Source organism: Rhodococcus sp. MurmanLake-1 (assembly GCF_056945715.1).
Genome location: NZ_JBWZNF010000009.1, coordinates 115,344 through 172,460, shown reverse-complemented (window position 1 = coordinate 172,460; position 57,117 = coordinate 115,344). Strand labels below are relative to the sequence as shown.

Annotated in this window: 54 protein-coding genes and 2 tRNA genes (2 of these 56 running past the window's edge); 33 read left to right on the top strand and 23 right to left on the bottom strand. The window is 62.5% G+C overall.

Features of this window, described 5'->3' with window-relative positions:
* Positions 1–356, top strand: partial view of an RNA polymerase sigma factor SigM gene (gene sigM, locus AC2ETI_RS23955; RefSeq protein ID WP_019746195.1) — the 3' portion only. The gene continues 271 nt to the left of window position 1, outside the view; the window shows 356 of its 627 coding nt (coding positions 272–627); the start codon falls outside the window, past its left edge; it ends in the stop codon at positions 354–356.
* Between the two features lie 53 nt (positions 357–409).
* Positions 410–1,126, top strand: a complete 717-nt coding sequence (locus AC2ETI_RS23950; RefSeq protein WP_483634473.1) for a hypothetical protein — start codon at positions 410–412, stop codon at positions 1,124–1,126.
* A 9-nt stretch (positions 1,127–1,135) separates the two neighbouring features.
* Here AC2ETI_RS23950 and AC2ETI_RS23945 read toward each other — a convergent pair whose 3' ends face one another.
* The gene (locus AC2ETI_RS23945; protein ID WP_483634472.1) at positions 1,136–1,702 is read right to left on the bottom strand and encodes a helix-turn-helix domain-containing protein; all 567 of its coding nucleotides are present in this window, start codon (positions 1,700–1,702) and stop codon (positions 1,136–1,138) included.
* A 98-nt stretch (positions 1,703–1,800) separates the two neighbouring features.
* Between AC2ETI_RS23945 and nox the strand changes: the two genes are divergently transcribed.
* The 4 genes from nox to AC2ETI_RS23925 all read left to right on the top strand — a co-directional run bounded on the left by nox (position 1,801) and on the right by AC2ETI_RS23925 (position 5,832).
* Positions 1,801–3,012: a 4,4'-dithiodibutanoate disulfide reductase gene (gene nox / locus AC2ETI_RS23940; protein WP_483634471.1), complete on the top strand. Its 1,212-nt coding sequence runs from the start codon at positions 1,801–1,803 to the stop codon at positions 3,010–3,012.
* Positions 3,013–3,143: 131 nt separating this feature from the next.
* Positions 3,144–4,151: a thioredoxin-disulfide reductase gene (gene trxB, locus AC2ETI_RS23935; RefSeq protein WP_020909859.1), complete on the top strand. Its 1,008-nt coding sequence runs from the start codon at positions 3,144–3,146 to the stop codon at positions 4,149–4,151.
* A 38-nt stretch (positions 4,152–4,189) separates the two neighbouring features.
* Positions 4,190–4,513 carry a thioredoxin gene (trxA, locus tag AC2ETI_RS23930; protein ID WP_003942530.1) on the top strand — a complete coding sequence of 108 codons (324 nt, stop codon included), beginning with the start codon at positions 4,190–4,192 and terminating at the stop codon, positions 4,511–4,513.
* 128 nt (positions 4,514–4,641) lie between these two features.
* Positions 4,642–5,832 (top strand): N-acetylmuramoyl-L-alanine amidase, encoded by a 1,191-nt coding sequence (locus AC2ETI_RS23925; RefSeq protein ID WP_020909860.1) that lies wholly within the window; start codon positions 4,642–4,644, stop codon positions 5,830–5,832.
* 20 nt (positions 5,833–5,852) lie between these two features.
* On the opposite strand, the gene AC2ETI_RS23920 is transcribed toward AC2ETI_RS23925, so the two are convergent.
* The 4 genes from AC2ETI_RS23920 to rsmG all read right to left on the bottom strand — a co-directional run bounded on the left by AC2ETI_RS23920 (position 5,853) and on the right by rsmG (position 9,597).
* Positions 5,853–6,536, bottom strand: a complete 684-nt coding sequence (locus AC2ETI_RS23920) for a hypothetical protein (protein WP_007729135.1) — start codon at positions 6,534–6,536, stop codon at positions 5,853–5,855.
* A 255-nt stretch (positions 6,537–6,791) separates the two neighbouring features.
* Complete coding sequence (locus AC2ETI_RS23915) at positions 6,792–7,832, bottom strand: ParB/RepB/Spo0J family partition protein (RefSeq protein WP_046379717.1); 1,041 nt, start codon at positions 7,830–7,832, stop codon at positions 6,792–6,794.
* A 1-nt stretch (position 7,833) separates the two neighbouring features.
* The gene (locus tag AC2ETI_RS23910; RefSeq protein WP_003942510.1) at positions 7,834–8,835 is read right to left on the bottom strand and encodes a ParA family protein; all 1,002 of its coding nucleotides are present in this window, start codon (positions 8,833–8,835) and stop codon (positions 7,834–7,836) included.
* Between the two features lie 81 nt (positions 8,836–8,916).
* Positions 8,917–9,597, bottom strand: a complete 681-nt coding sequence (rsmG, locus tag AC2ETI_RS23905; RefSeq protein WP_019746204.1) for a 16S rRNA (guanine(527)-N(7))-methyltransferase RsmG — start codon at positions 9,595–9,597, stop codon at positions 8,917–8,919.
* A 716-nt stretch (positions 9,598–10,313) separates the two neighbouring features.
* Here rsmG and AC2ETI_RS23900 point away from each other — a divergent pair.
* The gene (locus AC2ETI_RS23900) at positions 10,314–10,613 is read left to right on the top strand and encodes a hypothetical protein (protein ID WP_483634470.1); all 300 of its coding nucleotides are present in this window, start codon (positions 10,314–10,316) and stop codon (positions 10,611–10,613) included.
* A 138-nt stretch (positions 10,614–10,751) separates the two neighbouring features.
* Here the strand turns inward: AC2ETI_RS23900 and AC2ETI_RS23895 are convergent, their stop codons facing one another.
* From AC2ETI_RS23895 to rpmH, 7 genes are all read right to left on the bottom strand, one after another.
* Positions 10,752–11,237: a DUF6301 family protein gene (locus tag AC2ETI_RS23895; RefSeq protein ID WP_483634469.1), complete on the bottom strand. Its 486-nt coding sequence runs from the start codon at positions 11,235–11,237 to the stop codon at positions 10,752–10,754.
* A 256-nt stretch (positions 11,238–11,493) separates the two neighbouring features.
* Positions 11,494–11,820 carry a hypothetical protein gene (locus tag AC2ETI_RS23890; protein ID WP_020971491.1) on the bottom strand — a complete coding sequence of 109 codons (327 nt, stop codon included), beginning with the start codon at positions 11,818–11,820 and terminating at the stop codon, positions 11,494–11,496.
* 122 nt (positions 11,821–11,942) lie between these two features.
* Positions 11,943–12,506, bottom strand: coding sequence for a Jag family protein (locus tag AC2ETI_RS23885; protein ID WP_003942504.1), 564 nt, complete (start codon positions 12,504–12,506; stop codon positions 11,943–11,945).
* Between the two features lie 20 nt (positions 12,507–12,526).
* Positions 12,527–13,633, bottom strand: a complete 1,107-nt coding sequence (gene yidC / locus AC2ETI_RS23880; protein WP_019746208.1) for a membrane protein insertase YidC — start codon at positions 13,631–13,633, stop codon at positions 12,527–12,529.
* Between the two features lie 4 nt (positions 13,634–13,637).
* On the bottom strand, positions 13,638–14,018 hold the full coding sequence (gene yidD / locus AC2ETI_RS23875; protein ID WP_007729147.1) for a membrane protein insertion efficiency factor YidD: 381 nt from the start codon (positions 14,016–14,018) through the stop codon (positions 13,638–13,640).
* Positions 14,015–14,395, bottom strand: a complete 381-nt coding sequence (gene rnpA, locus AC2ETI_RS23870) for a ribonuclease P protein component (protein ID WP_019746209.1) — start codon at positions 14,393–14,395, stop codon at positions 14,015–14,017. Before rnpA ends, yidD begins: the two co-directional genes overlap by 4 nt.
* A gap of 26 nt (positions 14,396–14,421) precedes the next feature.
* Positions 14,422–14,565, bottom strand: a complete 144-nt coding sequence (gene rpmH / locus AC2ETI_RS23865) for a 50S ribosomal protein L34 (protein ID WP_003942540.1) — start codon at positions 14,563–14,565, stop codon at positions 14,422–14,424.
* Between the two features lie 780 nt (positions 14,566–15,345).
* Here rpmH and dnaA point away from each other — a divergent pair.
* The 16 genes from dnaA (at position 15,346) to AC2ETI_RS23785 (ending at position 35,701) form a co-directional block, all read left to right on the top strand.
* Positions 15,346–16,908 (top strand): chromosomal replication initiator protein DnaA, encoded by a 1,563-nt coding sequence (gene dnaA / locus AC2ETI_RS23860; RefSeq protein ID WP_003942491.1) that lies wholly within the window; start codon positions 15,346–15,348, stop codon positions 16,906–16,908.
* Positions 16,909–17,492: 584 nt separating this feature from the next.
* Positions 17,493–18,677, top strand: a complete 1,185-nt coding sequence (gene dnaN, locus AC2ETI_RS23855) for a DNA polymerase III subunit beta (protein ID WP_007729165.1) — start codon at positions 17,493–17,495, stop codon at positions 18,675–18,677.
* Between the two features lie 44 nt (positions 18,678–18,721).
* Complete coding sequence (gene gnd / locus AC2ETI_RS23850; protein ID WP_080909374.1) at positions 18,722–19,630, top strand: phosphogluconate dehydrogenase (NAD(+)-dependent, decarboxylating); 909 nt, start codon at positions 18,722–18,724, stop codon at positions 19,628–19,630.
* Positions 19,631–20,860 carry a DNA replication/repair protein RecF gene (gene recF, locus AC2ETI_RS23845; protein WP_020905610.1) on the top strand — a complete coding sequence of 410 codons (1,230 nt, stop codon included), beginning with the start codon at positions 19,631–19,633 and terminating at the stop codon, positions 20,858–20,860. It abuts the gene before it with no gap.
* Entirely contained in the window at positions 20,853–21,398 is a 546-nt protein-coding gene (locus AC2ETI_RS23840) for a DUF721 family protein (RefSeq protein ID WP_003942471.1), read from the top strand. Before recF ends, AC2ETI_RS23840 begins: the two co-directional genes overlap by 8 nt.
* Positions 21,399–21,522: 124 nt before the next feature.
* The gene (locus tag AC2ETI_RS23835; RefSeq protein WP_007729174.1) at positions 21,523–22,434 is read left to right on the top strand and encodes a metal-dependent hydrolase; all 912 of its coding nucleotides are present in this window, start codon (positions 21,523–21,525) and stop codon (positions 22,432–22,434) included.
* The gene (locus AC2ETI_RS23830) at positions 22,434–23,555 is read left to right on the top strand and encodes a PDR/VanB family oxidoreductase (protein ID WP_024487650.1); all 1,122 of its coding nucleotides are present in this window, start codon (positions 22,434–22,436) and stop codon (positions 23,553–23,555) included. Before AC2ETI_RS23835 ends, AC2ETI_RS23830 begins: the two co-directional genes overlap by 1 nt.
* Positions 23,556–23,582: 27 nt before the next feature.
* Positions 23,583–24,506: an alpha/beta fold hydrolase gene (locus AC2ETI_RS23825; protein WP_020967979.1), complete on the top strand. Its 924-nt coding sequence runs from the start codon at positions 23,583–23,585 to the stop codon at positions 24,504–24,506.
* A gap of 197 nt (positions 24,507–24,703) precedes the next feature.
* Complete coding sequence (gene gyrB / locus AC2ETI_RS23820; RefSeq protein WP_003942515.1) at positions 24,704–26,740, top strand: DNA topoisomerase (ATP-hydrolyzing) subunit B; 2,037 nt, start codon at positions 24,704–24,706, stop codon at positions 26,738–26,740.
* Positions 26,741–26,826: 86 nt separating this feature from the next.
* Complete coding sequence (gyrA, locus tag AC2ETI_RS23815; protein ID WP_019746215.1) at positions 26,827–29,358, top strand: DNA gyrase subunit A; 2,532 nt, start codon at positions 26,827–26,829, stop codon at positions 29,356–29,358.
* A complete protein-coding gene (locus tag AC2ETI_RS23810) occupies positions 29,358–30,776 on the top strand; it encodes a DUF3566 domain-containing protein (RefSeq protein ID WP_483634468.1) in 1,419 nt (472 codons plus the stop codon). The genes gyrA and AC2ETI_RS23810 overlap by 1 nt, the downstream gene beginning before the upstream one ends.
* Positions 30,777–30,851: 75 nt before the next feature.
* A tRNA-Ile gene (locus AC2ETI_RS23805) sits at positions 30,852–30,925 on the top strand.
* Between the two features lie 176 nt (positions 30,926–31,101).
* Positions 31,102–31,174 (top strand) — tRNA-Ala (locus tag AC2ETI_RS23800).
* Between the two features lie 285 nt (positions 31,175–31,459).
* Positions 31,460–32,569 (top strand): baeRF11 domain-containing protein, encoded by a 1,110-nt coding sequence (locus tag AC2ETI_RS23795; protein ID WP_003942559.1) that lies wholly within the window; start codon positions 31,460–31,462, stop codon positions 32,567–32,569.
* A 62-nt stretch (positions 32,570–32,631) separates the two neighbouring features.
* The gene (locus tag AC2ETI_RS23790; RefSeq protein WP_483634467.1) at positions 32,632–34,296 is read left to right on the top strand and encodes an alpha/beta hydrolase; all 1,665 of its coding nucleotides are present in this window, start codon (positions 32,632–32,634) and stop codon (positions 34,294–34,296) included.
* A 127-nt stretch (positions 34,297–34,423) separates the two neighbouring features.
* Positions 34,424–35,701 carry a lipase family protein gene (locus tag AC2ETI_RS23785; RefSeq protein ID WP_029256819.1) on the top strand — a complete coding sequence of 426 codons (1,278 nt, stop codon included), beginning with the start codon at positions 34,424–34,426 and terminating at the stop codon, positions 35,699–35,701.
* Between the two features lie 57 nt (positions 35,702–35,758).
* Here AC2ETI_RS23785 and AC2ETI_RS23780 read toward each other — a convergent pair whose 3' ends face one another.
* Complete coding sequence (locus AC2ETI_RS23780) at positions 35,759–36,211, bottom strand: hypothetical protein (RefSeq protein WP_019746221.1); 453 nt, start codon at positions 36,209–36,211, stop codon at positions 35,759–35,761.
* Between the two features lie 66 nt (positions 36,212–36,277).
* On the opposite strand from AC2ETI_RS23780, the gene AC2ETI_RS23775 reads away from it, so the two are divergent.
* The 5 genes from AC2ETI_RS23775 (at position 36,278) to AC2ETI_RS23755 (ending at position 40,337) form a co-directional block, all read left to right on the top strand.
* Complete coding sequence (locus tag AC2ETI_RS23775) at positions 36,278–36,919, top strand: TetR/AcrR family transcriptional regulator (protein WP_133728217.1); 642 nt, start codon at positions 36,278–36,280, stop codon at positions 36,917–36,919.
* Between the two features lie 194 nt (positions 36,920–37,113).
* Positions 37,114–37,953 carry an ABC transporter substrate-binding protein gene (locus AC2ETI_RS23770; protein ID WP_216637107.1) on the top strand — a complete coding sequence of 280 codons (840 nt, stop codon included), beginning with the start codon at positions 37,114–37,116 and terminating at the stop codon, positions 37,951–37,953.
* Between the two features lie 42 nt (positions 37,954–37,995).
* On the top strand, positions 37,996–38,778 hold the full coding sequence (locus AC2ETI_RS23765; protein ID WP_070796694.1) for a siderophore-interacting protein: 783 nt from the start codon (positions 37,996–37,998) through the stop codon (positions 38,776–38,778).
* Positions 38,779–38,847: 69 nt separating this feature from the next.
* Positions 38,848–39,375 carry a peptidylprolyl isomerase gene (locus AC2ETI_RS23760; protein WP_007729190.1) on the top strand — a complete coding sequence of 176 codons (528 nt, stop codon included), beginning with the start codon at positions 38,848–38,850 and terminating at the stop codon, positions 39,373–39,375.
* 17 nt (positions 39,376–39,392) lie between these two features.
* A complete protein-coding gene (locus AC2ETI_RS23755; RefSeq protein WP_029256820.1) occupies positions 39,393–40,337 on the top strand; it encodes a rhomboid family intramembrane serine protease in 945 nt (314 codons plus the stop codon).
* A 31-nt stretch (positions 40,338–40,368) separates the two neighbouring features.
* Here AC2ETI_RS23755 and AC2ETI_RS23750 read toward each other — a convergent pair whose 3' ends face one another.
* On the bottom strand, positions 40,369–40,896 hold the full coding sequence (locus tag AC2ETI_RS23750; protein WP_483634466.1) for a lipoprotein LpqH: 528 nt from the start codon (positions 40,894–40,896) through the stop codon (positions 40,369–40,371).
* 304 nt (positions 40,897–41,200) lie between these two features.
* Here AC2ETI_RS23750 and AC2ETI_RS23745 point away from each other — a divergent pair, with 304 nt between their 5' ends.
* Positions 41,201–42,544 (top strand): MFS transporter, encoded by a 1,344-nt coding sequence (locus AC2ETI_RS23745; protein WP_021332618.1) that lies wholly within the window; start codon positions 41,201–41,203, stop codon positions 42,542–42,544.
* Here AC2ETI_RS23745 and AC2ETI_RS23740 read toward each other — a convergent pair.
* Entirely contained in the window at positions 42,535–44,400 is a 1,866-nt protein-coding gene (locus tag AC2ETI_RS23740) for a helix-turn-helix domain-containing protein (RefSeq protein WP_264613696.1), read from the bottom strand. The genes AC2ETI_RS23745 and AC2ETI_RS23740 overlap by 10 nt on opposite strands.
* 126 nt (positions 44,401–44,526) lie before the next feature.
* On the opposite strand from AC2ETI_RS23740, the gene AC2ETI_RS23735 reads away from it, so the two are divergent.
* Both AC2ETI_RS23735 and AC2ETI_RS23730 read left to right on the top strand, forming a co-directional pair.
* On the top strand, positions 44,527–45,894 hold the full coding sequence (locus AC2ETI_RS23735) for an FAD-binding oxidoreductase (RefSeq protein WP_041814395.1): 1,368 nt from the start codon (positions 44,527–44,529) through the stop codon (positions 45,892–45,894).
* A gap of 123 nt (positions 45,895–46,017) precedes the next feature.
* Positions 46,018–46,866 (top strand): TauD/TfdA family dioxygenase, encoded by an 849-nt coding sequence (locus tag AC2ETI_RS23730; RefSeq protein ID WP_197942308.1) that lies wholly within the window; start codon positions 46,018–46,020, stop codon positions 46,864–46,866.
* 7 nt (positions 46,867–46,873) lie between these two features.
* On the opposite strand, the gene AC2ETI_RS23725 is transcribed toward AC2ETI_RS23730, so the two are convergent.
* Entirely contained in the window at positions 46,874–47,365 is a 492-nt protein-coding gene (locus AC2ETI_RS23725; protein ID WP_133728225.1) for a PH domain-containing protein, read from the bottom strand.
* Between the two features lie 107 nt (positions 47,366–47,472).
* The gene (gene crgA / locus AC2ETI_RS23720; protein ID WP_019746229.1) at positions 47,473–47,736 is read right to left on the bottom strand and encodes a cell division protein CrgA; all 264 of its coding nucleotides are present in this window, start codon (positions 47,734–47,736) and stop codon (positions 47,473–47,475) included.
* Between the two features lie 102 nt (positions 47,737–47,838).
* Here crgA and AC2ETI_RS23715 point away from each other — a divergent pair, with 102 nt between their 5' ends.
* Both AC2ETI_RS23715 and AC2ETI_RS23710 read left to right on the top strand, forming a co-directional pair.
* Positions 47,839–48,552: a DUF881 domain-containing protein gene (locus AC2ETI_RS23715; RefSeq protein WP_020905624.1), complete on the top strand. Its 714-nt coding sequence runs from the start codon at positions 47,839–47,841 to the stop codon at positions 48,550–48,552.
* Positions 48,553–48,574: 22 nt separating this feature from the next.
* Positions 48,575–49,240 carry an aminodeoxychorismate/anthranilate synthase component II gene (locus AC2ETI_RS23710; protein ID WP_084325579.1) on the top strand — a complete coding sequence of 222 codons (666 nt, stop codon included), beginning with the start codon at positions 48,575–48,577 and terminating at the stop codon, positions 49,238–49,240.
* A gap of 57 nt (positions 49,241–49,297) precedes the next feature.
* Here the strand turns inward: AC2ETI_RS23710 and pknB are convergent, their stop codons facing one another.
* The 6 genes in view from pknB to AC2ETI_RS23680 are tightly spaced (at most 3 nt apart) and all read right to left on the bottom strand, a layout consistent with a single transcriptional unit that may run on beyond the window.
* On the bottom strand, positions 49,298–51,223 hold the full coding sequence (gene pknB / locus AC2ETI_RS23705) for a Stk1 family PASTA domain-containing Ser/Thr kinase (RefSeq protein ID WP_019746231.1): 1,926 nt from the start codon (positions 51,221–51,223) through the stop codon (positions 49,298–49,300).
* Positions 51,220–52,578: a protein kinase domain-containing protein gene (locus tag AC2ETI_RS23700; protein ID WP_019746232.1), complete on the bottom strand. Its 1,359-nt coding sequence runs from the start codon at positions 52,576–52,578 to the stop codon at positions 51,220–51,222. Before AC2ETI_RS23700 ends, pknB begins: the two co-directional genes overlap by 4 nt.
* Positions 52,579–52,581: 3 nt before the next feature.
* Positions 52,582–54,048 (bottom strand): peptidoglycan D,D-transpeptidase FtsI family protein, encoded by a 1,467-nt coding sequence (locus AC2ETI_RS23695; RefSeq protein ID WP_007735774.1) that lies wholly within the window; start codon positions 54,046–54,048, stop codon positions 52,582–52,584.
* The gene (locus AC2ETI_RS23690) at positions 54,045–55,496 is read right to left on the bottom strand and encodes an FtsW/RodA/SpoVE family cell cycle protein (protein ID WP_003943414.1); all 1,452 of its coding nucleotides are present in this window, start codon (positions 55,494–55,496) and stop codon (positions 54,045–54,047) included. The genes AC2ETI_RS23695 and AC2ETI_RS23690 overlap by 4 nt, the downstream gene beginning before the upstream one ends.
* The gene (locus AC2ETI_RS23685; RefSeq protein WP_003943416.1) at positions 55,496–56,920 is read right to left on the bottom strand and encodes a PP2C family protein-serine/threonine phosphatase; all 1,425 of its coding nucleotides are present in this window, start codon (positions 56,918–56,920) and stop codon (positions 55,496–55,498) included. The genes AC2ETI_RS23690 and AC2ETI_RS23685 overlap by 1 nt, the downstream gene beginning before the upstream one ends.
* Positions 56,917–57,117: the end of an FHA domain-containing protein FhaB/FipA gene (locus tag AC2ETI_RS23680; protein WP_003943418.1), read on the bottom strand. The gene runs 264 nt beyond the window's last position; the window shows 201 of its 465 coding nt (coding positions 265–465); its start codon lies beyond the right edge, outside the window; it ends in the stop codon at positions 56,917–56,919. Before AC2ETI_RS23680 ends, AC2ETI_RS23685 begins: the two co-directional genes overlap by 4 nt.

Sequence of the window (57,117 nt, the reverse complement as noted above, 5' to 3'; positions counted from 1 at the left end):
CGGCGGTGCGTAGTTGGCTCCACACCATCGTGGTCAATGCCTGCCTTGACCGGATCCGACGCAACAAATCGCGGGCCGCGTTCTCTCTGTCTTCCGAGAATGCGGAGGAACCCCGTGATCACCGCGATTACGCGGCGGGAGTGGACATGAGCCTGACCGTCGAACAAGCGCTGGCATCGCTGCCCCCTGAGCAGCGCGCTGCCGTCGTCGCCGTCGATGTCGAGGGGTATCCGGTGGCCGAGGCCGCCGAGAGGTTGGGCGTGCCCGTAGGGACCGTGAAGAGTCGCTGCGCCCGCGCGCGCAAGCGCCTCGCCGCCCAGTTGGAGGACTTTCGCGAAGGCGGGAACCATTCGTGAACCGGCCGCGTCCTATCTTGTAAGCGTCCACACCGACTGCCGAGGGAGGGTTCATGACAGATCCGTCTGTTCGCGTTCCGTCGCCTCCGTTTTCGGAGGACCTCTTGGCGGATCTTCACGCCGGGGTTCTCGATCCCGAAACCAGTGCAGCTCTGTGGCCGCTGGTACACGCAGACGCCGACGCCCAGGCATTTGTCACTACTCTCGACAGCGTCACAGCATCACTCGCGACACTGAACTCGCGCGAGGCCTCTCACGAACGGATTCCGAATTCGCTTGCCGAGCGAATCAATTCGGCACTGGATTTACAGTCCGGTCAGGACGAGCTGTCAGCAGAGACAACCGTCGTGCCGTTCCGGCGACGCCCACAAGCGTGGCTGCTCGGTGCCGCAGCAGCCGTGTTGGTGGCCTTCGTGATCGTTGTGATCGGAACCCGAGATTCCGAACCTGCCGAAAGCGTTGTTGCTCAACCAAGCATACCGGTGACATCTGCTGTCGACGATCCGGATTCGGCGTCTCTGCTTTCACTCATCGGATCCAAAAACCTTGGACCGCTGGATGATCCGTCCAAGCTTGCCGGCTGCCTGAGCGCCAATGGCATCGACGAGGGCAGGCCGGTGCTCGGCTCGGGTGAGGTTCGCATCGACGGTACACCGGCGATAGTCCTACTCTTGACGGGATCGCAGCCGCGTCAGATCACTGCACTCACCGTTGGGATCAACTGCAGCGACGGGAATCCGAATACGTTGTCGGTCAAGAACATCGGCTGACGTCGACGGTCAGCGCGGTGTTGCTGCGGGTAGCAGGAGCTCGAGGATTCTCCCGCGCAACGCATCCGTATCGTCCTCGACCGCTATCAGACTTGAAAACATCGCTGCTCCGGCCGCCAATACCAGCACGGCCTTGGCATCGAGCCGTGCCGATTCGGGATCGTCAGCATTTTGAAGGAAGAGTTGCGTGCTCGGCCCACTGAAACCGCGCCACAATTCGTTGCGTAAATCGTCATGGTCGCGCAGCGCAGCCAGCAGTCCCGGTGACGCGGCGCGAACCTCGGGCCGCGAGAATAGCTGAGCACTTCCCTCCACCACCCAACGGATCCAGCCGTCGCGATCGGTGCCCTCGAACGGTGTCAGGTCAGGTGTCGCACCCAGGATCGATCCGAGAACTAGATGTGCCTTCGACGGCCATCGTCGTGACATCGAGGCTCGGCTGACCCCTGCCCGTGCCGCGATCGCACGGAGACTGAGTTGCTCCCATCCGACCTCGAGGAGCATCGCTCGGGTGACCTCGAGGACTGTGTCGTCGATGCGTGGGTCTCGTGGGCGACCTGATCCTGTGGCGTTCATCGTGTCGAATTGTCGGACAGATTGGGAGTAGGCGCTATATCGTCGTAGTTACGAGTCCACTGGCATCGTAAAGATCAGGCCGCCGCAGGAAGTTGAAAATGACCACAGCGCCCACACCGTCGATATTCGAACCCGCACGTCTCGGCCCTCTGACCTTGCGCAACCGCATCGTCAAAGCTGCAACGTTCGAGGGCGTCATGCCCCGGGGAGCGGTCTCGGACGATCTGATCAACTTCCACGCCGAAGTGGCTCGGGGCGGGGCCGCGATGACCACCGTCGCCTACTGCGCGGTCTCACCAGGTGGACGAGTCCACCGCGACACCCTTGTCATGGACGAGCGCGCGCTGCCGGGACTACGCAGACTGACCGACGCCGTCCACTCAGAAGGCGCGCTTGCCGCGGCGCAGATCGGCCACGCGGGACTGGTTGCCAACACGCTTTCCAACAAGACGAAGACCCTGGCGCCGTCGACCCGGCTGAGTCCGCCCGCAATGGGCCTCGTCAAAGGCGCGACACTCGCCGAACTCGACGGTGTCGTCTCCGACTTCGAACGGACCGCCCGCGTCGCAGTGGACGCAGGATTCGACGCCATCGAGGTCCATCTCGGTCACAACTATCTACTCAGCTCGTTCATGAGCCCCAATCTGAACAAGCGCCACGACCGATACGGTGGCAGCGTCGCCAAGCGCGCCGAGTATCCGCGTCGAGTCATCGAAGCGGTGCGAGTGGCCGCTGGATCCAGCGTGGCGGTCACCGCGAAATTCAACATGTCCGATGGGGTGCCGAAAGGTCTGTGGCTCGACCAGAGCCTGCCGATAGCCCAGATCCTCGAAGCCGACGGCCACCTGGACGCGATGCAATTGACCGGTGGCAGTTCACTTCTCAACGGAATGTACTTCTTCCGCGGCGAGGTCCCACTGGCTGAGTTTGTCGCTTCCCAACCCAAACTCGTCGGGTACGGGCTGAAGTTCTACGGTCCCAAAATCTTTCCGACGTACCCGTTCGAGGAGGGTTTCTTCCTGCCCTTCGCCCGCCAGTTCCGACAGGCGCTGAGGATGCCACTGATCCTGCTCGGCGGCATCAACCGCGTCGACACCATCGAGCACGCACTGGATGAAGGATTCGAGTTCGTCGCCATGGCGCGCGCACTGCTCAGGGACCCACAACTGGTCAACAAATTTCAGGCCGAGAGCGTCGACGAGGGTCTGTGTATCCACTGCAACAAGTGCATGCCCACCATCTACACCGGCACGCGCTGTGTGGTTCGGGAAGCGCTGGTGGTTCGGGAGGCACCGCGCCCCACCCAGTGAGTCCCGCGCTGTGAGCTGCCGGCTGTGAGCCACTTTCCAGCGGAGTGCGGGAACAACACCCCTTATCCTGGTGTTGATCGGTACGGCTCTCCAAGAAGCGGAGGGTCTGCACTCACTATTGGAAGGCTCGCATGACCACCCAGCTGGAAACCACGCCCGCGGTCCATGACGTCATCATTGTCGGTTCCGGACCGGCCGGCTACACCGCTGGTGTCTACACCGCGCGCGCTGAGCTCCAGCCCCTGCTCTTCGAGGGAACCCAGTTCGGTGGCGCCCTCATGACCACCACCGAGGTCGAGAACTTCCCCGGATTCCGCGAAGGAATCATGGGCCCCGATCTGATGGAACAGATGCGCGAGCAGGCACTGCGCTTCGACACCGACATCCGCACCGAGGACGTCGAAGAGATCGACCTCAGCGGCCCGATCAAGACCGTCGTCGCGAACGGCGAAACCTACGCCGCGCACGCGATCATCCTCGCCATGGGCGCAGCAGCCCGCTACCTGGGCATTCCCGGTGAAGAACGCCTCCTCGGCCGCGGCGTCAGCGCCTGCGCCACCTGCGACGGCTTCTTCTTCCGTGACCAGGACATCGTCGTGGTCGGCGGCGGCGACTCCGCGATGGAAGAAGCAACCTTCCTCACCCGCTTCGCTCGCTCGGTCACCCTGGTGCACCGCCGCGAGGAGTTCCGCGCCTCACGGATCATGCTCGAGCGCGCCAAGGCCAACGAGAAGATCCGCTTCCTGACCAACGCCGAGCCCGTCGAGGTGCTCGGTGAGAACAGCGTCACCGGCCTCGTCGTGCGCGACACCGTCACCGGCGAGACCTCCACACTCGAGATCACCGGCATGTTCGTCGCCATCGGCCACGACCCGCGCAGTGAACTCGTCAAGGGCCAGGTCGATCTCGACGACGCCGGATACGTGCGGGTCGCTCCCGGTTCTACCGCGACCTCCATCGACGGCGTCTTCGCTGCCGGTGACCTGGTCGATCACACGTACCGTCAGGCGATCACCGCTGCCGGCACCGGATGCTCCGCAGCAATCGACGCCGAACGCTGGCTGGCCGACCGCGGCGACATCACCGCCAACACGCTCGACGCAGCCGGCCACACGGTCGACGTCGTCGGCGCTCCCTAATTCACCAAGCTGTCGTACCCAACCCTCGAGGAGTAACAGTGTCGAATACCGTCACCATCACCGACGATTCCTTCAAGCAGGACGTCCTGGGCAGCGACAAGCCCGTTCTGGTCGATTTCTGGGCAACCTGGTGCGGCCCGTGCAAGATGGTCGCCCCGGTCCTCGAGGAGATCGCCGGCGAGAACAGCGAGAAGCTGACCGTCGCCAAGCTCGACATCGATGCCAACCCCGCGGCCGCGCGCGATTTCCAGGTCATGTCGATCCCGACGATGATCCTGTTCAAGGACGGCAAGCCGATCAAGACGATCGTCGGCGCCAAGGGCAAGGCCGCGCTGCTCAAGGACCTCGCAGACGTTCTCTGACGGCTGGGTGAGCATCGTGGATTCTCGCAATCCACAGAATTTCTGAGATAATCGATCGATGTGCCTGATCGGGTCTACGACCAGGCACATCGATCGAATTCGTTAACCGATCCGAGAGGCTTTCACGCATGCACAGACTCCGACACGGCGATCACGGCCCGGCCGTCGCCGAGATTCGGGGCACATTGACGAAGCTGGGATACCTCCATCACGGAACTTCCGGCATTCGACGTGAAAGCGCCGACGGTGCCCACTGGGTTGCACCCGACGCCATCTTCGATCATCAACTCGACAGCGCCGTTCGTGCCTTCCAGCAGCAGCGTGGGCTTCTTGTCGACGGCATTGTGGGCCCGGCAACCTATCGGTCACTTCGTGAGGCCTCGTACCGCCTGGGTGCCCGTACGTTGATCTACCAGTTGTCCGCGCCGCTGTACGGCGACGACGTCGCAGCGCTGCAGGCAAAACTGCAAGATCTGGGCTTCTACGCAGGCCGGGTCGACGGTTTCTTCGGTCCACAGACCCACGAGTCTCTCTCGTCTTTCCAGCGTGAAATCGGGATCGCTGCCGACGGTATCTGCGGCCCACAGACACTCCGTTCGCTGGAACTTCTGGGAACCCGCGTCACCGGTGGTTCCCCACATGCGATCAGCGAAGAGGAACTGGTGCGGCGTAAGGGCCCGCAGCTTGGCGGTAAGCGCATCGTCATCGATCCCGGCCTCGGCGGGCCGTCGACGGGCAACATCGTCAACGGCATCTCCGAAGCTGACATCCTCTGGGATCTGGCCATGCGCCTCGAGGGGCGGATGGCTGCAACCGGGATGGAAACTTTCCTCTCCCGCCCGCACAACGCCGATCCCACCGAGGCCGAGCGCGCACTGACATCCAATGCGTTCGACGCGGATCTGATGATCTCCCTGCGTTGCGACAGCAACTCGAGCCCGTCGGCAAACGGCGTCGCGAGCTTCCACTTCGGAAATTCGCACGGTTCGGTCTCGATGATCGGGCAGGTGTTGACCGGTTTCGTTCAGCGCGAGATCGTTGCGCGAACCCCGTTGCGGGACTGCAGAACTCACGGTCGGACGTGGGAGTTGTTGCGCCTCACCAACATGCCGACAGTGCAGATCGATCTCGGCTACCTGTCCAACGCGTCCGACGTTGCGGTACTGACGAATCCGCGGATGCGTGACACCATCGCCGAAGCCATCTTGATCTCGGTCAAACGGCTGTATCTGCTCGGTCAAGACGATCAGCCGACCGGCACCTTCACCTTCGCCGAGCTTCTCGCAGAAGAACTTTCGGTAGCCGACCGCATTTCGTAGGTCCTGCGGTCGGCACCTGCTCACACTCTGGCGAGCTCGCTGATCTCCACCATTTCGAGAGCTGCGGCCTTCAGTAGACGGTCGAGGGCTTCTTCGACGTCGACTTTCCATTCGTGATCTCGATTGAGTTCGAGACGAAGCCGCGGATAGCGATGGTGCGGTGCCACGACCTCGAAACCGTAATCCTCGAGGAACTCGGCACTGATCATGCATTCTGCGGGTGAACATTCCAGAGCGGCCGTTGCGCTGGCCACGTCGGAAGCAGGTCCCAAGTCGTCGCTACGGATACCGAATGCCTCGAGCGCACGAACTCCTCGTCGAACCAGATCTGTCACGACAGCGGCCAGCAGGCTTGGCCCCAGTTCTTCCTCTATGCCCGAGGGCTCGAGGCGAAGGCTTGTCAGAAGCACTGCGTCCGAGCTGACCGGGCTGGTCGGAAACAGTTGCGCGCGCGGGATCATGCGGGGAGGGGCGTACAACGCACTTCCAAGCGGCTTTCCGTCGCGGACGGCGACCTGTCCGCACGAACCCCACTCGAGCATGACCATCGACAGCCAGGCTTCCTTCTCGAATTCCTGATCGCAGAATCCTCGGGCGTCGTGAAGCGCGCCCGGGTCCATCTCCCAGAACACGCATCGACGCGCATGGGCGGAAAGCTGATCGAGGCTGTCGAGCGTGAGAGAGGTGATGACGTGAGTCGACACTGACTAACTCACTCTCCGTAGGTCCCCGAAGCGGTTTTGATGTTCGCCCGCCGCTTTTTTCTTCTCCAGGATAGGCCAGCTGTACCGAGTCGGCAGTGGCGCGAGAGTTGATCGCTCTAATGTATTGCTGTTCAACATCTTTCGTCCCGGTTCAAGATTTCGAGAAGCTCGGACCACCTAAATTCGTCACAGTGACGAAAATAGGTGGTGTGCCCGCTCATCGTCATTACGTCACCAAACGGGCATCCGAGTTCACTACGTCGATTTCTGCGCTTCCATCATTCCGACGATGCGTTGTAGGTCGTCGACCGAGCCGAATTCGACCACAATCTTTCCCTTCCGCTTGCCCAGACTGACAGTCACCCGGGTGTCGAACGAGTCCGACAACCGCTCGGCCACATCCTGCAGACCCGGCATCACGATGGGCTTGCGCTTCTGCGGGGGAGCGATCTCATTGTCCGCCCGGTTGGCAAGAGTGACGGCTTCCTCCGTCGCGCGAACCGACATTCCTTCGGCGACGATGCGTGCCGCCATGACTTCCTGAGCATCGGCACCCGCCTCGAGGGACAGCAGTGCGCGAGCATGGCCGGCCGAAAGTACTCCAGCCGCAACGCGGCGCTGAACCGCCACCGGCAGCTTCAGCAGACGAATCATGTTGGTCACGACGGGACGCGAACGTCCGATCCGATTGGCCAATTCTTCGTGGGTTACTTCGAACTCCTCGAGCAACTGCTGATACGCCGCTGCCTCCTCGAGGGGGTTCAACTGCACTCGATGGATGTTCTCGAGGAGCGCGTCGCGCAACATCGAGTCGTCATCGGTTTCACGAATGATCGCCGGAATCTTCTCCAGCCCGGCTTCCTGGCTCGCGCGCCAGCGACGCTCACCCATGACAAGTTGGTACTTGTCACCGTGACGACGGACCACGATCGGCTGCATCAAACCGAATTCGCGGATCGAGTGAACCAACTCCGCGAGTGCTTCCTCGTCGAAAACGCTGCGAGGCTGCTTCGGGTTCGTCTCGATCAGGCTCGGTTCGATCTCGAGATAGACCGCGCCGGTCGGCTCGAGTTCGGTCTCCGGCTCAGCTTCCACCGGAGCCTTCGCCGCCGTCGCCTTAGCGGCTTTCGGTGTTTTCGGAGCCGCCTTCGTCGGTGGGGGAGGGGAGGGGTTGCGCTTGTCGACGCCGATTACGACGTCCGCTGCAGCCGAACCCAGACCCGGTGCCGTGGCCGGCCCAGTGGGGATGAGAGCAGCCAAGCCGCGGCCCAATCCACCTTTGCGTGCTTGACTCATCTCACTGCTCCTGGGTCGTCGTGGTGGCAGAGCGGGCGGCAAGTTCGCGTCCGGCGTCGAGGTAACTCATGGCGCCGCGTGAACCCGGGTCGTAATCGAGAACTGTCATTCCGTATCCGGGAGCCTCTGAAACCTTCACACTGCGGGGAATCACAGCGCGCAGTACGGCCTCGCCGAAGTGCTTGCGTACTTCTTCGGCCACCTGGTCGGCCAGCTTGGTGCGCCCGTCGTACATCGTCAGAAGGACCGTGGAGACATGCAGATCCGGGTTCAGATGAGCCTGGACGAGTTCGATGTTGCGGAGCAACTGACCGACCCCCTCGAGGGCGTAGTACTCGCACTGGATCGGGATCAGGACTTCCTTGGCAGCAACCATCGCGTTGACGGTCAGCAGCCCCAGCGAGGGCGGGCAGTCGATGAGGACGAAGTCGACGTCGAGCTCTGCGAGCACCTTGTCGTTGAGCGCGCCTTTGAGTCGATTCTCGCGGGCAACCATGGAGACCAATTCGATCTCGGCGCCCGCCAAATCGATCGTTGCCGGGATGCAGAGAAGGCGCTCACTGTGCGGGCTGGTCTGGATCGCCTCCGGGGCCTTCACTTCGCCTATGAGCAACTCGTAACTGGAGGGGGTGCCCGAGGTATGGACGACGCCCAGAGCCGTGCTGGCGTTGCCCTGAGGGTCCAAATCGACCACGAGGACAGTGAGTCCTTGAAGAGCGAGCGCCGACGCAAGGTTCACCGTGGTCGTCGTCTTGCCGACGCCACCCTTCTGGTTCGCGATGGTGATCACGCGGCGGAACGCCGGCTTCGGCAGCGTCACCGAATGGGGATGAAGCACTTGGCTCGCTCGATGCGCGGCCGCCCCGATGGGGGTCTCCTCCGAGGAGATCGCCGCGTAGGGGGCGGTGAAATTGTCGTCGTCGTTGACGATCTGATCCGCACCCGCACTCGTGTGCTGCTTCGGTGTTTCACGTGAAACGGCGGATTCAGATCGACCCGACATTGACTGCTCCTTCGATTGGGAATCGATCACTAGGTGCTCTCATCATCTGTACATTGCTCTCGATTGCATGCGTGTAAATCATCAACGCTGGCGACGCTTCGGGAGACGTTCGGCCTTCACCACCACGGTGGGGGTGCGGAGAATCTTGGCTCCACATTCGAGTATTTCCAACTTACCCGCGCCCAATTTGGTGAGCGCCGTACGGTCCCGCTCGATCTCCTCGGCGGCGCTCGAACCTTTGAGTGCCAACATCCGGCCGTGCTCGTGAATGAGTGGGAGGGACCAACGTGCGAGCTTCTCCAGAGGCGCCACGGCCCGCGAAGTGACCACGTCCGCACCGCCCGCTTCCTTCACAACACCCGATTCCTCGGCTCGCCCTCGGACAACCAATACGTCCAATCCGTTGGACTCGATGAACTCCGCGAGGTACACAGAGCGTCGAAGCAACGGTTCGACGAGAGTCACCTTCAAGTCCGGGCGGGCGATCGCGAGAGGGATTCCGGGTAGGCCGGCACCGCTTCCTACGTCCACAACCGACTCACCTTCGGCGATCAGTTCACCGATCACTGCGCAATTGAGAAGGTGACGCTCCCACAGTCGGGGAACCTCACGGGGACCAATGAGCCCGCGCTCGACACCATCCGTTGCCAGGGATTGGTAGTACCGTTCCGCGATCTCATATCTGTCACCGAACACTGCGCGCGCAGTCTCTTGTTCGTCCCAGTCAACCGACGCCGCACCATTCTGTTCCACGTGAAACATCCTCCCGCGTAAACCGCGAAATCAACAATCAAGACCGAAATCATTATCCGCTCTGGAGCCGACATGTGTTCGCTTCTGCACACCGACTCGCTGTGAGTCTGCCGACTCGTTCATTCTTTGGGAAGTATTCCGCCCAAAATTCAAGTGGGGGAGGGGAGGGGTTCACGTTCCACGTGAAACATTGCGCTGATAATTCGCCGAAATCTGACCCGTTTCACGTGAAACATAGCCGGAAGGTCGCATGGAGATAGTAGGTCGATTTTCAATATCATCACAGTGACGAAACTGCCGTAGGTAGTTACATGGATGGAATTCGGGCCCAAAATGGGCAATTTTTTACGAAAAGTGGTTGTAGAGAATTGCCGCCGTCGGACAGCCGAACGGACTCTGTCGGTCTGACGCAATCTGTTGTTCGACGCGGATGAGCTTCGAGTCCAAGTCGCGGACAGCATCGTTATCTCACCGCCGGTTGTTGCGAGCCATACATCCGTCGGCTTGACACTCCTGTTGCGGGACACCGGAGACTTGGCATCACAAACCGCGAATCAATCAAGGAGCTTCGCACCACAGGATGCGCATGGCGAGTTCGCCTTCGATGTGGATACCGGTGTCGGCGGGAAGATCAAAGTCGAGCAGGGGACCTGCCCGATGCGCAGGATGAATTCCTGCGCCTGGACTCGAAAGCGCTGCAGGCTCTGCGCGATTAAGATCCGCGCTTGGTGCAGGAGTTGTTGGACGGCAAAGACTACGACTACCCGTTGGTGCATACCGAACCCGGAACCAACAAGATCACCGCTCACGAGTTCGATCCGGGCACCGCCAAGCCATTCCACCTCAAACAGCCCGGACCCGCTCTCGTGCCGAGACCAGCAGCAGGTGTGGGCGCGACGCCGATCGCGCACACCCCGCGAGTCAACCGAACTCAAGGCGGTCCCGTGATTACCCCGACGCGGTCCGCAGTCTATGAACCGGAGCCCGTGAAGATGAGGTCGATTCCGGTTTGCTTGGCAAAGTAGTCGCCGCCGATCTCACCCCGAAGCCTGCATCATCGACTTTGCGTGGCGACGAAGCCCATTCGATGTGAGTGGTCCGATTCGTGTGAGGAGTGCGCAAACCTGTTCCCACACCGGATGCGATCTCGCCGACCTCGATCGCTAGTCCTCGTCCTCCGGTCCGGGCTCATCCATCCATGCCTGATACTTCGGACTCTTCAGAGCGAGGTGGATTGCACTGAAACCCCGGTGCAGTGTGATGACCGCTTTCGGCAGATCCCACCGGATAGTTGCCTCAGGTCCGGGTTCGGCGCTCGTGGCTGTCCCCAGGAGTGCGGTAAATGCCACATCGAGGTTCGTGAACCCCTCGACCAACAACGGGCGAACTTCTGCCTTGGGAATACCTAGATCTGCCAGGTCCGAGACGAAGATTGAGATGTAGTGCATCGAACGGTTCCGCCTGAACATGTTCGCCTTCGGCCGGCAGACATGAAGGTTCGTTCGTATCGAGGCGCCACCTTGCCTGAGTTCGACGAGCTCCCATCCCGCTTGTGCGCAGAAGGGTTCCAGGTCGTCGACGGCCCAGGTCCAGTCGAATTCTGCGGCGAGGCGGGCGATCCGGGTGGCGCCTTCGATGTCGACGTGCATGTGCGGATGCTGCTCCTTCTTGATCGTTGTTGATGACGCCCCAATCCGGGGCCCTCGAAGTGAGGGCTGGCGGGTTGTCGGTCATCGGATGCCAGCGCCGAAGGTGACGACCTTGCCAGCAGGCCTGACGACATCAGGTCGGTGATCCATTGTGGCGGCAATCTGGGGCGGAGTTCGAGGGCTCGGGGCAACAACCATCGATCCGGTTTCACGTGAAACGAAGGCCGACTATTCCTCCTGGGGGGAGGGGAGGGGCTCACATGTAGTACGGCATGTTGTCGATCGAATATCCGAACATGCACAGTGCACCCCCGACGAACAAGAAGGCAATCGCGAAGCTGAGCATGACCGGTCTCCCGGATCGCCATGCCAGTGCAAGTGGAATGAATACGACGGCGACTACTCCCAGCGGCAACAACCAGCAGAGCCAATACTTCAGACCGCCCGGCGGAAAGGACTGGACTTCCATTTTCTGCTGTAGTTCGAAGACCACGGGCCAATAGCTCAGGCCGCACACGAGCATCCCTATCAAGGCCCCAAGGGTCATCAATCCGAGAGGGAATCCGGAGCGCTCGTTGGACATGTCGACAACGATAGGCACCTGACCTTCACCGTGCTGCCGGATTCGGTTTCACGTGAAACACCTCTCGGACACAAAAGCGGGCCCCGGAAAATCCGGGGCCCGCATTCGATCAGGGGGGAGTGTCAGTCCTTGAGGACAACCACTCGACGAGACGGCTCAGCGCCTTCGCTCTCGCTGGAAACACCGGCGACCTTGGCGACGGCGTCGTGCACGATCTTGCGTTCGAACGGCGTCATCGGAGCAAGCTCTTCGCGTTCGCCGGTCTCGAGAACACGCTGTGCGGCTTCCGCACCGAGAGCACTGAGTGCCTCGCGCCGGCCCGCACGCCACCCGGCGATGTCGAGCATCAAGCGGCTGCGCTCGCCGGTCGACTGCTGAACAGCCAGACGAGTCAGCTCCTGGAGAGCATCCAGAACCTCACCCTTACGTCCCACAAGCTTGGTCAGGTCGTCGCCGCCGTCGATGCTGACGATCGCCCGATCGCCCTCGACGTCAAGGTCGATGTCTCCGTCGAAATCGAGCACGTCGAGCAACTGCTCGAGGTAGTCGCCGGCGATCTCGCCCTCTTCGATCAAATCGTCATCGGAATCGTCGATGTCTACATCCACATCGGTAACCGGCGCAGTGGTCTCGGTGCTCACGTCTGCGTTCTCTCCATCCACAACGATGTCAGCTTCACTGGACATTGGTCGTTCTCTTTCCTGGATCAGCGCCGTTTATTGCGCTTGGGGGAGTTGCCGCGGTTGCTCTGTGGCCGGTTCTGTTTCGGTTTCGACGTCGAACCACCACTGGAACCCGAGGGCTTCGGCTGAGGCTTCTTGAGCGAAACTTCCGGGGCGTCACCGTCGTCGTCGGCTGAATCCGCGGTCTTCAGCGCAGCCGGGGATCCCTTCTTCTTACCGGGATCGGGACGGGCACCGGGCTTGGGCGCATTGTCGTTGCGGCGAGTGATCGCTTCCTGCTTCTTCGCTTCTTCTTCGGCATCGATCTTGCGGAAGACGAGGTGCTGCTGACCGTAGGTCCAGATGTTGTTCGACACCCAGTACAGGAGGATCGCGATCGGAAGGAACGGTCCACCGACCAGAACACCGAGCGGGAAGACGTACAGCGCGAGCTTGTTCATGATCGCGGACTGCGGGTTCGCGGCAGCTGCTTCGCTCTGACGGGCAACCGAAGCGCGTGAGTTGAAGTGGGTCGCGATGCTGGCAATGATCATCAACGGAGCGGCCACGAGAATGATGTTCAGGCGTGACGGAAGCTCGGGAACGTTCTCGGTGACATAAGCCTGAAGCTGCGCAACCGGCGTCGTGATCGCGGCCGAGATAGGCGCGCCGAACAGACGAGCATCCAGGAACGACTGGACGTCAGTGGCCGAGAAGACGTAGTTCGGGGTGTTGAGGTTGTCCTCGGCGCTCATGCCCAGCTGGCCCATGCCGGTGCCGGTGCGGTTGAACGAGCGCAGGACGTGGAACAGACCGATGAACACCGGAGCCTGAGCCAAGACCGGAAGACAGCCCATGATCGGGTTGAATCCGTGCTCCTTCTGGAGCTTCTGCATCTCGACGGCCTGGCGCTGACGGTCGCCCGAATACTTCTTCTGCAATGCCTTGATCTGCGGCTGCAGTTCCTGCATCTGGCGGGTCGTGCGGACCTGCTTCACGAACGGCTTGTACAGAACCGCACGCAAGGTGAACACCAGGAACACCACGGAGAGCGCCCAGGCTATTCCGTTGTCCGGGCCGAGAATGAACCCGAAGACCTTGTGCCAGACCCACAGAATTGCGGATACCGGATAGTAAATGAAATTGAGCACGGCTCTAAGTACTCCTCTGTTCGTCCGTCGGACTGTGACACGCTGCGCGTGCTTCCGGACAGCTATGGCGGCTACCCGCATCACGGTCACGACGGGCAGGGACAGGGTCCCACCCTCCAGAATGCCAGGGGGCACACTTCGCCAACCGCACCACAGTCAAGAAAAGGCCTTTGATCGCCCCGTGAGTGCGCAGCGCTTCGACCGCGTATTCACTGCAGGTGGGGGTGAACCGGCAGGTCGGCATCCTCAAGGGCGACACATACGTCCGGTACAACTCGATACAGAAGATGAGAACAGTGGCGGGAGCGCGACGCACAGCCTTCAACACCGTGATGACACGGGAGGCTCTGGGAGTCTCGATCTGCTCAGAGAGCGGAGTACTCATGGCTCTTCACTTACCGACACCAATAGGTTCATTTTGGTCAGGCCACCACGCAACTGCTTGGCCAGTTCGGCTGAACTGGCGGTAGCTGCGCCCGGAAGTGCGCGGATAACCACGTCCGTCTCCGGCGAAACCTGCCCGACGAAATCTGCACAGATATGACGAAGCCGGCGTGCGACTCGATGTCGAATCACCGCCGGCCCGACAGCCTTGCTCACGATCAGCCCGAAACGGGGACCGTGATTTGTTACTACCAGCGCCTCTACTTGCTCGCGATCGAACGCGTGCACGACAAGGTCGCGTCTTCCCATACGACGCCCGCGTCGCACCGCCACGGAGAAATCCGCGTGGCGACGCAACCGAGACGGCTCAGGCAACACCCCGAGCTCCTGAACTCGAAATCAGATCAGGCGGTGAGGGAATCGCGGCCCTTACGGCGACGCGCCGAAACGATTGCACGACCCGCACGGGTACGCATACGAAGACGGAAGCCGTGAACACGCGCGCGGCGGCGATTATTCGGCTGGAACGTCCGCTTGCCCTTGGCCACGGTCAACACTCCTCGAAGTTCATTGACGCCTCCCGGCGTCATTCAGTGATCGACGCCTTACGGCGCCTTTGGATCCAACAGGTACAGAACAATCAACTTCACTCGTTGTGGCTTGGAAGACCGATCCGACCTGACATATGTAGCCAGCACGAAGCGATCACCACCAGCGGGTGACCGTTCGAGGTTACTTACCACCGTTGCCAAGGTCAAACCAGCCCGATTCGGAGCCCTCTCGCGGCAACCGCGACGACACGCCGATACTTCCATCATTCCGCAGATTCCATTCGCGGTGTGCATACGGCCGTGACCTCGAGCGAGGCGGCAAGTGTGACCTTGGCAACAGTTCCGCTACGGACTGCAGGTGACCTGAAGGCAACCCGGACAGTTCCACCGGCGCATGCTCCCGACAAGGCCTCATCAGCACATACGGGCACGAGCGCCGGACGCGACCCCGAATCCCGAGTTTCCACATTCATCCACAGGGCTGTGAGTGTTGACGCATCCCCGACACCAAGTGGCGAACGCCTCGAGTTCCGACAAAGTTGCAGGTAGATCAATTTCTCGATCACTTTGACGAATTTGGTTGACGAAAAAACCGACTCAGTGCAGGTTTGTCCACATCTGTGGATAATTGTGTGGAAACACAGCCCAGGTGGCATATTCGTAGCCTGTTACGGGGTTCTCACCCCGGGTGGTAATCCACCGAATCATTCGACGCCGCAGCCATACGCTCGGCAGCTGCAGCACACCCACTGTCGGCGAAACACGGGAAGGAACCACGTGAACGACGATCCCAACGCGCTCGCACGGGTCTGGGTCGACGTGGTTGCAGAACTCACGAGTGATGACCCCGGAAGTAATCTTCCGGCTTTGAGCAGCAAGCAGAAGGCATTTGTCCGTCTGGTGAGGCCTCTCACACTTGCTCAGGGTTTTGCACTCCTCTCGGTTCCATCGCCATTTGCTCAAGAGACGATCGAGCGCGATCTACGCGAGCCGATCCTGCAGGCACTCGGACGCCACCTCGGCGGCCAGGTCGAGGGACTCGGTGTCCGCATCGCACTCGAAGACGATGCCGACGCACCCGCCGAACCGGTCGAGGAGCGCACGGGCAGCCGTCAGTTCGAGTCGGTCAACTCATCGGGCGCATACCGTCGGCGCAGATTCACCGAAGGCGACGGCGAACCTTCGGACTCCGAGACTGCCGAGACCGAAGAAGTCGACGACGACCGCGAAGCACTCGCGAGCGTTCACGAATCGTGGCCGTCGTACTTCACGAAGCCGCCCGCTACTCCTTCTGCTTCTGGGTCCGGCGCGAACAGTCTCAACGCGAAGTACACCTTCGACACTTTTGTGATCGGATCGTCCAACCGATTCGCTCATGCCGCTGCCGTCGCGATCGCGGAGGCGCCGGCGCGTGCGTACAACCCCTTGTTCATCTGGGGAGCTTCGGGCCTGGGCAAGACGCACCTTCTTCACGCCGCCGGCCACTACGCACAGCGACTGTTCCCCGGCATGCGGGTCAAGTACGTCTCGACCGAAGAATTCACCAACGACTTCATCAACAGTCTTCGTGACGACCGCAAGGTCGCGTTCAAACGTCGATACCGGGAAACGGACGTCCTGCTGGTCGACGACATCCAGTTCATCGAAGGCAAGGAAGGTATCCAGGAGGAGTTCTTCCATACCTTCAACACCTTGCACAACGCGAACAAGCAGATCGTCGTCTCCTCGGACCGTCCGCCCAAGCAGTTGGCAACCCTCGAGGAGCGTCTGCGGACGCGCTTCGAATGGGGCCTGATCACCGACGTTCAGCCGCCTGAGCTCGAGACGCGTATCGCGATTCTGAGCAAGAAGGCGAGGATGGATCGCCTCGAGGTCCCGCACGACGTCCTCGAGTTGATCGCCAGCCGTATCGAGCGCAACATTCGTGAACTCGAGGGCGCGTTGATCCGCGTCACCGCTTTTGCCTCGCTCAACCGCCAGCCGTTGGATCTGACGTTGGCCGAGGTGGTCCTGCGCGATCTGATGCCCGATTCGTCGAGCCTCGAGATCAACGCGGCGACGATCATGGCGGTGACGGCCGAATACTTCAACATGTCGATCGACGACCTGTGTGGGCCGGGTAAGGCCCGGCCACTCGCTCAGGCCCGCCAGATCTCGATGTATTTGTGCCGTGAGCTCACTGATTTGTCATTGCCGAAGATCGGTCAGACGTTCGGCCGTGACCACACGACGGTCATGTACGCCGACAAGAAGATCCGTAAGGAAATGACGGAACGCCGCAAGGTGTACGACCAGGTTCAGGAGTTGACCGCAAGGATCAAGCAGCGCTCCAAGCGCTGACCTGCACTTATTTCGATCGATGCCGCTCGAGGCAGAGGTTCCCTCGAGCGGCATCGGTGTATTCGAAGGGTTCCACGTGTGGTCCCCTCGAGGGCGGTTGTCCACCTCGAGGGACGACACGCCGGAGTCGGACACGCCGATAAGAACAAACTCTTCGTTTCTTGTGAAAAGTATTCACATCTGTGGATAACTGTGTTGATAACTCCGAAAGTCTGTGGAGTTCTCGAGGAGGAATCCGAAAACTTTCAGAGAGTGCACAGAGGGGGTCGATTGGTCCTCGAGTCTGTCCTCGAGAAGTGCACAGGCCCTCGAGGGGACCTACCAGCGTCGACAACCGTTGCTCCACAGATTGCACAGGACTTATTACTACTACTGAGAATTTCCTAGGAAAAGCTCTTTGAAAATAGTTCTGGGGACAACTCCTGTTGAGAACCTCGCCTCAGGCTGCGCTCGTCCCGGCTTCGGCTTTCCACTTGCGCCCTCGAGGGCATACGGTGGGCATCGCTTGGTCTGTGTCAGACTTCAAGTGAGCTGATGCAGATCCGCAGCAGACGAACATGCCTACCGAGAGGAATAACCCGGCGATGGAGCTTGGAAGCCTGAAGTTTCGCGTTTCCCGGGAAGAGTTCGCTGATTCAGTAGCGTGGGTTGCTCGTAGCCTGCCCTCGAGGCCGCCTGTGCCGGTTCTCGGCGGAGTTCTTCTCGACGCAACCGAAGCCGGCCTCACCGTTTCCGGGTTCGACTACGAGGTATCTGCGCAGGTCCGCGTCTCGGCAGATGTCACGACTGCAGGTCAGGCACTCGTCTCCGGACGCCTCCTTGCCGATATCACCAAGTCGCTTCCCAACAAGCCGGTCGATGTGACCCTCGAGGGCACTCGCGTGCTCATCTCGTGCGGAAGCGCCAAGTTCTCCCTGCCCACGATGCCGGTCGAGGACTACCCCCAGCTTCCGACGCTTCCGCAGCAGTCCGGGTCCATTCCCGTCGACCTGTTCTCCGAAGCCATCAGCCAGGTAGCCGTTGCAGCCGGCAAGGACGACACCCTTCCGATGCTCACGGGTATCCGTGTCGAGATCGAACAGAATTCGATCGTCCTCGCCGCTACCGACCGCTTCCGTCTCGCCGTTCGTGAACTCGAGTGGACTCCGGCAAACCCCGACGTCCAGGCTGCTGTTCTCATCCCTGCGAAGACTCTGTCCGAGTCCGCGAAAACGCTTGCCGGCAATGCAAATTCGCCGGTCGAGTTGGCTCTCGGTTCCGGTACGACCATCGGAAACGACGGACTCCTCGGCATCGTCAACGACGGACGCCGCACCACGACGCGCCTCCTCGACGCCGAGTTCCCGAAGTTCCGTCAGTTGCTGCCTGCTCAGCACACCGCGATGGCTACGGTCGAGGTCACGCCTCTCATCGAGGCCATCAAGCGTGTAGCACTCGTCGCCGAGCGTGGCGCACAGGTTCGCATGCAGTTCTCCGCTGACGGTCTGCTCCTCTCTGCGGGTGGCGACGACGCCGGCCGCGCAGAAGAGACACTCAACGCGTCGTTCCAGGGCGAAGCACTCACCATTGCGTTCAACCCCGGTTACCTGATTGACGGGTTGAACTCGCTTCACAGCGAAAACGTTCTGTTCGGCTTCACCACTCCCAGCCGTCCGGCTGTTCTTCGCCCCGCGGCCGAGGAAGAGCCCACGGCAGACGAGTCCGGTAACTTCGCTGCGCCCTCGAGCGAGTACACGTACCTGCTGATGCCGGTTCGCCTCCCGGGCTGAGTGGTACCCCGCACTTCAGTTCGCGCCTGACCAGGGAGAACAGTATGAAGATCGGACTCGTAGGTCTCGGCAAGATGGGTTTCAACATGCGTGAGCGCTTGCGCGCGCATGGCCTCGAGGTGATCGGATACGACCCTCGACCGGAAGTCACCGATGTCGGGTCACTTGCCGAACTCGCTGCTTCCCTCGAGGGACCTCGAGTCGTCTGGGTGATGGTTCCGGCCGGTGAAATCACCCAGAGCACCATTGCCGAGCTGGCGGATGCCCTCGAGGGTGGCGATCTGGTCATCGACGGTGGGAACTCGCGTTACACCGACGATGCTGTCCATGCCGAGCTTCTGGGCGCCCGTGGGATCGGTTTCCTCGACTGCGGTGTCTCCGGTGGCATCTGGGGCCGTGAGAACGGCTACGGCCTGATGGTTGGCGGATCCGAGCCCGACGTGGCAAAGGCAATGCCGATCTTCGACGCCCTTCGCCCCGACGGCGACGCTGCAGACGGCTTTGTCCACGCCGGTCCCGTCGGTGCTGGTCATTACGCGAAGATGGTGCACAACGGCATCGAATACGGCCTGATGCAGGCGTATGCCGAGGGGTACGAGCTCCTCGAGGCGGAAAGCCTGATCGCGGACGTTCCCGGTGTGCTTCGAGCCTGGTCGAAGGGAACCGTCGTACGTTCGTGGTTGCTCGATCTGCTTGTCGACGCCCTCGCGGAGGATCCGGAGCTTGCGCAGATCACGGGCTATACCGAGGATTCCGGTGAGGGCCGCTGGACGGTCGAGGAAGCTATCAAGCACGCTGTCCCTGCTCCCGTCATCTCCGCTGCTCTGTTCGCGAGATTTGCTTCACGACAGGATGATTCACCGGCCATGAAGGCGGTGTCGGCCTTGCGTAATCAGTTCGGTGGTCACGCGGTCAAGAGCGCTTCGCCCAAGAATTCGGCTTCTGGAAGCTAAGTGTTCGTTCGTAGATTTTCGTTGCGGGACTTCCGATCCTGGGATTCGCTGACGCTGGACCTCACGCCGGGAACAACTGTCTTCCTCGGTTCGAACGGGCACGGTAAAACCAACGTCCTCGAGTCACTGGGGTATCTGTCCACGCTGTCCTCTCATCGAGTGTCCACGGATGCACCGATGATCCGCAGCGGTTCCGCCAGTGCTTTTGCCGGTGCAACCGTGGTCAACAACGGGCGCGAACTGACCATCGACGTCGAACTGATCGAGGGAAAGTCCAACCGCGCCAGGATAAATCAGTCGCCGACACGTCGTCCGCGTGAAGTGTTGGGGATTCTTCAGTCGGTGATGTTCGCGCCGGAAGATCTGTCGTTGGTTCGCGGTGATCCTGGTGATCGTCGGCGCTATCTCGACGAGTTGTTGACGTCCCGGATACCCCGAATGGCTGCTGTCCGTGCGGATTACGACAAAGTGCTGCGTCAGCGCTCAGCCCTACTCAAAACTGCGGGTGCGGCTTTGCGTCGCGGTTCTCGTGGTGGCGAGTCCGACAACGTCCTCTCCACCCTCGAGGTGTGGGACGGGCATCTGGCCGCTCACGGCGCACAATTGTTGGCCGGGCGCCTCGAGTTGGTCCATGATCTGGCGCCCCACCTGGCGGAGTCGTATCGTTCCATCGCACCCGAATCCCGGCCGGCGTCGATTCGATACAAGAGCAGCCTGGGTTCCTCGTTGGATCCCGAATTCACCGATCCTGCAAGGATTTCCGGAATCGACGACGTTGCATACCTCGAGGAGAGATTTCATCTCGAGTTGGCACAGATGAGGTCGAAGGAAATCGATCGCGGAGTGTGTCTGGTCGGTCCGCATCGGGACGACCTGGAGCTGGTTCTCGGCGACAGTCCGGCGAAAGGCTTTGCCAGTCATGGTGAATCGTGGTCGTTCGCGCTTTCGCTGAGACTGGCAGGTTTTGCCCTGTTGCGCGCGGACGGCAGCGACCCGGTCCTGATGCTCGACGACGTATTCGCGGAATTGGACCGTCGTAGGCGTCGTGCGCTCGCCACCGTTGCGGCTACCGCAGAACAGGTGCTGATCACGGCCGCCGTTCCCGAGGACGTACCGGACGAACTCGAGGCGGCCAAGTTCGGCGTCGAAGCCTCGGATACCGGAGACGGTCGGATATCCCGGATTGTGCCCGTAGGCTCGACGGATCAGGAGGTCGAGTTCGATGACTGAAGACAGCAGCGCGGCCCCGGAGCCCGAGCTCAAGGGGATCGATCTGGCGCGCCGTGCCCTCGAGGAGGCACGCGCGACAGCCAAAGCCAACGGCAAGGCCGTCGGGCAGGGGCGCTCGTCGCCCAAATACGGAAGTGGCCGCCCGCGTCGACGCAGCGGTTGGTCCGGCCCCGGCCCGGATGCGCGGGACCCTCAGCCGTTCGGTGCTCTCACCAGCGCTATCTCCAAGTCGCGTGGGTGGTCCCCCAAGGTGTCCGAGGGCACGGTCCTCGGTCGGTGGCCGCAGGTCGTCGGAGAAGACATCTCCGCGCACGCCGAGCCGATCTCTCTGAAAGAAGGTGTTCTCAGCATCTCCGCCGAGTCGACGGCTTGGGCTACCCAGTTGCGCATGATGCAGTCCCAGATTCTGGCCAAGATCGCTGCTGCCGTCGGTGACGGCGTCGTGAAGACACTGCGCATCACCGGTCCGAGTGCGCCTAGCTGGCGCAAGGGTGAAAGGCATGTGAAAGGCCGCGGACCTCGCGATACGTACGGCTGAGGAAAACTCAACCAGGACCTGGTTCTACCTATTACTTCGTGTTACAGTTAAAACTCGCTAGTGAGTGAACTGTGTCACAAGGCTGTCGTTCCCTACCGATCGGCAGGCATGAAGGAGTAGCTAGATGTCGCAGAAGATATCGACACCCGCTTCGTCGTTCGCCGAGCCGGATCACATCCTGTTGCAGGCTCGCAATGTCGAGTTCGACTGGTCCGATCTGCCCATGCACTGGATTCCGGGCGATCCGTTCAGCACACACGTTCTCAACGTGCTTCACCTTCTCCTCCCCGCCGGTGAGGAGTGGTTTGTCGAGACTTTCAAGGAAGCTCTTCCTCTGATCGAGGACGAGAAGCTCCGTGAAGACGTCGTCGGATTCATCGGCCAAGAGGCGATGCACTCCAACGCGCACTCGGGTGTCCTCGTCCATCTCAAGGAAAACGGCCTCGATCCGACGCCGTACACCCAGCAGATGGAGTGGGCATTCTCGAAACTGCTCGGCCCGCGCCCGATGACAGGTCTGCGCGCCGAGAATCACCTTGTGGAGCGCTTGGCGATCATCGCGGCCATCGAACACATCACTGCTTTCCTCGGCGACTGGGTGCTCAACGCCAAGGGGCTCGACAAAGCCGGCATGCACCCGACCATGCTTGATCTTCTTCGCTGGCACGGCGCCGAAGAAGTCGAACACCGCGCCGTCGCGTACGACGTGATGCGCTACTTCGACAAGCGTGAGACCCGCCGGATCCGTACCCAGATCCTCGTCACGCCCGCAATCGTGTGGCTGTGGATTCGTGGAACCCGGTTCTTGATGCGCAACGATCCCGAGCTTGCCGCTCAGGCTCCCAGCCGTCGACGACCCCACCTGTCCGATTTCATCGCGGCCGGAAAGCGTGGCACAGTTCCCACGTCGTTCGAGCTGGTCAAGCGGATGTCGACGTACTTCAGCAAGTCCTATCACCCCAGTAACGAGGGCTCGACCGCCCAGGCGGTGCAGTACCTGGCGTCGTCACCCGCAGCTCAGGCGGCTGCACGGTGATTTCACTCTCGAGGGTCAAGGACGTCATCTCCGGGCACGACGGGTTGCCGCGTTTTCCGGCGCCACCCGATTTGTCCGGAAAGAACCGTCCCGACCGTGCCATGCGCATCACGGAGTTATTGGCGGACAAGTACCTTCGGGTGTTGACGGCCTACGACTACAACCCCGAGATCGCTGGCCACAACCCCGACACGGCCATGAACATGGTGGTCAGTACGCGTGAGGTGGTGGCGACCGACGAGAACGTCGTTCGCCTGCGCTTCGAATCCGCCGACGGTTCACCGATTCCGCCGTGGCATCCGGGTTCGCACCTTGACTTCCATCTACCTTCGGGTCTGCGGCGTCAGTATTCGCTGTGCGGCGACCCGGCCGATCGCACGGGATACAGCGTCGCGGTTCGTCGGATCCCCGACGGCGGTGGCGGTTCCATCGAGATGCACGCTCTCCAGCCGGGTGAGCACGTCACGGTACGCGGCCCTCGCAACGGATTTCCCTTTGTGGGTGAAGGCAGTGCGTTGTTTGTTGCCGGCGGCATCGGTATCACGCCGATCATCGCAATGGTCCGTGCGGCAAGAGAATTGGGGATGGACTGGTACTTCGTGTACTCGGGCCGCTCTCGTGAATCCATGCCGTTCCTCGACGAGATCGCGAGCTGGGAACCTGAGCGTGTCTTCGTGCGCCCGGACGACGAGTTCGGATTACCCACCACCGCAGACCTTCTCGGGCGAGCACCAGTCGGCGGCGCCGTGTACTGCTGCGGCCCGACGCCGATGCTCGACGCCGTTCGCCGCGGATTCCGCGATACACCCTCCACCGCTTTGCATTTCGAGCGGTTCGGGGCTCCGCCGGTGATCGACGGCAAGGAATTCGAAGTGCAGCTGGTCAATTCGGGACAGGTGCTCACCGTGCCCGCCGACGAGTCCGCGCTCGACGTCATCAAGAAGACATTGCCCGGTGTCGGGTACTCGTGTCAGCAGGGTTTCTGCGGAACCTGTCGCGTGAAGGTACTCGCGGGCAAGCCCGATCACCGCGAAAGGCGTCTGACCGACACCGAACAGGAAACGGAGATGCTCATCTGCGTATCCCGTTCCGACGGTGGACGTCTCGTTCTCGATCTCTAGATATTCCCGACTCCGAAGGGTTCGACAATGTCGAAGCACTCTCCTGTCCATGCCGTTACCGCGCGTCGCGTGACCAACGGTTCCGTCAGCCTGGCAGTGTTCGAGCAGGGCAAGGCAGACGGCGAGACCATCGTCCTGGTGCATGGTTGGCCCGACACCCATGAATTGTGGAACCGCATCGTGCCTTTGCTGGCAGACGACTTCCGCGTCGTCAGCTACGACAGCCGCGGGGCCGGTGAGAGCACGATCCCCTCGAGGGTGCAGGACTACCAACTGAGCGCACTGGCCGGCGATCTTTTTGCCGTCATCGACGCGGTCAGCCCGGGCAAGCCGGTGCACGTCCTGGCACATGACTGGGGATCCGTGGAAACGTGGGAAGCGGTCTGCGAGCCGGGTGCCGAAGAGAAGATCGCGTCGTTCTCGTCCATCTCGGGCCCCAATCTCGATCATCTCGGGAAGTGGATCCGGGCGAGCGTGTCCAAGCGTCGTTTCCTCGGCCCGGCGGCGCAGGGAATTGCGTCGGCCTACACCGTTCTGTTCCAGATTCCCGGGCTGTGCACCCTCCCGTTGCGTCTGTGGTTCTCCAAGCACTGGCCGGCATTTCTGGGCTTCTTCGACGGTCTGGACCCTCGTGTGGTCAACACCGCGCCCACCATCGCCGACGACATGGTGAACGGACTCAAGCTTTATCGCGCGAACATCCGGCCGTCTCTCGGCAAGCCGCGGGATCGGTACACGGACGTGCCTGTTCAGCTCATTCTGAACAAGTACGACAAAGCCGTTCGTCCGGTGGGATACGAAGACACCGAAAAATGGGTCTCCGACCTGCAGCGACGTGAAATTGCCGCGGGACACTGGTCGCCGTTTTCACATCCGAGCGAGGTTGCCGAACATGCGCGGGCATTTATCGCGAGCCTGAGAGAGCGTCGCTCGGAGAAGCAAAGTTCCTAGCGTTTCACCTTCAGGGGATCGTAAAAATTCGTCTGCGGCGCAGCCAGGGGTGTCATTGGCCGCTTCTAGTCGGTGCTTACCAGTAAGATGGTCAACGGTAACTAGCGGCAACATTCTCGAACCCGCTCCGACGACACCCGCAAGGGCTTGCTGACGGCTGCGCTCGAGTATTGACGGAGAAGGAGAGCTACCCACCCGTGGCTGCCCAGAAGTCAGATACAAGCACTTCCAGCAAGGACTACAACGCGTCGTCCATCACCGTCCTCGAAGGACTCGAGGCGGTACGTAAGCGTCCAGGCATGTACATCGGTTCCACCGGTGAACGCGGCTTGCACCACCTCATTTGGGAGGTCGTCGACAACTCGGTCGACGAGGCGATGGCCGGACACGCCACCAAGGTCGAGGTCACCCTCCTCGAAGACGGCGGAATCCGCGTCATCGACGACGGCCGTGGCATCCCGGTCGGCATGCACGCCTCCGGAGTACCCACCGTCGAGGTCGTGCTGACCCAGCTGCACGCCGGCGGCAAGTTCGACTCCGACTCCTACGCCGTCTCAGGTGGTCTGCACGGCGTCGGTATCTCGGTGGTCAACGCGCTCTCCACCCGGCTCGACGTCGACATCAAGGTCGACGGCTACCGGTGGCAGCAGACGTACACCGATTCCAAGCCGGGAGAGCTCGTACAGGGCGACCCGACGAAGGAGACCGGCACCACCGTCAGTTTCTGGGCTGATCCCGAGATCTTCGAGACCACCCGCTACAACTTCGAGACCGTTGCGCGTCGTCTGCAGGAAATGGCCTTCCTCAACAAGGGCCTGACCATCACGCTGACCGACGAGCGCGCCGAGGTCATCGACGACGAAGCTGCCGAGGTAGCCGAGGCTCCCAAGTCTGCTGCCGAAGAAGCCGAAGAAGCTGCCCAGGCAGCGCCGCGTAAGTCCAAGACCCGTATCTACCACTACCCCGGTGGACTCGAGGACTACGTCCGGCACATCAACAAGAGCAAGACCCCGATCCACAACTCGGTCGTGGGATTCACCGCCAAGGGCACCGGCCACGAGCTCGAGGTCGCAATGCAGTGGAACTCCGGCTACTCGGAGTCCGTGCACACCTTCGCCAACACGATCAACACCCACGAGGGTGGTACCCACGAAGAGGGCTTCCGCGCCGCACTGACCGCAACGGTCAACAAGTACGCGCTCGAAAAGAAGCTGCTCAAGGACAAGGATCCCAAGCTCACCGGTGACGACATCCGTGAAGGACTCGCGGCCATCATCTCGGTGAAGGTCGGTGAACCCCAGTTCGAGGGTCAGACCAAGACCAAGCTCGGCAACACCGAGGTCAAGTCGTTCGTACAGAAGGCGTGCAACGAGCACCTCGCGCACTGGTTCGAGGCGAACCCCGCCGACGCGAAAACCATTGTGAACAAGGCTGTTTCGTCGGCGCAGGCCCGCGTTGCCGCACGTAAGGCGCGTGAGCTGGTCCGTCGTAAGAGTGCGACCGACCTCGGTGGCCTGCCAGGCAAGCTCGCCGATTGCCGCTCCAACGATCCGGAGAAGTCCGAGATCTACATCGTGGAGGGCGACTCCGCAGGCGGCTCGGCCAAGTCCGGCCGAGACTCGATGTACCAGGCGATCCTCCCGCTTCGCGGAAAGATCATCAACGTCGAGAAGGCGCGTATCGATCGCGTCCTCAAGAACACCGAAGTCCAGTCGATCATCACCGCGTTCGGCACGGGCATCCACGACGAGTTCGACATCGCCAAGCTGCGCTATCACAAGATCGTGCTCATGGCCGACGCCGACGTCGACGGTCAGCACATCGCAACGCTGCTGCTCACGCTGCTGTTCCGCTTCATGCGGCCGCTCGTCGAGCACGGCAAGGTCTACCTCGCGCAGCCGCCGCTGTACAAGCTCAAGTGGCAGAAGGGTGCGCAACCGGAATTCGCGTACTCCGACCGCGAGCGCGACGCGATGGTCAAGGCAGGCCTCGAGTCCGGCAAGAAGATCAACAAGGACGACGGCATCCAGCGCTACAAAGGCCTCGGCGAGATGAACGCCAAGGAGCTGTGGGAAACCACGATGGACCCGACGGTGCGCGTTCTGCGTCTCGTCACGCTCGACGATGCGGCTGCTGCCGACGAGCTGTTCAGCGTGCTGATGGGCGAAGACGTCGAAGCACGACGCAGCTTCATCACCCGCAATGCCCGGGACGTTCGTTTCCTCGACGTGTAGGCCTGCGGCCCTGTGAGCGGTTGCGGAGTCCCCGGACTCCTTTTCCGCGCACAGGGGCTTGCCCCCTCTTTTAAGAAAGTGAGCTCATGACCGACACCACGTTGCCACCGGACGGTCCGCAACACGACCGGATCGAACCGGTCGACATCCAGCAGGAAATGCAGAACAGCTACATCGACTACGCCATGAGCGTCATCGTCGGTCGCGCTCTGCCGGATGTCCGCGACGGACTCAAGCCGGTGCACCGCCGCGTGCTCTACGCGATGTACGACAACGGATATCGCCCGGACCGCGGATACGTGAAGTCTGCCCGACCGGTCGCCGAGACCATGGGTAACTACCACCCCCACGGCGACTCCTCGATCTACGACACGTTGGTCCGTATGGCCCAGCCGTGGTCGCTGCGTTACCCGCTCGTCGACGGTCAGGGAAACTTCGGATCCCGCGGCAACGACGGCGCAGCCGCCATGCGTTACACCGAGTGCAGGCTCACGCCGCTCGCGATGGAAATGCTGCGCGAAATCGACCACGAGACAGTCGATTTCACCCCGAACTACGACGGTAAGACGCAGGAACCGACGGTTCTGCCCAGCCGTATCCCGAACCTTCTGATCAACGGTTCCAACGGCATCGCCGTCGGTATGGCCACCAACATTCCGCCGCACAACCTGCGTGAGGTTGCCGAGGCCATCTACTGGGCGCTCGAGAACTTCGAGGCGGACGAGGAAGCCACCCTCGCGGCCGTCATGGAGCGCATCAAGGGACCCGACTTCCCGACGCACGGGCTCATCGTCGGTGGACAGGGCATCCAGGATGCCTACACCACCGGCCGTGGCTCAGTTCGTATGCGCGGCGTCGTCGAGATCGAGGAAGATGCCAAGGGCCGCACCACGATCGTCATCACCGAGCTGCCCTACCAGGTCAACCCGGACAACCTGATCACCTCCATCGCGGAGCAGGTTCGTGACGCGAAGATCGGTGGCATCTCCGACATCCACGACGAGTCCTCGGACCGCGTCGGCATGCGCATCGTCGTCACCGTCAAGCGTGACGCCGTTGCCAAGGTCGTGCTGAACAACCTTTACAAGCACACCCAGCTGCAGACCAGCTTCGGCTGCAACATGCTCTCCATCGTCGACGGAGTGCCGCGCACGCTGCGCCTCGACCAGATGATCCGTCTGTACACGACGCATCAGCTCGAGGTCATCGTTCGTCGTACCAGGTACCTGCTTCGCAAGGCACAGGAGCGCGCCCACATCCTGCGCGGTCTGGTCAAGGCCCTCGACGCTCTCGACGAGGTCATCGCCTTGATCCGTGCGTCGCAGACCGTCGACATCGCTCGCGCCGGATTGATGGAACTCCTCGACGTCGACGAGATCCAGGCCGACGCCATCCTCGGCATGCAGCTGCGTCGTCTGGCCGCCCTCGAGCGTCAGAAGATCGTCGACGAGTTGGCCGAGATCGAACTCGAAATCGCGGACCTCGAAGACATTCTGGCTCGCCCGGAGCGTCAGCGCGCGATCGTTCGTGACGAGCTCAAGGAAATCGTCGACAAGTACGGCGACGACCGTCGTACCCGCATCATCGCCGCCGACGGAGACGTCAACGACGAGGATCTGATCGCTCGCGAAGACGTCGTCGTCACGATCACCGAGACCGGTTACGCCAAGCGCACCAAGACTGATCTCTACCGATCGCAGAAGCGCGGCGGCAAGGGTGTTCAGGGTGCCGGCCTCAAGCAGGACGACATCGTTTCGCACTTCTTCGTCACCTCGACGCACGACTGGCTGCTGTTCTTCACCACGAAGGGCCGCGTCTACCGCGCGAAGGCTTACGAGCTGCCCGAGGCGAGCCGTACCGCTCGCGGTCAGCACGTTGCCAACCTCCTGGCCTTCCAGCCGGACGAGCGCATCCAGTCCGTCATCCAGATCAAGACGTACGAAGACGCGCCATACCTGGTGCTCGCCACACGCAACGGTCTGGTCAAGAAGTCCAAGCTCACCGACTTCGACTCCAACCGCAGCGGTGGCATCGTCGCCATCAACCTGCGCGGTGAAGACGAACTGGTCGGCGCTGTTCTCTGCTCCGCCGACGACGACCTGCTTCTCGTCTCGGCACAGGGCCAGTCGATCCGCTTCTCGGCCACCGACGAGGCACTGCGTCCGATGGGCCGCGCCACTTCCGGTGTCCAGGGCATGCGTTTCAACGGTGACGACGAGCTGCTCTCGCTCAACGTCGTTCGTGAAGGAACGTTCCTCCTGGTCGCCACCTCGGGCGGTTACTCCAAGCGAACCGGCATGGAGGATTACCCGGTGCAGGGTCGCGGCGGCAAGGGCGTGCTCACGATTCAGTACGACAAGAAACGTGGCACTCTGGTCGGTGCGCTCATCGTCGACGACGACGACGAGCTGTACGCGATCACCTCGGGCGGCGGCGTCATCAGGACGGCTGCCAAGCAGGTTCGTAAGGCGGGACGCCAGACCAAGGGCGTGCGTCTGATGAACCTCGGCGAAGGCGACACACTGCTCGCGATTGCGCGCAACGCCGACGAGCCCGAAGAGCTCGCTGCAGAGACCACCGACAACGCAGACAATGCCGATGGAGCTAAGGAGTCCTAGTGAGCACTCCCAACCAGCCGGGCAGTGACCAGAAGAGTGAAAGCACTTCAGGTTCGACGCCACCGAAGCCGGAGCAGGCAACTGCTCCGGCGGGGTCGCAGACCTCGAAACCTGCAGCTCCAGCGGACGACGGACCCAAAGCTTCCGAGGCAGCTCCGGCGCCCAAGGCACCGGAGCCGCCTCGCGGCCCGTCGGATTCGGTCCAGAAACCGGCGGCTGCGGCTCCCGACGCCGCGGGTGCGGCCAAGGGTCGGGCTCCTTCCGCTCCTTCTGTGGCTCCGGCTGCGCCGGTAACCCCGGCGAAGGGTGATGGTCAGGCTCCGCCGCAACCGGTCGCCAATCAGGCCCGTGGCAGCCAGGCACCGCCGTGGCAGCGGGGACCCCAGCCGTCAGGCCAGCCTCAGGGTCAGCCATCTCAGGCGCCGAAGGCTCCTGCTCAGAACCCGAGTGCTCAGAACCCCGCTGTTCAGAACCCGGGCAAGGCTCCGGCACCGCAGAATCAGGCTCCGCAAAGTCAGCCGCAGACCAACATCACGCGCCCGGCCGGCGCTGGTGCTCCTGCAGGTCGACAGGCAGCTCCTGCTGGGGGTAAGCCGCCTGCGGGTCCGCAGCGTCCTGCAGCGGCAGGCCCGGCACAGGGTGGTCCGGTACAGGGTGGTCCGGCCAAAACCCCCGCACAGGGTGGTGCGCCGAAGGGACAGCCGCAGGCGGGTCGCCCTGCTGCGGGTGCACAGACAGGTCGTCCTGCCGGCAACCCGTCGGCGCGTCCTGTCGTGACAGGAACGGCAGCTGCCGCAGCTACCGGTGGCGTCGCCGGCGCAGCGGCAGCCAAGGCTGTTGCACCCTCGGGCGCAAATCCCAAGGCTGCAAATGCCACGGTCGCCAATCCCACCGTCGCTAATCCGAAAGCAAAAGCCGCCGCGATCGACGGGCCGACTCGGCACATCGATCGCAAGGATCTGCCGAAGGACATGCCTGACCTCTCCGAGGCCAAGCATCCGTTGCCTGCTGCGGTGAAGGGTGAGAAAACTCACGCCGTATCGGCTTCGGTCGTGGACGGTGCGCCACTGCGCGCAACGGTCCAGATCCGTCGTATCGACCCGTGGTCCACGCTCAAGATCACGTCCGTGATCTCGGTATCGCTGTTCTTCGTATGGATGGTGGCCGTCGGACTGCTCTACGTCGTTCTCGACGGCATGGGCGTCTGGGATCGCCTGAACAACGCGTTCACCGACATCGTTGCCGACGGCGGCTCCGACGGTCTGGTGACGGCCGGCCAGGTGTTCGGCTACGCCGCGCTGATCGGTATCGCGAACATGGTGCTTTTCACGGCACTCGTCACGATCGGATCGTTCATCTACAACCTCTGCAGCGACCTGGTTGGCGGCGTCGAGGTAACTCTCGCCGACCGCGACTGACCTGCGAAAACATTGCTCCGCCGGGCCCGTTTTGGTGTCAGCGGCCCGGTGGGGTAATCTTTGGAATCGGTTCAGGGGCCTATAGCTCAGGTGGTTAGAGCGCTTTACTGATAATGAAGAGGTCGGAGGTTCAAGTCCTCCTAGGCCCACTCCCATGTGCCGAAGAAGGGTTGCTGGAATGAAGGTTTTCCTGCTTGTCGGGGCCGGAATTCTGGTAGCTCTCGGGGTCACCAAGCTGATCAAAAGTCAGCGCGGAGACAAGGTTTGGCACGATTTGGAAACAGGATAGAACCTAGGTACTCTGACTCCGGTCAGAAAACCGAACGGGGCCTTAGCTCAGTTGGTAGAGCGCTGCCTTTGCAAGGCAGATGTCAGGAGTTCGAATCTCCTAGGCTCCACAGTAAGAAAACACCCTCCCGGGATCCGGGAGGGTGCTTTTGTATGCCGATGTGCGGATGTCCGATGTGCCGATGTCCGACCAGCCGGTGCCCGACTCGTGGCCCTCCCCTTTTGAGCGAACGGTACTTTCGGCGCACTGAAGGCGATGAACATGCCGTTCGCTCGGAGTGGGGTGGCCAGAACAGCGCCCACTATGGACCGTTCGTCCCGAATTCTCCGGAAAGTCTAGTGGTCATAACCAGCCGGGCGTAGCGTGAGGAGAACCCAATTTCAGGAGGTTCGTAGTGCTTCACAACGACATTCCCAGCCACGGTGAAATTGCCGCACTCGCGGAGGTGGAAGGGCCCACCTGCATCACCATCGTGACTCCGACTGAAGATGCGCCGCAGGATCATGACAAAGCGCGCATCGCCTTCAAGGACCAGGTCCGCTCGGCGCTCGCATCGGTGGAGGATCCGGCCGAGCGCAAGCTGTTCGAGGCCGAATACGCAGAGCTCGACGACGACGACGATTTCTGGCGCTTCCAGTCGCGCTCATTGGTCACGTACGCGACGCCGGAGCGTCTGGTGACCTTCCGCCTGCCCAACCGTCTGCAGGCGCTCGAAACGGTCAGCGATCGGTTTCATCTCAAGCCACTGCTCCGTTCGGTGACCTTCCCCCAGACGGCGTTTGTTCTCGCTCTCGCCGAAGGTTCGGTGCGATTGATCGAGATCGCCGCCGATCAGCCGGCCGACGAGGTTCGTGTTCAGGGAATGCCGAAGAACGCTGCCGATCACGCGGGTAAGTCCTCGATCAACAGCCGAACTGAAGCCGGTCGGCTCTCGGGTTCGGACAGCCGAAAGTTGCGCGTCAATCAGTACGCCCGCGCAGTCGATCACGAGGTCCGTGGTGTCCTCGCCGGCCGCGACGTCCCCTTGATCCTGGCCGCTGCGGAACCCATCGCGTCGGTGTATCGCTCCGTGAATTCGTACCGCCACCTGGTCGACAAAACCGTCGAGGGAAACCCGGAAGCCTTGTCGACGCAGGAAGTGGCGGACGGTTCGCGTCCGGCGCTCGACGATTTCCACGCCGAGCAGTTGGCGGCGGTGCGGGACACCTTCAATGTGCGCACGGAACAAGGTCGCACTCAAACCGACGTCGCCGACGTGGCAACGGCCGCGACGTACGGACAGGTCGACACCGTTTTCATCGACATCGATTCCGTTGTACCCGGAAGTCTCGATCCCCAGACGGGCGCTCTCACGACCGGTGAGTCGACCAACGGAAGTACATACGGGGTCGTCGACGAGATCGCTCGTCGTGCGCTCCTGACGGGTGCTCGGGTCCTCGCTGTTCGCGCCGAGGACATTCCGGGCGGCGGCGCAGTTGCCGCGATTTTGCGCTTCGCCCCGTAAACAGACTGGACGCGTGTGCGCTTCGTGACCTGATTCGGGCACGGGGCGCATACGATTCCGGCATGAAACGTGTGTGGGAACGGCTGCGCCTCTACTGCAAGACGCTGCACCCGGTCGGGCTTGCCTTTGCTCTGGTCTTCTTCACCTGGTCGATGAGTCCGTCCCTGTTGCCGCGCGCGTGGTACTTGCAGGGCGTTGCGACGGGCATCTCGCTCGCGATGGGATACGGCGTCGGCGTGACGGTTGCCTGGATGATCCGCAAGTGCGGCGTCGAACCGCAGTGGTCGGATCGCACCAAGAAGATCGGCTGGCGAATCCTGTTGGTCGCGGCCGTCATTCTGGTTCCGACGTTCTTGGTCCTCGGTTCGTGGTGGCAGCAGATCGTGCGTGACCTTGTCGAAGCTCCTCGCACCAATCAGGCGAATTACCTTCTGGTGCTGCTGATTTCGCTCGGAATCTGGTTCATCCTGCTCGAGGCAGGCCGTGGTCTTCGTTTCACCACCAACAAGCTCACCGCCGTCGCACTTCGGTTCGTTCCCCTCGAAGCGGCGAAGGTCGGCAGCTTGATCGTCATCTTCGCCATCGGCATCTTCATCGTGAACGGTGCGCTGTACAACGGGTTGATTGCCTTCGCGAACTGGAGTTTCTCCGGTGCGGATCATGAAACACCGGACGGCATCGAACAACCCTTGATCGCTGAGCGCAGTGGTTCACCGATGTCCGCCGAAGCCTGGGATTCGCTCGGCCAGGAGGGGCGCACCTTCATGGGCAGCGGTCCCACCGCGGCCGAGATCACCGCGTTGACCGGACGTGAAGCGAAGCAACCGATCCGGGTGTACGCCGGACGCGAATCCTCGGACTCGATCAACGGTGTCGCACAGCGGGTCGTCGACGAGTTGGAGCGCACCGGCGGATTCGACCGCGGAACCCTCGCAGTTGTCACGACCACCGGCCGCGGTTGGGTGAACGAGGACGTCGCGTCGGCGTTCGAGTACGTCGAGGGCGGGGACACGGCGATCGCGTCGATGCAGTACTCGTTCCTTCCGAGTCCGTTGGCCTTCATCGCCGACCGTGAGACGCCGATGATTGCCGGTCGCGCACTCTTCAACGCGGTGTACGCCAAGTGGATCGACCTGCCCGTGGAGACGCGACCCGAGCTGGTTGTCTTCGGTGAGAGCCTCGGCTCCTACGGTGGCCAGGCCGCATTTGCCGGCGCTCAGGACATGATGACGCGCGTCGACGGCGCACTGTGGGTCGGAACCCCCAACTTCACTGCTCAGTGGCAGGAAATCACGGACAGCCGCGACTCGGGCTCACCGGAGATCCTGCCGGTGATCGACGGTGGCCAGGCAATTCGGTTTGCCGGTGATCCGGAAGATCTGGAGCTGAAGTCCGACTGGGACGACGATCGCATCGTGTACTGGCAGCACGCCAGCGACCCGATCACATGGTGGTCCTTCGACCTGCTGCTCAACAAGCCGGATTGGCTCAAGGAACCGCTGGGTCGCGACGTGGATCCGGGAATGACGTGGGTACCTCTCGTGACCTTCTGGCAGGTAACCCTCGACATGGTCTTCTCGGCTGACGTCCCGTCCGGGCACGGTCACAATTACGGCGAGGATGCAGCGGACATGTGGGCCAAGATCCTGCACCCCGAGGCCTGGACCTCGGCTGATACCGACAAGCTTCGTTCGCTGCTGACCTCCAATCTGGAGCCCACGAAGTAGTCGTAAACGGTTGTAAGTCAGCCTGTTAAGGCGAAAACCTCACGAAAAAGTGTTACGTGAGGTATGTGTTACTCTGCGTTCGCTGTGTGCCAAGCCACAGCGCAGGCGAGCGTGGGGAGATCGAAACGTGAAGAGCAGAGCATGGTGGGCGGCCGGGGTTTCCGTCGCGGCACTGGTCATGGGTGCTGTGACGGCCCCTGCCGCAATGGCGGACCCAGCGGATTTCTACACGCCGCCGTCGGAGCTTCCGGCAGGTGCCAACGGAGATCTCATCAAGAGTGAGCCGTCACCACTGCTGCTGAGCGTGCCCGGATCGAACGGTGCGTGGCCGGCAACCGCCACCAAGATCATGTACCGAAGCGAGGACGCCAAGGGTGCTCCCGTTGCCGTGACGGGGACCTACCTCGAACCGTCGAACCCGTGGACCGGGCAGGGGGCGCGTCCACTGGTTGCCGCAGCGGTAGGAACGCATGGGCAGGGCGATCAATGCGCTCCGTCCAAACTGTTCAACACCGGTATCGAGTACCAGTTCCCGACGGACGTCATGGTCGGCTACGAGTCCATCTGGGTGAACACGTTGCTGCTCAACGGCATTGCCGTCGTAGTCACCGATTACGAGGGCCTCGGAACTCCTGGCGATCACACCTACGTCAACCGCGAAGCCGAAGCGCACGCGGTTCTGGACTCGGTGCGTGCCGCTCAGCAGCTCCCGAACACGGGCATTCCCGCCGACGGCCCCGTCGGACTGTGGGGTTACTCGCAAGGTGGTGGAGCTGCCGCTGCCGCAACGGAATTGAAGCCGTCGTATGCTCCCGAGCTTGACCTCAAGGGCACGTACGCAGGTGCACCGCCCGCCGATCTGGCGGCGACGCTGCAGCAGGTCGACGGCACGTTCCTCACCGGAGTGATCGGCTACGCGCTCAACGGGATCCTTGCGCAGTACCCCGAGGTTCAGCCGCTGCTCGACGCCGAGATCAACGATCGCGGCCGACAGATGTTGGCCGCCACCAAGAACCAGTGCGTCGCCGAAAGTGGATTGCAGTTCGGCTTCCAGCAGTCGTCGAGCTTCACCAATTCCGGTGAATCACTCTCCGCAGTTCTGGCGCGTCTACCCATGGCGCAGGCGATCCTCGACGAGCAGAAGATCGGCAAGCTGACGCCGGAGTCGCCCGTGCTCATTCAGCATGGCCGCTCCGATGACATCGTTCCGTTCGGTCAGGGACAGCAACTGGCGCGAGACTGGTGCGGCAAGGGCGCGGCGGTGCAGTTCTCCGTCAACGAACTGCCCCCGATCATTCCGGGCATGGCAATCAATCATGCAACGCCGTACCTGGTGGGTACCCCGGAATCCGTCGGGTACATGATCGATCGCTTCAACAACGTCCCAGCGCCGTCCAACTGCTGAACGTGAACATCGAAAAGCCCCGGAACACAATTTGTTCCGGGGCTTTTCGTGTGTCGACTAAGCGGTCTTCTCGGCCGAGTTCTCTTCGAGCCGAGGGGGTGCGGAAGCGACCGGCGGATGCTCGCGTCGGCGGCTCTTGAAGAACACCGCGCCACCGATCACCGCGACACCGGCGATGACGAACACGGCGACGCGCTTGCGGCCACGAGGCTTCTCGGTGCGTTCCGCGGACTTCGTGGGGATAGCCTTTGCGCGCTCGACGCCCTTCTTGGCGAGGACTTTGCCCTGACGACCCAGGAACAACCCGACCTGCCCGGCGCCGCGAGCGACCGATGTGGCGACCACCGCGGCGATACGGCGAGCGTTGTCGGCTGCCTCGGACTCCTTGATACGAGCCGCTGTCTCTTCGAGGTAGGCGGCAGTCTCGTCGAAGGTGTCCTCGACGCGGGCGCGCGCGTGATCGAAGGTGTCGGGCAACTGCGTGCTGAGGGACTCGGTCACTCGTGTCATGACTTCACTTTGCCACAAGGGCTGTACCGGGGTAGGTCGGTCGCAGATCGGACTTACGATGGATGAATGTCGACCTCCCCTGCACGGTCCCGTCGAAGCCCAGGCCGACCTGCGATTACGTCGACAGAGGAGATTCTCGATGCAGCGGAACGGGTGGGTTTGGACCGCCTGACGCGGGCGGAGGTCGCACAGGTCCTGGGCGTTTCCGCTGCGACGATTCGCCATCACGTCGACTCGACCGATCGTCTGTACTCGTTGGCGTGTGCGAGAGCTTTCGGACGTCTGCAGTTGGATTCGGATTCGAAGTCCTGGCAGGACTACCTTCGGACGCTAGGTCAGCGGTTCGCTGAACTCGTGACTGCCACGCCTGGGCTCGAGGACTATGTGCTTCGAGGGCCTTACGAAGAGGGCACTCTGGCGCAGTTCGAGCGAATCATGAATGAGGTACTTCTACGGAAGCCTGAATTTGACCGTGCAACAGCACATTTGCTCGGCTCTCGGACACTGATCATTTCGGCGGCACTGCATACACCGGCGCGCAATCGTTACCCGGATTCGCAGTATCCGAAGCCTGAGACTCTCTCGGCTGTTGTTTCCTGGACGCTCGACGCCTTCCTTGTCGGTGCCGAAAAGATGATCGATTCCGGCCTCGTTCCTACGGTCGTTCCAACTCCTGACGCTTCTTGGACTCACATTTCGGATCACTGATGCCCTTCCGAAATAGGAAGGTAAGGCAACCCACATTAATTATTGCTACTGTGGCAATTATGAATAGACACAGGTGGAGGCCAAGATTCCTCGGCGCGGCCGGGGCCGCGTTAGTGCTCGCGCTCGCTGGATGTTCGTCATCGAACACGAACCCGGACGCTGACGGAAGTCCCGCAGCGAGGGGAACCTATCCGGTGACCGTGAGCACGGAATCCGGAGACGTGATCATCGAGTCGGCACCTGAACGGATCGTGACTTTGGGGAACCCGGCGTTCGAGAACGTCGTGGCGCTGGGATCGCACCCCGTGGCCGCGAGCGTGACCAACATCGACAAGCTTCCCTATCTGGCGGACTACGTGGGAAATGAGGCGCTCGACGAGTCCTTGGCTGACATCTATGCAGGGCAAGTGAATTTCGAGCGGATGCTTGCGGTCGAACCGGATCTCATCATCGCGCCTGCCTGGCCGGTTTTCACCGAGCCCGCAACGTTGGAGCGGCTCCGAACGATCGCTCCCACTTTGATATTCGACATGCAGGATGCAGACAACGATTGGAGAGTCGGCGTTCAGCAGGTCGCGGATGCGTTGGGCAAATCCGAGCAGGGTGGGGAGTTGATCACCTCGGCAGTCGACGAATTTACGGGTGTGGCTGCGTCGAACCCAGGACTTGCGAGGCGGCCGTACTCATTCGGGCTTTACTACAAGGAGCAGATTTCGTTGGGATCGGGCGGAAACATACTGCGCCTCTTCGGAATGAAGCCGGCGGAGGACCAAGCCGCGGTGGAATCGACGGGAACTCCGGTGACGTATTCGGGTGAGACCGCGGGTGACGTCGACGGTGAAGCGGTACTTCTGATGCCGTCACCACGGGATTCCATCGCGAACCTCGAACAATCGCCTTTCTGGGAGTCGAATCTGAAATCCCGCGTCGTATGGCTCAGTGATGCGCAGGGTGAGGCGATCAACAATGCGGGTGTACTTGGAAAGACGTGGCTGCCGGGAAACCTGGGTACCGCGTTGGGACAGTTGGGTTAGTCGAGCGTGGACAGGGCGAGAGAATCCCGGTTACCTGCGGGCATGGTCATGACCGTTGCCTCGATTGCCGAGGTTGAACAGCGAACGGACGACACCGTTCGAGTTGTGTTGCAGTCGAGCGAGTTCGGAAACCTGAGCGTTCGTGGGGCGGCGCCGGTGTTCAAGTTGTTCGTGCCTCGGGAGCCGGCGGACGAGATGATGCTCCCCACCTTGGGGTCGGACAAACTCGCGGTTCCCAGTTGGGAGGCCGACCCCCGGCGTCCGATCGGGCGTTCCTACACAGCAATCGATTTCAATCCTGGCGATCGTAGGATCACGTTCGATGTCATAGATCTCGGGAAGCCGGATTGGTGGCTCAACCGGACGGGCGTAGGCAGTCGCGTTGGGGTGATCGGATTCAAACACGAACTCGTCCTTGTTCCGGGCGTCACTGACGTCGTTGCAGTCGGCGACAGATCTGCGCGCCCTGCTGTCGGATCCTTGACGAATCTCGCCGAACAAGTCCGAATACACAGTTTCACGGGTCCGTCAGGCGAGCACGGATTCCCTGATATCGAGTGGGTGGACATAGTCGATCGGACCAAGGCGCAGACAGAATCGACAATGTTGTGGATCGGCGGAGAGAAAAGCTGTGTCGCCCGCTTGCGCAACCAAGCGATCGAAAACGACCTACCACCGTCCCGGATTGTCGCATTGCCGTACTGGTCGGCGGGGCGAACGCGCGACGAGTTCGATCATGCTCTGTACCGGCTGTACCAACGCGCAGCTGCGGACGGAATCGACATTTCCGATCCGGTCGTTGCCGCCGACATCGAACTGCAGTGACGCATGCCTCGTCGCACGGAATTGGCAGGCTCACATCCGCGAGAACGCCGGCAATGGCACGATGGTGGTGTGACTTCAACTCATCAGACCGCAACCGCAACGCTGCACACGAACCGCGGCGACATCAAGATCGCTCTGTTCGGCAACCATGCGCCGAAGACCGTCGAGAACTTCGTCGGCCTCGCCGACGGCTCGAAGGAGTACACCACCGCAAACGCCGCCGGCACCAAGACCGGCCCGTTCTACGACGGTGCCATCTTCCACCGCGTCATCGACGGCTTCATGATCCAGGGTGGCGACCCCACCGGAACCGGCACCGGCGGCCCGGGCTACAAGTTCGGTGACGAGTTCCACCCGGAACTGCAGTTCGACCGCTCCTACCTGCTGGCCATGGCCAACGCAGGCCCGGGAACCAACGGCTCGCAGTTCTTCATCACCACCGGCCCGACGCCGCACCTGAACCGTCGCCACACCATCTTCGGTGAGGTTCTCGACGACGATTCCAAGAAGGTTGTCGACGCTATCTCCTCCACCGCCGTCGATCGTGGCGATCGTCCGGTCGAGCCCGTCGTGATCAACAGCATCACCATCTCCTGAACAGGTAAAACAAGCAGATGACGAACCCCGGTTGGGGCGGCGGTGCGAGTGAGGGCATCCCGCCCCAACCGCGGTGCGTCCGCCATCCAGATCGACCTACCGCACTTTCCTGCAATCGTTGTGGACGTCCGGCGTGCCCGGACTGCCTCCGCGAGGCGGCGGTGGGATACCAATGTGTTGACTGTGTAGCTGCCGGCCAACGCGATGTCCGCCCCGTTCGGGGCGTCGCCGGAAACACCGTGAGCCCCGCCCGTGCGGTCCCGATCGTGACGTACACCTTGATGGGGCTCAACGTCCTGGCGTTCCTCGCCACCTTCGCGCAGTCGCGAAGCATCATGAACAATCAGGTCGGCTCGTCGATCTTCGCGAACTGGGCACTCAATCCGGGTCTGGTCGCCAGCGGTGACTGGTTCCGGCTCATTGGCTCCGGGTTCTTGCACTTCGGCATCTTGCACCTCGCGGTCAACATGTACGCCCTCTACATCCTGGGGCGCGACACCGAAATCGTGATGGGCCGCTCCCGGTACGTCGGCATCTACCTGGTTTCGCTCCTCGGCGGTTCCGCCTCGGTGATGGCGTTCCAGCCGGTGTTCTCCTCGCTCACGGCCCTGTCCTGGACCGCTGGAGCGTCGGGTGCAATCTTCGGCATCATGGGCGCACAGGCCGTCCTTCTACTGCGTTTGCGTCGAAGCCCGGTCCCGATCATCTCGGTGATCGCGATCAATGTGATCATCAGCATTTCGCTGCCCGGGATCTCGTTCTGGGGTCACGCGGGAGGTCTGGTGGCAGGTGCCGCGACGGCCGCTGCCTTCCTGTACGCCCCGCAGTGGTTGGGCGCCGGTGAGAACCGCGTGAAAGCAGTGCGGATCGGCTGGATCGCTTTTGGTGCCGTCACCGTGGTGACGTTGGGAGTCATCGTGCTCCGTGTCGTCCAACTGCGCGAACAGCTGGGAATCAGCTAGCAAGAATCCTAGGGCCCAGCCGTTCTATGGATCAGCCGCCGATGATGGACTCGCAGGCGAACGTGATCTCGAAGCTCGACGTCTCCATCGGGTTGCCCTTGTCCCGGGCGCCGATTCCCTCGCCCGTCACCACGAAGGTATTGCCGTCCTGCTTGGCACTGGCAGATCCGCCAGGCAGTCCCGGTGCGAATCCGGCGGTGTACGGCAGACCGTTCGATCCACCCTCGCTTCCGGCGATTCCAGCAGTCTGAACCGTGCCGGATTCATCGATGATGGCTGTGACGGTCAACATGCCGTAGGTGGCATTTTCCGCGTCGAGCAGTGTCATAACTGTCGTGCCGCCGTCCTTTGCGCACTTCGTCTCGAATTTGGCGTCGAGCGTCTTCCCGCCGACGGTGGCCGAGGATGTAGCGGACGAGGCGCCGGCAGCACTCTTGTCGGAGTCGGTCTTGTCGGAGTCGCTGCCGCAGGCGGAGGCGAATAGAGCGACCGCCGCGATAGTGGCAGCGACTGCGGTGGAGGACCGGCGGGTCATCGTGGTCCGAACCATCTTCGTCATGTTCTGTCCTTCAAGTCACGCGGTGCGTCCGCACTTGCTCTGGCTGTTTCGCCGACAACACTAACCAGTGACTCGGTGCTCGTAGCGCTAAACCCCCAGCTCAGGCGGGTTTGTCGCCTTCGACTGTTCAGGGACGTTCGTCAGGCTGCTGCGGGTCATTCGCCGGATCGTCGGGAGTAAATGCACATGCAGGGACGGCTTCTGTAGAGATTGTCCACATAGGTTGAGGACATCGGTACTTCTACTGTGGCTTGAGTCACTTCGTAGATAGCACCGCTGACCTTTTCCGAGGAGTACCCCTGCCATGACCTCCACCGATAGCACCACCACTGACGGTGGGGTTGCGCCGAGCGAGATCGAATCTCGCGTGGTGAAGAAGGTAGCGCGCCGGCTGATTCCCTTCCTGATCCTGCTCTATTTCGTGAACTATCTGGATCGTACGAACATCGCCTTCGCGAAGCTCACCATGAGCGCCGACCTCGGGATGACCGAGACAATGTTCGGGCTCGCCTCCGGTCTCTTCTTCGTCGGCTATCTGTTGTTCGAGGTGCCGAGCAACCTGGCCCTGCACCGCTTCGGCGCCCGGCTGTGGATCGCGCGCATCATGCTCACCTGGGGCATCCTCGCCGCTGCGCTGGCATTCGTGCCCAACGTGGGAAGCCTCTATTTCCTCCGCATTCTGCTGGGAATCGCCGAGGCAGGCTTTTTCCCCGGAGTTCTTCTCTACCTGACCTTCTGGTTCCCGAAGAAGTACCGCGTACGCCTGATGGGCTTGTTCCTGCTGACACTTCCGCTCTCGTCGGCGCTCGGTGCCCCGCTCTCGGCTGCCATCATCCAGTACGGCGACGGCCTGTTCGGGTTGGCCGGATGGCGCGTGATGTACCTGATCGAGGGTCTGCCCGCCGTGATCTTGGCGTTTGTCGTCTGGTTCTACCTCACCGACCGTCCCGCCGACGCGAAGTGGTTGACCCTCGAGGAGCGCACCTGGCTGATGAAGTCCATGGCCGACGAGGAGAAAGAACTCGGCGACGCCGGTCACCAGTCCGCCGGCAAGACCCTGCGCGATCCCCGCGTCATCGGTTTCGGTCTGGTCTACTTCGGAATCACCTACGGCCTTTACGCTTTGAGCTTCTTCCTGCCCAGCATCGTCGCGGGATTCAAGCAGACGTTCAACACCGATTTCTCGCTCGTCGAGACAGGCCTGATCGTGGCCGTCCCCTACGCGATCGGCGCTGTCGCGATGGTGCTGTGGAGCCGCCATTCCGACAAGACCGGTGAACGGATGTGGCACGTTGCTGCCCCGACGCTCCTGGGTGCGGTATCCATTCCGATTGCGCTGTATCTGGATTCGCCGTTCACCGTCATGATCGCGGTCTCGCTCACCGCTGTCGGTGTCCTCTGTGCGCTCCCCGTCTTCTGGTACCTGCCCACCACGTTCCTGACGGGTGCCAGCGCGGCCGCGGGTATCGCCATGATCAACTCGATCGGCAATGCGTCGGGCTTCGGTGCTCCGTACATCACCGGCTGGCTCACCGATGTGACCGGAAATGCCAAGGCAGGCCTGTGGGTGGTGGGCGCCGTTATGCTCTGTGCCGCAATTCTTGTGGTGGCGCTGGCCAAGCGATCGAGCAAGACCGCTCAGATCTGACCGAGTTTCCCCGCACTGGCACGCAGCCGGATCAGGAGCGCGAGATCGAGCGCCTGGTCCGGCTGACGCCACTGGGTGCCGATCAACCGGTCGATCGACTCGAGGCGTTGATACAGAGTGTTGGCGTGAATCGCGAGCGCGGCGGCGGTCGCAGAATGCTTGCAATTGTGTGACAGGTACGACGCGAGGGTGTCCAAGAGCGGAACGCCGCGTCGTTGCTCCTCCTCGAGGAGAGGACCGAGGGACCGCAGCGTCAGCGCTTCGAGTTCTTCGCGGCCGGTGCGGCTGAGGAGAATTCGGTAAATGCCGAGGGAACTTGCCGGTTCCACGTGGGAGGCCCGCCCGAGAGTCTCGAGGACGTCGACGGTGTGTTGTGCCTCGACATAGGCTCGCGCCAGACCTTCCGCTCCCACCGCAGGATCGGCGATTCCCACTGTCGGGTTCTCCGCCGGCTGCACCCACGCCGCCGCAACCTCTGCCGGTGACATTCCCGGAATCAGAGCGATGACCCGTGAACCATGCTCGGCAACAACAGTTCCTGACGGGAATGCAATTTCCTCGATACTGCGACGCGTACGGTCTACGGCGTCGGCCGGGCGGGCCACCACGACGGTGTACGAGCGGTCGGGGTTTAGTCCAGCCAGGCGGAACTGACCGGTGACTTCGGCCGGCGTCGGCGCTGGCCTGGTGATCAGATCGACCAGAAATGCGTCGCGTGCTCGGCGAGTGGCTTCCCTGGCCGCCCGTTCGCCGACCAGGGCAAGCGCAATGGCCGGGGCTGACCTTTCGAGTGCCAATCTCATGGCGGCGGTGGGTTCATGACGCGAGAGTAGGAACAGAACTCCGAGTTGATCACCGGCACTGCGCACTTCGGTGGCAAACAGGAACTGCTCACCGACGATGAGCGTCACCTCCTGCTCGCGTCGGTCAGCGGCAAGGATGTCGAAGACCCGGTTGACGCTCTCGCTCACCCGTTGCAGTCCCGGCGGGATCTCCGACGTTCCTGTCACGAAAAACACCGGTGAACCCGTCGACGCGGAGGTTTCTTCCACGAGTTCGCGAACACCGCCGCCGCGCAGGACAACTTGTGTGAGCGAGCGGTCCCAGGTCAGTGTCTGTTCGAGAAGTGCTGTGCGCTCGGCAAGTTCGGTGTTCGCTGCATTCACTTCTGCAACCGTCGCGCGATAGCGTTCGAGAGAGCGGGCATTCTCGATGGCTACCGAGGCATGAGCTGCGAGGGCGGACAGCAACGCAACTTCCTCGTTGCCGAATCGACGCTCCTGACGCTTGCACGCGCAGAGGGCACCCAGGATCTTGCCGTTCAAAGTCAGCGGAACGGCCAACAGGCCGCGCATGTTCTCGGCTCGCGCTGCGTCGTCGGCGGGTCCGATGTGTGCAAACGAGGGATCGTTTCGGTAGTCGGGAGACCAAGCAGGAGAGGAGTTCTCGACCACACGACCGATGAGGCCTTCTCGGAACGGAACCGTGAGGCCGAGCAGTTGCGAGGTGTACGCCCCGCTGGTGACTTCGATGATCAGGATGTCGTCGTGGATCAGTGCGAGGTACGAAAGGTCTACGCCGAGTAGCCGTTTGGCCTGGTCCACGATCTCCTGCAGAAGGGCGTGGTGATCGTGCATCGTGGTCAGCAGCGACGCGATGTCGTTGAGCGCGCCCAGTTCGGTGGCACGTTGTCGGCGCTGAGCCAGGAGACTACGCAGTTGGAGTGCGGACCGGGCTTCTCGCTCGATTTCGGCTGCGACCTCGGGGCCTGACCCGGCGGCCAACTGATCGCGGTGTTCGATCAGTTCCTCGGTGGATGCCTCGGCCAGGAGAAGCTGTAGCCAGTTCTCGTGCATCCGCACTCCCTTGTCAGGCCAACTTGTCAGGCCAACGATGAGTATGGAGAGAATGTCCATACGGTTTCCGGTTTCTCGGAGTAAATCTACATGGGGTGGTGTAGCCGCCGTCACTATCGTGGAGGCATGACACTCCTCGAGGCGCTCGGCTCGCAGATCGATGCGGATCGACTGATCACCGACCCCGACATCATGGCGAGCTACATCCACGACGACGCCGAGTGGGCTCCCTACGAGATGCCCGTCGCCGTGGTCCGTCCGCGCACAGCCGAGCAGGTACAGACAGTTGTGCAGGCGTGCATCGCCCACGGTGCGCCCGTCGTCACGCGCGGCGCAGGCACCGGTCTGTCGGGTGGAGCCAACGCAGTCGCCGGCGGCGTCGTGATCGCCTTCGACGCGATGAACGCCATCAAGGAGATCAACACCCTCGAGCGTTTGGCCGTGGTCGAACCCGGAGTGGTCAACGATCACCTCCGCGACGCGTGCGCCGAGCACGGCCTCTGGTATCCGCCCGATCCGGCGAGCGCACCCTGGTCGACGATCGGCGGCAACGTCGCGACCAATGCCGGGGGCCTGTGTTGCGTCAAGTACGGCGTCACCAAGGACTACGTGCTGGGCATGCAGGTGGTTACCGGAACCGGTGAGCTGGTTCGGCTCGGGCGTCGAACTGCCAAGGGAGTGGCTGGGTTTGATCTCTCGGCGCTCATGGTCGGCTCCGAAGGCACTCTCGGGGTGATCACCGAGGTGACGGTCAAGCTTCGTCCTCAGCGCGATCCCGAGCGCACCATCGTCGGATACTTCGACTCCATCGTTGCTGCGGGCAAGGCAGTCGAAGCCGTCGCCGCGGACGGTCTCACACCGTCGGCCCTCGAGTTGATCGATCGACAGTGCCTGCTTGCCGTCGACGCCTGGAAGAACATGGGCCTCTCGGCCGACGCCGAGGTGGTCCTGCTCGGCCGCATCGACACACCTGGTGAGATCGGCGACGCCGAAGCCGAGCGAATGTTGGCCTGTTTCAACCGTTCCGGGGCAACCTGGAGTGCCAGATCCACCGACCAGGAGGAAGCCGACGCCCTGTTCTCCGCCCGGCGTCTGGCGTACCCCGCCCTCGAGCGGCTCGGCCCGGTGCTCACCGAGGACATCTGTGTCCCCAAGGCAGCGGTCCCGGAGATGTTGGCACGGATCGAGGCCATTTCGGCCCGTCACGACACGCACATCGCGAACATCGCGCACGCGGGTGACGGCAACCTGCATCCGCTGCTGATCACGCCACACGACGACGAAGCGGCGCGGAGGCGTGCTCAGGCAGCTTTTTCCGAGATCATCGACAACGCCCTCGAGTTGGGCGGAACCGTCACCGGTGAACACGGCGTCGGCCTACTGAAGATGGGTGGCCTGGCACAGGAACTGTCACCGGCCGTCGTCGCGATGCATCATGCAATCAAGGGCGCACTCGACCCTCACGGAATCATGAACCCGGGCAAGGTGATTTGAAAGGCCGGGTGATCTGAAAGACTGGCTCCGTAACCGAATCGGTTTCCGGAGTTACGCCGTCGAAATGACGAGTTCCTACGCTCGAGTTGAACCGTTTGGCGAACTCGACGTATGGAGTGATGAATGTTCTCTTCCGATTTGACGCTGGCAAGTGTTGTTCCGCGGCGCGTGGACACGGTCGAGGCCGTCCGGGCGGCAATCGCTCTGGACGGCGCCGCGGTCTTCGGTGGGCTGCACACCGAGGAAGATGCCATTGCTTTCGCGTCGAAGTTGCTCGGTGAGAAGTGCATTCGAGTCGGCCGCCAGTTCGAGGCGAGCGCCAGAAGTCAGGATGCCGAAGCCGCTGTCGTCGACACCCAACCGGTGGACGAACGCGGGCGCAAGCGCTCGTTCGGTATCTCCGGCGAGCGGATGACCGCCCACAACGATGGTTTTGCTTTCGGCGATTACGCTCCCGATTACCTGTTTCTGTGGTGCAAGCGCCCGGCGTACCCGAGTGGGGGCGACTCGTTTCTCATCGACGCGGTCAAACTGACGCGATTGCTCGCCTTCGATCCCGCAACAGCGGAGCTGGCCGAATTCTGTTGGAGCACAGACATCGACCATTCGGAACCGAACTTCCCGCAGAACACATTTGCGCCGATCGCCCGGACGGTGCCGAGCGGACGCAACCAGGTTCGGTACCACCCGTACCTCGCGCCGATCGCCGGCGAATCGGAAGAAGCGCAGTGGCCGCTGGTGAAGCAGTGGAGTGAGGCCGTGATTCACGTGCGAGACAGCGGGCCGATGTTCCGTGCCGAAGCCGGCGAGATGATCTGCATCGACAACTACCGGGTGCTTCACGGCCGCGACGGGTACACCGACCCCGGCCGTGAGCTGTACTCGATCTGGGGATGGTCGAGCGACGCCGTCGCGGTGCCGCAGCAGGCACTCGACATCGTGCAGCCGGACCTCGCGGCACTGGCCATGTAACCCGCGCTTACTTCTCGGGCGGCACCAAACCGTGGACGGTAAGCACGTCCAGGACGTCCTCCGGCGTCGTACCGAGATCCCAGCGTCCGAAGATCAACAGCTTCTCCGTGTCGGTGGGCCGGTCGACGATGTCGATCTCGAGCATCGGCACGCGTCGACCCAGACGCGGGTAGCGGACGAGACGCACGCGGTCGATCTGTTCGCGGGTGAACGTGTGGCGGGCGCGCAATCGCTGCACCGCGATCGACTTGGTTCCTGCGTTGTCGATCACCGCCAGGCGGGGGCGCTGACGCAGGGCGAGGCCGCCCATCACGAACAGCCCGATCACCGCGAAGGCGAGCAGGAAGCGTCCGGCAGGCTCCGTGGGCGCGATTATCGAGGCGATCGCGAGGGCAATTCCGCCGCCGAACATCGCGTAGACAACACCCATCGGAGTGGCCCACGAGACGACCTCGGTGGCGTTGTCACGAGGCTGTGGATGAAATTCATCCTCGAGCATGTGGATAACTTCCTAGGTTGTCCACAGGAGTTATCCACAATGGGGATGAATGACACCCATGTAATTGAGAGACGGTCACGATCCGAGCCGAATCAGATAATCGCTGGTCAGCGCCATCTCATGGTCATCACAAGGCCCACAACCATGAAACCGAAGCCGACGAGGAAGTTATAGTTTCCCAAGTCGTTCATCCACGTGATCGAATCCGCGGCCAAGTAGTACACAATCAACCACGCCAGGCCGAGAAGCATGAATCCGAGCATCACGGAGACGTACAACGTGCTCGACGGACCCATCTTCACCTTCACCGGAGTGCGGTTTGCTGGGTTGACTGTGTAGTCGTTCTTCTTACGGACCTTCGACTTGGGCATGGCGTCCTCGCTCTACGGTGTGACCTGCATGTGTTACCTACACGCTAACGTAGCTGTGTCCAGTTGGTCACCGGCCGACCTGCACAATCCGGGAGGAGCCACGTGTCTTCGGGTGAATCTTCACGAACCGTCTGGCACATCGGTGTACTTGCCGTCTGCCTCGTAGCCGGTCTGATGGTTGCCACGGCGCAGAGATCCGCCGAGGAAAACCAGCTTCAGGTCACCGAAAGCACCAGGCTCTCCGATCTGGTCCGCAGCGCCCAGGCCAATGCCGAAAAAGTTTCGGCCGACCGGGACGAACTTGCCGCTCAGCTCGATTCGTTGCAGGAAGACGCCGCTCGGTCCGACGCCGGCGTGGCCGCCGCTCTCGGTGACATCAAGAACATCTCCGCCGACGCGGGACTGACGGAGATGACCGGCCCCGGCGTCGTGGTCACCATGACGGACGCCCCGCGCAACGCCGAAGGCAAGTATCCGGTCGACGCCACCCCGGACGACCTCGTCGTGCATCAGCAGGACGTCCAGAGCGTGCTGAACGCACTGTGGGCCGGCGGGGCCGAAGCGGTGGGCATGCAGGACCAACGGATCATCAGTACGTCGGCACCGCGGTGCATCGGAAACACCCTCCTTCTTCACGGCCGTACCTACAGCCCGCCGTACGTGATGAGTGCGATCGGCGATGTTGCGCGCCTCGAGGCGGCACTCGCTGCCGAACCGGGCATTCGGATCTACAAGCAGTACGCGACCCGCTTCGGCCTCGGGTACACGCAGGCGACGCCGTCGCAGATCACGGTCCCCGCCTATACCGGCGGATAGCACGGGCGTTTACCCTGCTCTCATGAGGATTCTCGTCGTCGACAACTACGACAGCTTTGTGTTCAACCTGGTGCAGTACCTCGGCCAGCTCGGAACCGAAGCCGTGGTCTGGCGCAACGACGATCCACAACTGACGGCAGACCTCGAGGGTGCAGTAGCGCAGTTCGACGGCATTCTCCTGAGCCCTGGCCCCGGAACTCCGCAGCGCGCGGGAGCGACGATGGATCTGGTGAAGGTCTGCGCCGACACCAGGACCCCGCTGCTCGGCGTCTGCCTCGGACATCAGGCGATCGGTGCGGCTTTCGGCGGAACCGTCGACCGCGCGCCCGAACTGCTTCACGGCAAGACGAGTCTGGTTCACCACAAGGACGTCGGCGTCCTGGCCGGGCTGCCCGATCCGTTCACCGCTACCCGCTACCACTCGCTGACGGTTCTCGAGGACACCATTCCCGAGGAACTCGAGGTGACCGCACACACCGAGAGCGGCGTCGTGATGGCGATGCGTCACCGCGAACTGCCGATTCACGGCGTCCAGTTCCACCCCGAGTCCGTACTCACTCAGGGTGGGCACCGGATGCTCGCGAACTGGCTCGCAGTGTGCGGTGAGGCGCCGCCGGAAGGACTCGTCGCAGCCCTCGAGGCCGAGGTCGCGTCGGCGCTCGGTGGCGCATTGCCCGCAATTCTCTGACACCTGTCCACAAAAAAGTGCCTCCCGGAAATCTCCGGGAGGCACTTTTTCACTTTGCTAGCGGCCGGGGATTCCGAGCGCTCCGACGCTGACGGTGATGACTGCGTCCTTGGAGATCTCCGAGCCCGGAGGCTGCGTCTGCGAGACGATCTTGCCCACCATTTCCGGGGTGAGCGTCGTGCTCTGGTTCTGCACCAGCTGCGATGCAGTTCCCGCCCAGCCGGCTGCGCGAAGCGTGGTCAACGCCTCGGACACCGTCTTGTTGGTCAGATCAGGCATCGCGACCTGGTTGCCGTTGGACACTCGCAGCGTCACGGTCGAACCCTTGGTGGCCGACGTGCCGCCGGTCGGGTCGGTCGAAACGACCTGTCCCTTCGGCAGTCCCGAGTCGATCTCCGTGATCTGGACGACGAACCCGGCACCTTCGATGTTGGGCCTCGCCACCTCTTCACGCTGACCGGTCACATCCGGGACCCGAACCTGCTCCGGACCGGTGCCGACAGTGATCGAGACCGCGGAATCGAGAACAACCGACACTCCGACGGCCGGATCCTGATTGACGATCTTGTCGACCTCGGCAATGGTCGACGCGGCCTTGCCGATTGTCGGATCGAGTCGGAGTCCGACGGAGTTGAGCTTCTTCTCGGCGTCGTCCTGGCTCAGCCCGGTCAGGCGTGGGATCGCGACCTGCTCGGGGCCGGTGGACACGTCGATGGTGACGGTGCTGCCCTTCTCGATGCGCACCCCGGCAACCGGACGCGTCGTGATGACGTTTCCGGCGGCGATCACCTTGTCCGTCTTCTGCTGACGCTCCACCTGGAATCCGGCGTTGGTCAGCGTCGCCTCGGCGACATCAGCGGGCTGGTTGGTGAGGTCACCCGGAACGGTCACCATCTCGACCTTCGGCGAGTTCACCCGAATGAGGAAGAACGTCACCAGTCCGATCACCAGAAGCGCCGCGATGCCCATCAGGGCGTAGCGTCCGCCCTTCTTCTTGGCAGGCGGCTCGGCAGCGCGAGTTGTCCGTGCAGGAACCGGCTCGACCGGATCAGGAGCAGTGCGGTAGTTCCCGGTGTCGGAGCCGACGGCGCCGAGGATGGTGGTGCGGTCCTCGTCGTTCATCACCATCGGCGCACTCGGACGCTGACCGCCCAGAACGCGTACCAAGTCGCTGCGCATGTCGCCGGCGCTCTGGTAGCGGTTGGCCGGGTTCTTGCTCATCGCCTTGAGAATGATCGAATCCAGCTCGCGCGGAATGTCGGGATTGATCTCCGACGGCGTCTGCGGATCCTCACGAACATGCTGGTACGCCACGGCGACCGGTGAATCACCCTTGAACGGCGGCTCGCCCGTCAGAATCTCGAACAGCACACAACCGAGTGAGTAGACGTCCGAACGTGCGTCCACCTGCTCACCTCGCGCCTGCTCCGGCGAGAGGTACTGAGCGGTGCCGATCACGGCGGCCGTCTGCGTCATCGGGCTCGACGCGTCGGAAATGGCACGGGCGATACCGAAGTCCATCACCTTCACGGCGCCGGCACGGTTGATCATGATGTTGGCGGGCTTGACGTCGCGGTGCACGATGCCGTTGCGGTGGCTGAAGTCCAAAGCGGCGCACACGTCCGCGATCACTTCCATCGCCTTGCGCGGAGTCATCGGCCCGGTGCTGCGCACGATGTCACGCAACGTGTCGCCGTCGACGTACTCCATGACGATGTACGGCAGCGGCCCGGCGTCGGTCTCGGCTTCACCGGTGTCGTAGACGGCCACGATCGCCGGATGGTTCAGCGCGGCAGCGTTCTGCGCCTCACGACGGAACCGCAAGTAGAACGTGGGATCGCGCGCGAGGTCTGCACGCAGCACCTTGATCGCGACGTCGCGGCTGAGTCGGAGGTCGCGCGCCAGGTGAACCTCGGACATTCCGCCGAAGCCGAGAATCTCACCCAGCTCGTAGCGGGAGGAGAGATTGCGGGGTGTCGTCATTGGTCTTGTCCTAGCGGTTCTTCAGCGTCTCCGGGATCCGCCAACGGCTCAGTGGTCGTTGTGGTCGTCGTTGTCGTCGTGGTGGTGGTTGTGGTCGTCGGAGTTGTTGTTGTCGTGGTCGGAGTTGTCGTTGTGGTTGTCGGCTCGGTCGTGGTTGTCGTCGGCCGAGTCGTCGTTGTTGTCGGCTCGGTGGTCGTCGTCGTCGGCCGAGTCGTCGTGGTGGTGGGCTTGGTCGTCGTGGTGGTCGGCAACGTCGTGGACGTGACGACGGGCGGCGTCGGGTCGCTGGGACCGTCGGTCGCGATCCAGACTCCGCCGATGATCAACGCCAACAAGATCAATCCGCCGCCGGCCCATGCCACGGCCTTCTGCCCACTGGTCATTCCGCCGGCTGCCGCGTCGTCCGCAACAGCTGCGCCCGTCACCGGGCCCGCGTACGTCGGCGGCATGACCTGCGTGGCACCCGTCGCCGGCAACGCGCTCGCGGCACCGGTGGCGAGCAGACCGGGCGGCGGTGGACGCCTTCCTGCCCGAACGGCTGCAACGGCGTCGGCGAACTCACCGCCACTGGCGTAGCGGCCGGCCGGATCCTTGGTCAACGTGATGTCGATGAGCTCGCGGATGTTCGGCGGCAGGTCGGCCGGCATCGGCGCCGGGGTTTCCTGCACGTGCTTCATCGCGACGGTCAGCGCGCCGTCACCGGTGAACGGGCGTCGACCCGAAAGTGCTTCGTATCCGACGATTCCCAACGAGTACACGTCACTCGCCGCGGTCGCGTCCTGACCGAGAGCCTGCTCGGGCGCGATGTACTGGGCGGTGCCCATCACCATTCCCGTACGCGTGACAGGCGAGTTCTCGACGGCCTTGGCGATGCCGAAGTCCGTGATCTTCACCTGGCCCGTCGGCGTGATGAGGATGTTGCCCGGCTTCACGTCGCGGTGCACGACACCGGCGTCGTGTGCGACCTGCAGGGCGCGGCCGGTCTGCTCGAGCATGTCGAGGGCATGCGGAACCGCCAGGCGGCCGACGCGTGCCAGGACGGCGTTGAGCGGTTCACCGTTGACGAGTTCCATCACCAGGTACGCCGTGGAATCGCCCGAGCTGTCACGGGTCTCGCCGTAGTCGTAGATTCCGGCGATACCGGGATGGTTGAGCTGTGCGGTGGTGCGGGCCTCGAAGCGGAAGCGCTCCAAGAACTCCGGATCGGAAGAGAACTCGGACTTGAGTACCTTGACGGCGACGCGACGGTTGAGCCGGGAGTCCGTGGCTTCCCACACCTGACCCATCCCACCGGTGGCGATGAGACGGATCAATCGGTAACGATCGGCGATCAAAGCGCCGTTGTTCAACGCCACGGTTCAGCCCCCTTGGATTCCGGCTGCGATGACTGCACGACCGATCGGCGCAGCAACCGAGCCACCGGTAGCGGCAAGTCCGCGGTCACCACCGTTCTCGACGATGACGGCCACGGCGACCGTCGGATTCTGCGCCGGTGCAAAAGCGATGTACCAGGCGTGCGGCGGAGTTTCCCGCGGGTTCACGCCGTGCTCGGCGGTACCGGTCTTGGACGCGATCTGAACGCCGGGGATCTTGCCGTCGCCGCCGGTGAAGTTCTCCGAGCCGATCATCAGATCGGTCAGCGTTGCCGCCACTGCCGGCGAGATCGCCTGACCCATCGACACCGGTGACGGCGTACTGAGATCGGTCAGATCCGGTGCCTGCAACTGGGAGATCAGGTTGGGCTGCATCCGCACACCACCGTTGGCGACGGTCGCGGCGATCACTGCGTTCTCGAGCGGGGTCACCGCGACGTCGCGCTGGCCGATGCTGGTCTGGCCGAGAGCCGCGTCGTCGGAGATGTCGCCGACGGTGCTGTCCGCAACCGGCAGCGGGATCGCGGGAGTGTTGGGCCCGATGCCGAAAGCGCTGGCCTCGTCCTTGATGGCGTCCGCGCCGTCCTTGATGCCCAGTTCGACGAAAGCCGTGTTGCACGAGCGCGCAAACGCGTCACGCAACGACGCCGTCGGGTTGGGGCCGCAGGTGCTGCCGTTGTAGTTCTCGAGGGTCGTGCTGGTGCCGGGCAGCGTGATCTGCGGAGCCGCGGTCAGCTGGTCGTCCGGCGTCGCACCGTTGCCAAGAGCTGCGGCCGTGGTGAGCACCTTGAAGGTCGAGCCGGGCGGGTAGGTCTGTGAGATCGCGCGGTTGACCAACGGATCGTTGGGATCGGCGTTGAGCTCGTCCCACGCCTTCGTGGTTTCGGCGCCGTCGTGGCTGGCAAGCAGGTTCGGGTCGTAGCTCGGCGTGCTGACCATCGTCAGGATGCGTCCGGTGCTCGGCTCGATCGCGACGACGGAACCGGTGTAACCCTTGCTGGTCAGCTGGTCGTACGCCACCTGCTGCATGGCCGGATTGAGCGTCGTGACGACGTTGCCGCCGCGCGGATCGCGTCCGGACACCAGGTCGAAGAAGCGCTGACTGAACAACCGGTTGTCCGAGCCGTTGAGAATCGGGTCCTCGGTGCGCTCGAGGCCGGCGCTGCCGTACTGCATCGAGTAGAAGCCCGTGACCGGTGCGTACGGGTACGGATTCGGATACTCGCGCAGGTACTTGTACCGGTCGTCGGTGGCGCGGGAGGCGGCAAGCACCTGACCGGAAGCCGAGATCTGACCTCGCTGGCGTGAGTACTCGTCGAGCAGCACCCGCGAGTTGCGCGGGTCGGCTCGCAGGTCGTCAGCCTTGATGACCTGTACGTACGTGGCGTTGGCGAGGAGCGCGACGACCATCACCATGACGGCCATCGCGACGCGGCGCAGTGGAGTGTTCATACGCGCGGCATCATCTCTGTATTGGCGTCAGCGATTGGGGGCGGACCTTTCTTCTTCGTCACTACCGGCGCACGAGCCGCGTCCGAGATCCGGACGAGGATGGCCAGCAGTAGATAATTCGCGAGCAGCGACGAGCCGCCGTACGACATGAACGGTGTAGTCAGACCAGTCAGCGGGATCAGCTTGGTGACGCCGCCGACGACGACAAAGATCTGGATCGCAATGGTGAACGACAGACCGGCGGCGAGCAGTTTGCCGAAGCTGTCGCGCACCGCCAACGCCGTACGCAGGCCGCGCACGATGAGAAGCAGGAACAGCATCAGCACAGCGGCCAGGCCGATCAGGCCGAGCTCTTCGCCGATGGTCGCGATGATGAAGTCCGTCTTCGCGAAGGGCACCTGGTTGGGCCGGCCACTGCCCAGACCTGTTCCGGCGATACCACCGGTGGCCAGGCCGAACAGCGATTGCGAGATCTGATAACCGGTGTTGGCGTAGTCGCCGAGCGGGTCCAGCCAGGTGTCGACGCGCACGCGTACGTGGCCGAACATCTTGTAGGCGAAGAAGAATCCGATGGCGAGCAGTCCGCCGCCGATCACCAGCCAGCCCACACGTTCGGTCGCGATGTAGAGCATCACCAGCACGGTGCTGAAGAGCAGCAACGACGTACCGAGGTCGGTTTCGAAGACGAGCACACCCACCGAGACGATCCAGGCGAGCAGGATCGGGCCCAGGTCGCGGGCACGCGGAAAGTCCATGCCCAGGAAGTGTTTACCGGCCGAGGTGAACAGGTCGCGCTTGGCGACGAGCACCGACGCGAAGAAGATGATGAGCAGGATCTTCGCGAACTCACCTGGCTGAATGCTGAATCCGGGCAGGCGAATCCAGATTTTTGCGCCGTTCACGCTCGAGAACTTCGCCGGAAGGATCGCGGGAATCGCCAGGAACACCAGACCTGCGAGGCCGAGCGTGTAGCTGAACCGCGCCATCAGGCGGTAGTCCTTCAAGAACACGAGCAGCAGCACGAAACCGGTGATCGCCAGTGCAGTCCACATGACCTGCTGGTTCGCATCCGGTGACGGTGCCTCGACGCCGTTGTAGAGCGCAGTCTGTTCGTCGGCGAGGTCGAGTCGGTGGATGAGCACCAACCCGAGGCCGTTGAGCAGGGCGACGATCGGCAGCAACAGCGGATCGGCGTACGGCGCATACCGCCGAATTGCCAAGTGCGCGATCAGGAACAAGCCCGTGTACGCAAGCGCGTACTTGGCCAGATCGAGAGTGATCTTCTGTTCCTGGCTCGCCTCGACGAGCAGAAGCGAGACCGTCGTGATGATGACGGCAAAGCCCAGGAGCAGCAGCTCCACGTTTCGGCGGGTCGACTGGACCGGCGCCGGGGCAAAACCTCCGGGCGGACTCGGAAAAGCCGTCCCCGCAGCTGCGTTGGACGACATCAGTTGACCGTCCTGCAAGTCTGACCGGGAATGTCGGTCGGCGTAGGCGTAGTCGTGGGTGCTGCCGTCGTCGGCGTGGCCGGCTCAGCGGGCGGCGCAGGAGCCGGAGTGGTCTCCGGTGCCGGCGGGGGAGTGGGCGCTGCTGTCGTTGTCGGAACCGGCTCACAACGAGGAAGCAGATCGCCGCCGATGAGACGGATCATCTGGCTCTGCGCATCTTCACGCTTGCCGGACGGCAGCCCGGCGCGCACCTGCTCCTGCGCAGACGGCTGCAGATCGGTGACCTCGAGGATGTTGCAGTTGCTGGGAATCGCGTCGGGGGAGACGAGGGTCAGGACGTCGTCGTCGCCGACGCAGCCCACCAGATCCGCGTCTTGCAGCGAGTAGCCGAGCACCGAACCGGGGATTCCGCGCAGCACCGTCACGCGGCCGTTGTCTTCGCCGACGTAGTAGTTGTTGCGGATGACGGCGCGGCCGATCACGGCGCCGACGCCGACCAGCGCGATCAGCACCACGGCGAGGACCACCCACCACAACCGGTTCCGCTTCTTCTTCGGTTCCGGTTCGGGTTGGGAGACAACTCGCTTGGGCGTCGCGCGCGGCGGACGCATGGCAGCGGCGCGGCCGGCAGCGGTGTTGGGGGGAGGGGCGTCCTCTTCCTCTTCCGTCGACGCGGCGCCCGCGACGATGGGATGTGACTGGCCGTAGTCGAGGTCGATGACATCGGCGACGACGACGGTGACGTTGTCGGGACCGCCGCTGCGCAGCGCCAATTCGATGAGACGGTCGGCGCACTGCTCCTGCGAGCCTTCGCGCATCGTGTTCTCGATGGTCTCGTCGCTGACCACATCGGAGAGGCCGTCGGAGCAGAGCAGGTAGCGATCGCCGGCGCGGGCTTCGCGCACGGTGAGCGTCGGCTCGATCTCGTTGCCGGTCAACGCCCGCATGATCAGGGATCGCTGCGGGTGCGTGTGTGCCTGTTCGGCGGTGATCCTGCCCTCGTCAACCAGTGACTGGACGAATGTGTCGTCGCGGGTGATCTGCGTCAGGTGGTCGTCGCGCAGCAGGTAGGCGCGGGAGTCGCCGATGTGCACGAGGCCGAGCTTGCTGCCGGAGAAGAGGATCGCGGTGAGCGTGGTGCCCATGCCGTCGAGTTCGGGTTCTTCCTCGACGTGATCGGCGATGGAATCGTTGCCCTCGCGGGTGGCTGCCTCGAGCTTGCCGAGCAGATCCTCGCCGGGCTCGTCGTCGTCGAGATGCGCCAGAGCGGCAATCATCAGCTGCGACGCGACCTCACCGGCCGCGTGTCCGCCCATACCGTCGGCCAAGGCCAGCAGACGGGCACCGGCGTACACGGAATCTTCGTTGTTGGAGCGCACGAGACCGCGGTCGCTGCGCGCCGCGTAGCGGAGAACAAGGGTCACGGGCGCAGCTCGATTACCGTCTTGCCGACGCGAACCGGGGTGCCCAGCGGGACGCGCACCGCAGTGGTGACCTTGGCGCGGTCCAGATAGGTGCCGTTGGTCGAACCGAGATCCTCGACGTACCAGTCGGCGCCGCGCTGCGAGAGCCGCGCATGGCGCGTCGACGCGTAATCGTCGGTGAGAACGAGCGTCGAATC

What these genes read in the sequence shown, in the direction of transcription:
- AC2ETI_RS23950 (WP_483634473.1), top strand. Translation starts at nt 410, where the DNA reads ATGACAGATCCGTCTGTTCGCGTTCCGTCGCCTCCGTTTTCGGAGGAC.
- AC2ETI_RS23945 (WP_483634472.1), bottom strand. Translation starts at nt 1,702, where the DNA reads ATGAACGCCACAGGATCAGGTCGCCCACGAGACCCACGCATCGACGAC.
- nox (WP_483634471.1), top strand. Translation starts at nt 1,801, where the DNA reads ATGACCACAGCGCCCACACCGTCGATATTCGAACCCGCACGTCTCGGC.
- trxB (WP_020909859.1), top strand. Translation starts at nt 3,144, where the DNA reads ATGACCACCCAGCTGGAAACCACGCCCGCGGTCCATGACGTCATCATT.
- AC2ETI_RS23925 (WP_020909860.1), top strand. Translation starts at nt 4,642, where the DNA reads ATGCACAGACTCCGACACGGCGATCACGGCCCGGCCGTCGCCGAGATT.
- AC2ETI_RS23915 (WP_046379717.1), bottom strand. Translation starts at nt 7,832, where the DNA reads ATGAGTCAAGCACGCAAAGGTGGATTGGGCCGCGGCTTGGCTGCTCTC.
- AC2ETI_RS23910 (WP_003942510.1), bottom strand. Translation starts at nt 8,835, where the DNA reads ATGTCGGGTCGATCTGAATCCGCCGTTTCACGTGAAACACCGAAGCAG.
- rsmG (WP_019746204.1), bottom strand. Translation starts at nt 9,597, where the DNA reads ATGTTTCACGTGGAACAGAATGGTGCGGCGTCGGTTGACTGGGACGAA.
- AC2ETI_RS23895 (WP_483634469.1), bottom strand. Translation starts at nt 11,237, where the DNA reads ATGCACGTCGACATCGAAGGCGCCACCCGGATCGCCCGCCTCGCCGCA.
- AC2ETI_RS23890 (WP_020971491.1), bottom strand. Translation starts at nt 11,820, where the DNA reads ATGTCCAACGAGCGCTCCGGATTCCCTCTCGGATTGATGACCCTTGGG.
- AC2ETI_RS23885 (WP_003942504.1), bottom strand. Translation starts at nt 12,506, where the DNA reads ATGTCCAGTGAAGCTGACATCGTTGTGGATGGAGAGAACGCAGACGTG.
- yidD (WP_007729147.1), bottom strand. Translation starts at nt 14,018, where the DNA reads ATGAGTACTCCGCTCTCTGAGCAGATCGAGACTCCCAGAGCCTCCCGT.
- dnaN (WP_007729165.1), top strand. Translation starts at nt 17,493, where the DNA reads ATGGAGCTTGGAAGCCTGAAGTTTCGCGTTTCCCGGGAAGAGTTCGCT.
- gnd (WP_080909374.1), top strand. Translation starts at nt 18,722, where the DNA reads ATGAAGATCGGACTCGTAGGTCTCGGCAAGATGGGTTTCAACATGCGT.
- AC2ETI_RS23840 (WP_003942471.1), top strand. Translation starts at nt 20,853, where the DNA reads ATGACTGAAGACAGCAGCGCGGCCCCGGAGCCCGAGCTCAAGGGGATC.
- AC2ETI_RS23835 (WP_007729174.1), top strand. Translation starts at nt 21,523, where the DNA reads ATGTCGCAGAAGATATCGACACCCGCTTCGTCGTTCGCCGAGCCGGAT.
- AC2ETI_RS23825 (WP_020967979.1), top strand. Translation starts at nt 23,583, where the DNA reads ATGTCGAAGCACTCTCCTGTCCATGCCGTTACCGCGCGTCGCGTGACC.
- gyrA (WP_019746215.1), top strand. Translation starts at nt 26,827, where the DNA reads ATGACCGACACCACGTTGCCACCGGACGGTCCGCAACACGACCGGATC.
- AC2ETI_RS23790 (WP_483634467.1), top strand. Translation starts at nt 32,632, where the DNA reads ATGAAACGTGTGTGGGAACGGCTGCGCCTCTACTGCAAGACGCTGCAC.
- AC2ETI_RS23780 (WP_019746221.1), bottom strand. Translation starts at nt 36,211, where the DNA reads ATGACACGAGTGACCGAGTCCCTCAGCACGCAGTTGCCCGACACCTTC.
- AC2ETI_RS23775 (WP_133728217.1), top strand. Translation starts at nt 36,278, where the DNA reads ATGTCGACCTCCCCTGCACGGTCCCGTCGAAGCCCAGGCCGACCTGCG.
- AC2ETI_RS23765 (WP_070796694.1), top strand. Translation starts at nt 37,996, where the DNA reads ATGGTCATGACCGTTGCCTCGATTGCCGAGGTTGAACAGCGAACGGAC.
- AC2ETI_RS23755 (WP_029256820.1), top strand. Translation starts at nt 39,393, where the DNA reads ATGACGAACCCCGGTTGGGGCGGCGGTGCGAGTGAGGGCATCCCGCCC.
- AC2ETI_RS23750 (WP_483634466.1), bottom strand. Translation starts at nt 40,896, where the DNA reads ATGACGAAGATGGTTCGGACCACGATGACCCGCCGGTCCTCCACCGCA.
- AC2ETI_RS23745 (WP_021332618.1), top strand. Translation starts at nt 41,201, where the DNA reads ATGACCTCCACCGATAGCACCACCACTGACGGTGGGGTTGCGCCGAGC.
- AC2ETI_RS23740 (WP_264613696.1), bottom strand. Translation starts at nt 44,400, where the DNA reads ATGCACGAGAACTGGCTACAGCTTCTCCTGGCCGAGGCATCCACCGAG.
- AC2ETI_RS23735 (WP_041814395.1), top strand. Translation starts at nt 44,527, where the DNA reads ATGACACTCCTCGAGGCGCTCGGCTCGCAGATCGATGCGGATCGACTG.
- AC2ETI_RS23730 (WP_197942308.1), top strand. Translation starts at nt 46,018, where the DNA reads ATGTTCTCTTCCGATTTGACGCTGGCAAGTGTTGTTCCGCGGCGCGTG.
- AC2ETI_RS23725 (WP_133728225.1), bottom strand. Translation starts at nt 47,365, where the DNA reads ATGCTCGAGGATGAATTTCATCCACAGCCTCGTGACAACGCCACCGAG.
- crgA (WP_019746229.1), bottom strand. Translation starts at nt 47,736, where the DNA reads ATGCCCAAGTCGAAGGTCCGTAAGAAGAACGACTACACAGTCAACCCA.
- AC2ETI_RS23710 (WP_084325579.1), top strand. Translation starts at nt 48,575, where the DNA reads ATGAGGATTCTCGTCGTCGACAACTACGACAGCTTTGTGTTCAACCTG.
- pknB (WP_019746231.1), bottom strand. Translation starts at nt 51,223, where the DNA reads ATGACGACACCCCGCAATCTCTCCTCCCGCTACGAGCTGGGTGAGATT.
- AC2ETI_RS23695 (WP_007735774.1), bottom strand. Translation starts at nt 54,048, where the DNA reads ATGAACACTCCACTGCGCCGCGTCGCGATGGCCGTCATGGTGATGGTC.
- AC2ETI_RS23690 (WP_003943414.1), bottom strand. Translation starts at nt 55,496, where the DNA reads ATGTCGTCCAACGCAGCTGCGGGGACGGCTTTTCCGAGTCCGCCCGGA.